54 protein-coding genes and 5 tRNA genes (1 of these 59 running past the window's edge) are annotated in these 57,671 nt (G+C 51.8%); 18 read left to right on the top strand and 41 right to left on the bottom strand.

Going from position 1 to position 57,671, the window contains the following annotated elements:
• From BLT35_RS17560 to glpK, 5 genes are all read right to left on the bottom strand, one after another.
• A protein-coding gene (locus tag BLT35_RS17560; RefSeq protein WP_062409863.1) for an ABC transporter substrate-binding protein crosses the window boundary here: on the bottom strand, positions 1-1,169 show its 5' portion. The gene continues 163 nt to the left of window position 1, outside the view; only the first 1,169 of its 1,332 coding nucleotides appear in the window; it begins with the start codon at positions 1,167-1,169; its stop codon lies off the left edge, out of view.
• Between the two features lie 27 nt (positions 1,170-1,196).
• Positions 1,197-2,018 carry a carbohydrate ABC transporter permease gene (locus tag BLT35_RS17555; RefSeq protein ID WP_082660878.1) on the bottom strand — a complete coding sequence of 274 codons (822 nt, stop codon included), beginning with the start codon at positions 2,016-2,018 and terminating at the stop codon, positions 1,197-1,199.
• Positions 2,015-2,947: a carbohydrate ABC transporter permease gene (locus tag BLT35_RS17550; protein ID WP_062409864.1), complete on the bottom strand. Its 933-nt coding sequence runs from the start codon at positions 2,945-2,947 to the stop codon at positions 2,015-2,017. The genes BLT35_RS17555 and BLT35_RS17550 overlap by 4 nt, the downstream gene beginning before the upstream one ends.
• 193 nt (positions 2,948-3,140) lie before the next feature.
• Positions 3,141-3,701, bottom strand: a complete 561-nt coding sequence (locus tag BLT35_RS17545; RefSeq protein WP_074729180.1) for a glycerol-3-phosphate responsive antiterminator — start codon at positions 3,699-3,701, stop codon at positions 3,141-3,143.
• Positions 3,702-3,719: 18 nt separating this feature from the next.
• Positions 3,720-5,207, bottom strand: coding sequence for a glycerol kinase GlpK (gene glpK, locus BLT35_RS17540; RefSeq protein WP_074729204.1), 1,488 nt, complete (start codon positions 5,205-5,207; stop codon positions 3,720-3,722).
• Between the two features lie 311 nt (positions 5,208-5,518).
• On the opposite strand from glpK, the gene BLT35_RS17535 reads away from it, so the two are divergent.
• The 7 genes from BLT35_RS17535 to gdhA all read left to right on the top strand — a co-directional run bounded on the left by BLT35_RS17535 (position 5,519) and on the right by gdhA (position 13,913).
• Complete coding sequence (locus BLT35_RS17535; RefSeq protein WP_062409866.1) at positions 5,519-7,171, top strand: glycerol-3-phosphate dehydrogenase/oxidase; 1,653 nt, start codon at positions 5,519-5,521, stop codon at positions 7,169-7,171.
• Positions 7,172-7,309: 138 nt separating this feature from the next.
• Positions 7,310-7,870 (top strand): GNAT family N-acetyltransferase, encoded by a 561-nt coding sequence (locus tag BLT35_RS17530; protein ID WP_062409867.1) that lies wholly within the window; start codon positions 7,310-7,312, stop codon positions 7,868-7,870.
• 86 nt (positions 7,871-7,956) lie between these two features.
• A complete protein-coding gene (locus tag BLT35_RS17525; RefSeq protein WP_062409868.1) occupies positions 7,957-8,259 on the top strand; it encodes a hypothetical protein in 303 nt (100 codons plus the stop codon).
• Positions 8,260-8,512: 253 nt separating this feature from the next.
• Positions 8,513-10,855, top strand: a complete 2,343-nt coding sequence (locus tag BLT35_RS17520) for a xanthine dehydrogenase family protein molybdopterin-binding subunit (protein ID WP_074729178.1) — start codon at positions 8,513-8,515, stop codon at positions 10,853-10,855.
• Positions 10,842-11,699: an FAD binding domain-containing protein gene (locus tag BLT35_RS17515; RefSeq protein ID WP_074729176.1), complete on the top strand. Its 858-nt coding sequence runs from the start codon at positions 10,842-10,844 to the stop codon at positions 11,697-11,699. Before BLT35_RS17520 ends, BLT35_RS17515 begins: the two co-directional genes overlap by 14 nt.
• 4 nt (positions 11,700-11,703) lie before the next feature.
• Complete coding sequence (locus tag BLT35_RS17510) at positions 11,704-12,147, top strand: (2Fe-2S)-binding protein (RefSeq protein WP_074729202.1); 444 nt, start codon at positions 11,704-11,706, stop codon at positions 12,145-12,147.
• 389 nt (positions 12,148-12,536) lie between these two features.
• Entirely contained in the window at positions 12,537-13,913 is a 1,377-nt protein-coding gene (gene gdhA, locus BLT35_RS17505; protein WP_054818182.1) for an NADP-specific glutamate dehydrogenase, read from the top strand.
• Between the two features lie 53 nt (positions 13,914-13,966).
• Here the strand turns inward: gdhA and BLT35_RS17500 are convergent, their stop codons facing one another.
• The gene (locus BLT35_RS17500) at positions 13,967-15,373 is read right to left on the bottom strand and encodes an MATE family efflux transporter (protein ID WP_074729174.1); all 1,407 of its coding nucleotides are present in this window, start codon (positions 15,371-15,373) and stop codon (positions 13,967-13,969) included.
• 164 nt (positions 15,374-15,537) lie between these two features.
• On the opposite strand from BLT35_RS17500, the gene BLT35_RS17495 reads away from it, so the two are divergent.
• Both BLT35_RS17495 and BLT35_RS17490 read left to right on the top strand, forming a co-directional pair.
• Complete coding sequence (locus tag BLT35_RS17495) at positions 15,538-15,828, top strand: ferritin-like domain-containing protein (RefSeq protein WP_062409872.1); 291 nt, start codon at positions 15,538-15,540, stop codon at positions 15,826-15,828.
• Between the two features lie 15 nt (positions 15,829-15,843).
• Entirely contained in the window at positions 15,844-16,188 is a 345-nt protein-coding gene (locus BLT35_RS17490) for a spore coat protein (protein ID WP_062409873.1), read from the top strand.
• A 75-nt stretch (positions 16,189-16,263) separates the two neighbouring features.
• Here BLT35_RS17490 and BLT35_RS17485 read toward each other — a convergent pair whose 3' ends face one another.
• The 6 genes from BLT35_RS17485 to BLT35_RS17460 form a co-directional block, all read right to left on the bottom strand.
• Positions 16,264-16,527 carry an HPr family phosphocarrier protein gene (locus BLT35_RS17485; RefSeq protein WP_054818181.1) on the bottom strand — a complete coding sequence of 88 codons (264 nt, stop codon included), beginning with the start codon at positions 16,525-16,527 and terminating at the stop codon, positions 16,264-16,266.
• On the bottom strand, positions 16,524-18,251 hold the full coding sequence (gene ptsP / locus BLT35_RS17480) for a phosphoenolpyruvate--protein phosphotransferase (RefSeq protein WP_074729172.1): 1,728 nt from the start codon (positions 18,249-18,251) through the stop codon (positions 16,524-16,526). The genes BLT35_RS17485 and ptsP overlap by 4 nt, the downstream gene beginning before the upstream one ends.
• A gap of 12 nt (positions 18,252-18,263) precedes the next feature.
• The gene (locus BLT35_RS17475; RefSeq protein ID WP_054818180.1) at positions 18,264-19,421 is read right to left on the bottom strand and encodes a mannitol-1-phosphate 5-dehydrogenase; all 1,158 of its coding nucleotides are present in this window, start codon (positions 19,419-19,421) and stop codon (positions 18,264-18,266) included.
• Positions 19,418-19,855 carry a PTS mannitol transporter subunit IIA gene (locus tag BLT35_RS17470; RefSeq protein ID WP_062409876.1) on the bottom strand — a complete coding sequence of 146 codons (438 nt, stop codon included), beginning with the start codon at positions 19,853-19,855 and terminating at the stop codon, positions 19,418-19,420. Before BLT35_RS17470 ends, BLT35_RS17475 begins: the two co-directional genes overlap by 4 nt.
• Complete coding sequence (locus BLT35_RS17465; RefSeq protein ID WP_074729170.1) at positions 19,855-21,927, bottom strand: BglG family transcription antiterminator; 2,073 nt, start codon at positions 21,925-21,927, stop codon at positions 19,855-19,857. The genes BLT35_RS17470 and BLT35_RS17465 overlap by 1 nt, the downstream gene beginning before the upstream one ends.
• Positions 21,928-22,001: 74 nt before the next feature.
• Entirely contained in the window at positions 22,002-23,420 is a 1,419-nt protein-coding gene (locus BLT35_RS17460) for a PTS mannitol transporter subunit IIBC (protein ID WP_062409878.1), read from the bottom strand.
• Between the two features lie 358 nt (positions 23,421-23,778).
• On the opposite strand from BLT35_RS17460, the gene BLT35_RS17455 reads away from it, so the two are divergent.
• Both BLT35_RS17455 and BLT35_RS17450 read left to right on the top strand, forming a co-directional pair.
• On the top strand, positions 23,779-25,299 hold the full coding sequence (locus tag BLT35_RS17455; RefSeq protein WP_137670406.1) for an acetamidase/formamidase family protein: 1,521 nt from the start codon (positions 23,779-23,781) through the stop codon (positions 25,297-25,299).
• Between the two features lie 187 nt (positions 25,300-25,486).
• Complete coding sequence (locus tag BLT35_RS17450) at positions 25,487-25,795, top strand: hypothetical protein (protein WP_139170825.1); 309 nt, start codon at positions 25,487-25,489, stop codon at positions 25,793-25,795.
• Between the two features lie 67 nt (positions 25,796-25,862).
• Here BLT35_RS17450 and BLT35_RS17445 read toward each other — a convergent pair whose 3' ends face one another.
• The 6 genes from BLT35_RS17445 to BLT35_RS17420 all read right to left on the bottom strand — a co-directional run bounded on the left by BLT35_RS17445 (position 25,863) and on the right by BLT35_RS17420 (position 32,785).
• Positions 25,863-27,449, bottom strand: coding sequence for a SagB family peptide dehydrogenase (locus tag BLT35_RS17445; RefSeq protein ID WP_074729165.1), 1,587 nt, complete (start codon positions 27,447-27,449; stop codon positions 25,863-25,865).
• A gap of 22 nt (positions 27,450-27,471) precedes the next feature.
• Positions 27,472-29,418, bottom strand: a complete 1,947-nt coding sequence (locus BLT35_RS17440) for a TOMM precursor leader peptide-binding protein (RefSeq protein WP_074729163.1) — start codon at positions 29,416-29,418, stop codon at positions 27,472-27,474.
• Positions 29,415-31,331 carry a putative thiazole-containing bacteriocin maturation protein gene (locus BLT35_RS17435; RefSeq protein WP_074729161.1) on the bottom strand — a complete coding sequence of 639 codons (1,917 nt, stop codon included), beginning with the start codon at positions 31,329-31,331 and terminating at the stop codon, positions 29,415-29,417. The genes BLT35_RS17440 and BLT35_RS17435 overlap by 4 nt, the downstream gene beginning before the upstream one ends.
• A gap of 168 nt (positions 31,332-31,499) precedes the next feature.
• A complete protein-coding gene (locus BLT35_RS27935; RefSeq protein ID WP_074729158.1) occupies positions 31,500-31,787 on the bottom strand; it encodes a heterocycloanthracin/sonorensin family bacteriocin in 288 nt (95 codons plus the stop codon).
• A 313-nt stretch (positions 31,788-32,100) separates the two neighbouring features.
• Positions 32,101-32,409, bottom strand: coding sequence for a 50S ribosomal protein L33 (locus BLT35_RS17425; protein ID WP_074729156.1), 309 nt, complete (start codon positions 32,407-32,409; stop codon positions 32,101-32,103).
• A gap of 133 nt (positions 32,410-32,542) precedes the next feature.
• On the bottom strand, positions 32,543-32,785 hold the full coding sequence (locus BLT35_RS17420; protein ID WP_054818197.1) for a DUF1128 domain-containing protein: 243 nt from the start codon (positions 32,783-32,785) through the stop codon (positions 32,543-32,545).
• Between the two features lie 130 nt (positions 32,786-32,915).
• Between BLT35_RS17420 and BLT35_RS17415 the strand changes: the two genes are divergently transcribed.
• On the top strand, positions 32,916-33,317 hold the full coding sequence (locus BLT35_RS17415; protein WP_054818176.1) for a secondary thiamine-phosphate synthase enzyme YjbQ: 402 nt from the start codon (positions 32,916-32,918) through the stop codon (positions 33,315-33,317).
• 62 nt (positions 33,318-33,379) lie between these two features.
• On the opposite strand, the gene BLT35_RS17410 is transcribed toward BLT35_RS17415, so the two are convergent.
• The 5 genes from BLT35_RS17410 to tkt all read right to left on the bottom strand — a co-directional run bounded on the left by BLT35_RS17410 (position 33,380) and on the right by tkt (position 38,783).
• Positions 33,380-33,967 (bottom strand): TetR/AcrR family transcriptional regulator, encoded by a 588-nt coding sequence (locus BLT35_RS17410; RefSeq protein ID WP_054818175.1) that lies wholly within the window; start codon positions 33,965-33,967, stop codon positions 33,380-33,382.
• Positions 33,968-34,038: 71 nt separating this feature from the next.
• Positions 34,039-34,677, bottom strand: coding sequence for a YigZ family protein (locus BLT35_RS17405; RefSeq protein WP_062409884.1), 639 nt, complete (start codon positions 34,675-34,677; stop codon positions 34,039-34,041).
• A 121-nt stretch (positions 34,678-34,798) separates the two neighbouring features.
• Positions 34,799-36,154: a glucose-6-phosphate isomerase gene (locus tag BLT35_RS17400; RefSeq protein ID WP_054818174.1), complete on the bottom strand. Its 1,356-nt coding sequence runs from the start codon at positions 36,152-36,154 to the stop codon at positions 34,799-34,801.
• A 281-nt stretch (positions 36,155-36,435) separates the two neighbouring features.
• A complete protein-coding gene (gene ppnP, locus BLT35_RS17395) occupies positions 36,436-36,753 on the bottom strand; it encodes a pyrimidine/purine nucleoside phosphorylase (RefSeq protein ID WP_054818173.1) in 318 nt (105 codons plus the stop codon).
• Between the two features lie 26 nt (positions 36,754-36,779).
• The gene (gene tkt / locus BLT35_RS17390) at positions 36,780-38,783 is read right to left on the bottom strand and encodes a transketolase (protein WP_082660880.1); all 2,004 of its coding nucleotides are present in this window, start codon (positions 38,781-38,783) and stop codon (positions 36,780-36,782) included.
• 221 nt (positions 38,784-39,004) lie between these two features.
• Here tkt and BLT35_RS27830 point away from each other — a divergent pair, with 221 nt between their 5' ends.
• Complete coding sequence (locus tag BLT35_RS27830; RefSeq protein ID WP_302848196.1) at positions 39,005-39,139, top strand: hypothetical protein; 135 nt, start codon at positions 39,005-39,007, stop codon at positions 39,137-39,139.
• Positions 39,140-39,171: 32 nt separating this feature from the next.
• Here BLT35_RS27830 and nirD read toward each other — a convergent pair whose 3' ends face one another.
• From nirD to BLT35_RS17370, 4 genes are all read right to left on the bottom strand, one after another.
• A complete protein-coding gene (nirD, locus tag BLT35_RS17385; RefSeq protein WP_062409885.1) occupies positions 39,172-39,501 on the bottom strand; it encodes a nitrite reductase small subunit NirD in 330 nt (109 codons plus the stop codon).
• A 61-nt stretch (positions 39,502-39,562) separates the two neighbouring features.
• Positions 39,563-41,998, bottom strand: a complete 2,436-nt coding sequence (gene nirB / locus BLT35_RS17380) for a nitrite reductase large subunit NirB (protein WP_054818172.1) — start codon at positions 41,996-41,998, stop codon at positions 39,563-39,565.
• A gap of 458 nt (positions 41,999-42,456) precedes the next feature.
• Positions 42,457-43,350 carry a formyltetrahydrofolate deformylase gene (purU, locus tag BLT35_RS17375; protein WP_054818171.1) on the bottom strand — a complete coding sequence of 298 codons (894 nt, stop codon included), beginning with the start codon at positions 43,348-43,350 and terminating at the stop codon, positions 42,457-42,459.
• A 31-nt stretch (positions 43,351-43,381) separates the two neighbouring features.
• Positions 43,382-44,509 carry a deoxyribonuclease IV gene (locus BLT35_RS17370; RefSeq protein WP_062409887.1) on the bottom strand — a complete coding sequence of 376 codons (1,128 nt, stop codon included), beginning with the start codon at positions 44,507-44,509 and terminating at the stop codon, positions 43,382-43,384.
• Between the two features lie 166 nt (positions 44,510-44,675).
• Here BLT35_RS17370 and BLT35_RS17365 point away from each other — a divergent pair, with 166 nt between their 5' ends.
• A complete protein-coding gene (locus tag BLT35_RS17365) occupies positions 44,676-45,125 on the top strand; it encodes a DUF2621 domain-containing protein (RefSeq protein WP_054818170.1) in 450 nt (149 codons plus the stop codon).
• 124 nt (positions 45,126-45,249) lie between these two features.
• On the opposite strand, the gene BLT35_RS17360 is transcribed toward BLT35_RS17365, so the two are convergent.
• Positions 45,250-46,650: an S-layer homology domain-containing protein gene (locus tag BLT35_RS17360; RefSeq protein ID WP_074729154.1), complete on the bottom strand. Its 1,401-nt coding sequence runs from the start codon at positions 46,648-46,650 to the stop codon at positions 45,250-45,252.
• Positions 46,651-46,933: 283 nt separating this feature from the next.
• Here BLT35_RS17360 and BLT35_RS17350 point away from each other — a divergent pair, with 283 nt between their 5' ends.
• A complete protein-coding gene (locus BLT35_RS17350; protein ID WP_054818166.1) occupies positions 46,934-47,206 on the top strand; it encodes a hypothetical protein in 273 nt (90 codons plus the stop codon).
• A gap of 44 nt (positions 47,207-47,250) precedes the next feature.
• On the opposite strand, the gene BLT35_RS17345 is transcribed toward BLT35_RS17350, so the two are convergent.
• Together BLT35_RS17345 and BLT35_RS17340 are read right to left on the bottom strand one after the other, a co-directional pair.
• Entirely contained in the window at positions 47,251-47,844 is a 594-nt protein-coding gene (locus BLT35_RS17345) for a YitT family protein (protein ID WP_074729152.1), read from the bottom strand.
• A gap of 145 nt (positions 47,845-47,989) precedes the next feature.
• Positions 47,990-48,072 (bottom strand) — tRNA-Leu (locus BLT35_RS17340).
• Between the two features lie 243 nt (positions 48,073-48,315).
• On the opposite strand from BLT35_RS17340, the gene BLT35_RS17335 reads away from it, so the two are divergent.
• Positions 48,316-48,648 (top strand): DUF2500 domain-containing protein, encoded by a 333-nt coding sequence (locus tag BLT35_RS17335; protein ID WP_254777597.1) that lies wholly within the window; start codon positions 48,316-48,318, stop codon positions 48,646-48,648.
• 124 nt (positions 48,649-48,772) lie between these two features.
• Here the strand turns inward: BLT35_RS17335 and BLT35_RS17330 are convergent.
• The 6 genes from BLT35_RS17330 to BLT35_RS17305 form a co-directional block, all read right to left on the bottom strand.
• A tRNA-Leu gene (locus BLT35_RS17330) sits at positions 48,773-48,855 on the bottom strand.
• Between the two features lie 121 nt (positions 48,856-48,976).
• Positions 48,977-49,048, bottom strand: a tRNA-Glu gene (locus BLT35_RS17325).
• 137 nt (positions 49,049-49,185) lie between these two features.
• Positions 49,186-49,392, bottom strand: a complete 207-nt coding sequence (locus BLT35_RS26535) for a hypothetical protein (RefSeq protein ID WP_175472008.1) — start codon at positions 49,390-49,392, stop codon at positions 49,186-49,188.
• Positions 49,393-50,018: 626 nt separating this feature from the next.
• Positions 50,019-50,106 (bottom strand) — tRNA-Ser (locus tag BLT35_RS17315).
• A 10-nt stretch (positions 50,107-50,116) separates the two neighbouring features.
• Positions 50,117-50,192: transfer RNA gene (locus BLT35_RS17310), tRNA-Asn, on the bottom strand.
• Positions 50,193-50,229: 37 nt separating this feature from the next.
• Entirely contained in the window at positions 50,230-50,703 is a 474-nt protein-coding gene (locus BLT35_RS17305) for a SprT family protein (RefSeq protein WP_074729147.1), read from the bottom strand.
• A gap of 149 nt (positions 50,704-50,852) precedes the next feature.
• On the opposite strand from BLT35_RS17305, the gene BLT35_RS17300 reads away from it, so the two are divergent.
• Together BLT35_RS17300 and cmpA are read left to right on the top strand one after the other, a co-directional pair.
• Positions 50,853-51,215, top strand: a complete 363-nt coding sequence (locus BLT35_RS17300; RefSeq protein ID WP_074729145.1) for a hydrolase/acyltransferase — start codon at positions 50,853-50,855, stop codon at positions 51,213-51,215.
• 80 nt (positions 51,216-51,295) lie between these two features.
• Positions 51,296-51,436: a cortex morphogenetic protein CmpA gene (cmpA, locus tag BLT35_RS26530; protein WP_137670414.1), complete on the top strand. Its 141-nt coding sequence runs from the start codon at positions 51,296-51,298 to the stop codon at positions 51,434-51,436.
• A gap of 107 nt (positions 51,437-51,543) precedes the next feature.
• Here cmpA and BLT35_RS17295 read toward each other — a convergent pair whose 3' ends face one another.
• From BLT35_RS17295 to BLT35_RS17275, 5 genes are all read right to left on the bottom strand, one after another.
• Positions 51,544-53,769, bottom strand: a complete 2,226-nt coding sequence (locus tag BLT35_RS17295) for a Tex family protein (protein ID WP_074729143.1) — start codon at positions 53,767-53,769, stop codon at positions 51,544-51,546.
• Between the two features lie 73 nt (positions 53,770-53,842).
• Positions 53,843-54,193, bottom strand: a complete 351-nt coding sequence (locus BLT35_RS17290; protein ID WP_010494553.1) for a type II toxin-antitoxin system PemK/MazF family toxin — start codon at positions 54,191-54,193, stop codon at positions 53,843-53,845.
• Positions 54,194-54,196: 3 nt separating this feature from the next.
• Positions 54,197-54,478, bottom strand: a complete 282-nt coding sequence (locus BLT35_RS17285) for a CopG family ribbon-helix-helix protein (protein ID WP_062411056.1) — start codon at positions 54,476-54,478, stop codon at positions 54,197-54,199.
• Between the two features lie 202 nt (positions 54,479-54,680).
• Positions 54,681-55,868: an alanine racemase gene (alr, locus tag BLT35_RS17280; RefSeq protein WP_062409894.1), complete on the bottom strand. Its 1,188-nt coding sequence runs from the start codon at positions 55,866-55,868 to the stop codon at positions 54,681-54,683.
• A gap of 445 nt (positions 55,869-56,313) precedes the next feature.
• Positions 56,314-57,450 (bottom strand): outer membrane lipoprotein-sorting protein, encoded by a 1,137-nt coding sequence (locus BLT35_RS17275; protein WP_054820301.1) that lies wholly within the window; start codon positions 57,448-57,450, stop codon positions 56,314-56,316.
• Positions 57,451-57,671 lie beyond the last annotated feature (221 nt).

Below are 57,671 nucleotides of genomic sequence, written 5' to 3'. Positions count from 1 at the left end.
GCAGAAGACAATTTCGTTTGTTGAAGCTGTTTAACGGCCGTAGTAAACTGCGGATACTTGGCATACGTATCTTTCAGCACTTGTTGGTCGTAGGCGGCTTTCGTGATCGGGAAATAACCGGTGCCGGCCGCCCATTCCGCTTGCGTTTCCGGCTGTGTCATAAACTTCATGAAATCCCAGGCGCCTTCTTTTTCCTCCTCCGCCACGCTGTTCATTATCCATAGCGAAGCGCCGCCGACGATTACACCATTGTTTTTGCCGTCCGGACTTGGCATGAATGCCGTTCCTACCTGGAACGGCACGTCTTTCACGTTCCCCGGCGTGCCTGCTGTGGAGTCCAGGAACATCGCCACTTTCCCTGCTCTGAACGCTGCTCGAACATCATCGAACTTACGGCCGTAGTTGCCGATGGAACCATCCTTGTTCATGTCATCCAGCCATTTGAAAATTTCCAGGCTTTGCTTTGAGTCCAACAGCGACTTGGTAGCCAGTGCATCGCGACCGTTGCCGTGATCTACCATATCTGCGCCCTGGTTAGCCAACAGCTGCTCAACAAACCAGCCGTAAATAACAAGGGAGAATCCTTTATCGTTGCTGTTAGTCAATTTTTTGGCTGCCTCGCGAATCTCGGCGTACGTTGTCGGCGGATTCTCCGGATCCAGACCTGCTGCTTTAAACTTATCTTTATTATAGAACAAAATGGAGTTAGAAGTGTTAAACGGCATGGAATACAGCTTGCCATTCACTTGATAATAACCCAAAATATTTTCTTCGAGCTTGGAAAGATCATAATTGTCTTTGACGATAAAATCCTGCACGGGCTGTACGAAACCGCTATCAATCATGTATTTGGTGGCGATTTCCTGAGCCTGCATAATCGTAGGCGCTTCTTTCGTCCCACCTACCGCCTTCAGCTTGGTCAACGCTTCTTCATAAGTCCCTTGGTATGAAGCTTCTACAAAATATTTCGACTGACTCGCATTATACTTGTCTACCATGCTCTTAATGAGGTCGCCCGGCGTTCCATTCATAGCATGCCAGAACGTAACTTTGATTTTACCGTCACCGGTTTTACGGGCTTCGGATGTCGATGCCTCCGGACTGCAGCCTACAAGGGAAAATACAATCACAAGCGACAATAAGCTGAGCCATAATGATTTCAATTTCATTGTTTTTTATCCCCTTTTCATTATAATTTATCCTTTTAACGCCCCTGCCATTAAGCCTCTCTTTAGCTGCTTCATGCTCAGGAACAAGAAAAGCAACGTCGGTATCAATACAATCATGACTCCAGCCATGACAACTGGCCAGTTCGTGCTCGTCTCCTGCGCCTGCATCATCTTGATGCCGATTTGGACCGTACGCACACGGTCATTAGTTGTCGTTAACAGAGGCCACAGATACATGTTCCATGTTGTCAGGAACCCGTAAACGCCTAAGGCGCTTAACATTGAGCGCGACAGCGGAAGGACAAAGGTCAGGAAGAAGCGGAACCGGCCACAGCCCTCGATTTGAGCCGATTCTGACAGTTCCCTCGGGATCGTCATAAAATGCTGGCGCAGCAGAAACACCCCGAAGGCGATGGCAAAATGCGGTACCGTCAAACCGTAATACGTATTGACCCACTTCAAATTGAGGATTGTTAAGTAGTTTGGAATAATCGTCGCTTCCCATGGAATCATCATCGTAGAGATCAGCAGGAAGAACACAACGTTTCTGCCCTTGAAATCGATAAATACGATGGCGTAAGCAGCCAAGCTGCAGACAACGAGCTGTCCCAGCATTACCGCAGTGGAAACGACCAGGCTGTTAAACATAAACTTCAGCAGCGGCACATTGGCCAGCGCTGTCGTGTAGTTGCTGAAATGAAGCACGCTCGGAAAAAGCTTGCCTGTCATCAACTCTTGCGTGCTCATTAAGCTGGCAGAAATCGCATAAACGACCGGTAAAAAAAGCAGCACGGCCATGAGCGTCAAAATGACATAGAAGAGGATCTTGCCAGCCATTGTCCTTGTCATTGGTAATGCACCTTCTTTTCGCCCACTTTAAATTGAATAACGGTAACAATAAGCACAACGATGAACAAAATGATCGCCTGTGCGCTCGCTACGCCGAACTTGTAATGAATAAACGCATTTTGGAAAATCGAGTATACGATCAGGTTCGTCGATTCCGCCGGGCCGCCTTGCGTCAAGATATCGATCTGTCCAAACGACTGAAACGAGTGAATGACCGTGACGATAATGACGAAAAACAAGCTTGGTGATACCATCGGCAAGGTAATACGGAACAATTTGGTCCAATAACCGGCCCCGTCAATCGTAGCACTCTCGTAAATATCCTCTGGAATACTTTGCAATCCGCCGAGCAGAATGATGAAGTTAAAGCCGATACCCATCCAGATCGAAGTGATAGATACCGAAATGAGCGCCCAGTCCGAATCGGTCAGCCAGGCAATCGGAGAAATTCCGGCATAACCCAACACACGATTAAGCAATCCGATGCTTGGGTGGAAAATAAAAAGCCAGATGGTGGATCCTGCCGCGACGGAAATACCGACGGTAGATGAAAAAATGACCCGAAAAAATTCGATTCCCCTCAATTTTTCGCTTGCTATCACCGCCAGGAACAAAGCCAATGCTACTCCAATAGGCACCGTGTACAGCACATAAAGAAACGTCGCTTTCATGCTTGTCAAAAAGCTGTCTGAAGTCACCAGGTTGATGTAATTGTCCAATCCGACGAACAATACCGGAACACCTCGCGGATTCGTCGAATAAAAACTGTAATACAGCGTTTTTAAAATCGGATAAAAAATGAACACAATCATGAGAAAAAGCATCGGTCCCAGATACAACATCCCTAATAAAAAATTGGAAACCGCTTTCCGCTTTGCATTAGGGGTAAGGCCTATCCTTGCGTCACTGCGTTTGGCCAGCTTCTCCATCGGACAACCCCCTCTAAGAGAATAAAAAAAGAAGAACCTTCAAATTCACGTACCGAATGTACCATCGATACGAGCAGTTGAAGGTCTTCTCCAATTCATGTAACCGCTTCTATTAACTTGGTACTCAGTATAAATTAAAAATTCACAAAAATCAACAGCATTTTTATTGCAAATGGTAAATCCCTCTATTTCCTCACGCTTCTTGCTTCTGCCACAGCGCTTTTCTCGATGTGGTCACCGCCGTCGCGCCCGCTTCAAGCGCCAGCCGCACATCTTCGTCGGTGCGGATCAGGCCTCCGGCCAGCACGGGGATTTTCGTTTCCTCCAAAAACTCCCGGATAATATGCGGCATAATGCCGGGGAGCACCTCGACGTAATCGGGCTTCGTTTTTTCAAGCTGTACATAGCTGTTTTCCAGCGCGAGGGTATCGAGCATAAAAAGGCGCTGAATGGCAATAAGCCCTTTTCTTTTGGCGGTGAGCACCACATTGTTGCGTGTGGAAATGATGCCCGCGGGCCCGATTTCCTGCGCCAAAAATTCGGTTGCGTATTCATCCGATTTTAAGCCCTCGATGAGATCGGCATGGAGAAACATCTTCTTCCCCTGCTCGGCAGCCCGGCGTACAAGCGGCTTCACCTGAGCGATGTGCGCGTTTAACAGGACGAGAAATTCGTAGTCTGTCTTCAGCAGCTGATCAAAATCCTTCATATTGCGAATTGCGGGTACGATGGACTGGTTTATGATGGCTTTCATCCCATTGCTCCTCCTGAATTAGCTTTGCTCGCCTTCTTTGTAGCGCATGGTCGCATGTACGGCTCTCTTCCACCCGGCATACAAGCGATCGCGTTCTTCGGGTTTGGCAGCGGCCGTAAATGTCCGCTCGACGACACGGTTATGGATAATGTCCTCTTTACTGCGCCAATAGCCAACGGCTAGACCGGCCAAATAGGCCGCTCCCAACGCCGTAGTTTCATTGACCGTCGGACGCTCCACTTTCGTACCCAGCAAATCCGCTTGAAATTGAATCAAGAAGTTATTCGCCGCAGCGCCGCCGTCAACCGCAAGCTTTTGTACCTTAATGCCTGAATCGGCTTCCATCGCCTCCAGCACATCGCGCGTTTGATACGCCAGCGATTCAACCGCCGCACGGATCAAATGGTTATCCGTCGTACCCCGGGTTAGACCAAATATGGCTCCGCGGGCTTCCATATCCCAATAGGGCGCACCGAGGCCAACAAACGCGGGGACGAAATATACGCCTTCCGTGCTGGAAACCGATGCCGCTCTCTCCTCAGATTCGGACGCGGTACCGATCAGCTTCAGCCCGTCTCTCAGCCACTGAATGGCCGCCCCAGCAACGAAGATGCTTCCTTCCAGCGCATATTCCACTTTACCATCCAATCCCCAAGCGATCGTTGTCAGTAAGCCATGCGTGGATGCAACCGCTTTAGTTCCGGTGTTCATTAACATGAAGCAGCCGGTGCCATACGTATTTTTCACCATTCCTTCATCAAAGCAGGCTTGACCGAACAAGGCCGCATGCTGATCACCGGCAATGCCCGCAATCGGAATACCGGCGCCCAGCAGGCTCTCCTCCGTGTATCCGTAAATTTCGCTCGAGGAGCGGACATCCGGCAGCATGGAACGTGGAACCTGCAGCATGTTCAGCAGCTCGTCGTCCCATTCCAGGGAATGAATATTGAACAAAAGCGTTCTCGACGCGTTCGAATAATCCGTCATATGCAGCTTTCCTCCGCTCAGCTTCCAGGCAAGCCATGTATCGATCGTGCCGAATGCGAGCTCGCCCCGTTCCGCTTGATCGCGCGCGCCCTCCACATGATCCAGAATCCACTTCAGTTTCGTACCCGAGAAATAGGCGTCGATCAAAAGTCCGGTCTTGCTCCGTACAAGGTCTTCATATCCCCGCTGCTGCAGCTCGTGACAAATGTTGCTGGTCTGACGGCTTTGCCATACAATGGCATGATACACCGGCCGGCCCGTACGCCGATTCCAAACCACGGTGGTTTCCCGCTGGTTCGTAATGCCGATGGCGCAAACCTGCTGAGGCCCAATGCCTGCCTGCGCCAGCGCTTGGCGAATCATCTCGAGCTGGACGTCCCATATTTCCTCCGGATCATGCTCCACCCAGCCCGGTTTCGGGTAGATTTGCCGAAATTCCTTTTGTGCATCGGCAACAATTTGCCCCGCTTTATCGAACAAGATCGCTCTAGCGCTTGTCGTACCTTGATCAAGAGCCATCACGTACAAGGATATCGCTTCCTCTCCTGTAAAATAAACCTGCTCCGGATTCCTTAAACCGATGAGTCCATCGATTTCTTTCGCAGCACTACGATACAAGAAATCGCAACTTCTGTAAAGATGTACCAAAATAAAAATGGATATGCCCCCTCTTGCAGCCAGCGAAAAAAGGGGTTATGATGAAGGTAATATAATAACCACTGGGTCGGAGACGAGGAAAAAGACCATAACCCTTCATTGATCGGGTATCAATGATGCTGTTGTGTGTCTTTTTCCTTTTTTTGCATATTTGTCTCCAGAGAGGAGTACACATGACTCAAACATTTTCCAGCCTAAAACGAAACGATATTCAGCTTGAACTGGCACGGGAAACATACGACATGCTGGTGATTGGAGGCGGTATTACGGGTGCGGGCATTGCACTGGACGGCGCGGTGCGCGGACTCAAGGTTGCTCTGATCGAGATGCAGGATTTCGCGGCAGGTACCAGCAGCCGGTCGACAAAACTCGTTCACGGAGGATTGAGATATCTGAAGCAGGGCGAGGTCAAGCTGGTGCGGGAAGTCGGGCGCGAACGCGCTATCGTCTACGAAAATGCCCGGCATGTCGTCATCCCGGAATGGATGCTGATGCCGATTATCAAAGGGGGCACGTACGGTAAGCTAGCCACATCCGTCGGTCTTTACGTGTACGATTGGCTTGCCGGGGTCAAGCGGGAGGAACGCCGCAAAATGCTGTCCAAAAGCGAAACGATCGCCAAAGAACCGCTGCTGTGGCAGGATAAGCTGCTGGCGGGCGGTTATTATGTCGAATACCGTACGGATGATGCGCGGCTGACGATCGAGATTATGAAAGCGGCGGTAAGCCGCGGGGTCAAAGCCGTCAATTATACGAAAGCGGCACAGTTCTTGTATGAGAACGGCAAGGTTGTCGGCGTGAAGGCGGAAGACCGGAATTCAGGACAAACCTTCGAGATTCGGGCAAGCAAGATCGTGAACGCCGCCGGCCCGTGGGTAGACAAGCTGCGCGAGCTGGACCAATCGAAGCAGGGCAAACGGCTGCACTTAACCAAAGGGGTCCATATCGTCGTCGATCAAAGCCGATTCCCGCTGAGGCAGACGATTTATTTCGATACACCGGACGGCCGTATGGTGTTTGCAGTCACACGGGACGGCAAGACCTACATTGGGACGACGGACACCGATTACGAAGGCAATCTGGAGCATCCCCGGATGACCAAGGCTGATTTGACTTATTTACTCGATGCGGCAAATTACATGTTCCCTTCCATCGGACTTACGGAAGCAGATGTCGAGGCCAGTTGGGCGGGGCTGCGGCCGCTTATCCACGAAGACGGCAAATCACCGTCCGAGCTGTCCCGCAAGGACGAAATCTTCCTTTCTCCCTCGGGTCTCATCACCATTGCCGGAGGCAAGCTGACCGGCTACCGCAAAATGGCCGAACGGGTTATCGATCTGGTAGCGGAGCAGCTGAACAAAGAAACCGGCCGTACGTTCCCGGGCTGCAGTACCGATCAAATCAAGCTGTCCGGCGGAGATTTTCCGGAAGGCTTTGATGCGTTTACCGCCAAGTGGACGCAGCATGGCATCCACCAGGGCTTGTCTGAGAAGCGGGCGGCGGCCCTCGTCCGTCGTTACGGCAGCAACGTGCCGTCGGTGTACGCCAAATTTGACTCCCTGCGCGAAGCCTCCGCGGCCTACGGAATGGAGATTGACGCATTGGCTTCGCTCATCTACGGCATAGAGGAAGAAATGGTAACCCGCCCTCTTGATTTTCTCAATCGCCGTACAGGGGCGGTCAATTTCGACCACCAAAGCGCCGCGCGGTGGCTGGAGCCCACCGTCCGCTTCATGAGAGACACCTTCCATTGGGATGAGGAGACCGCTCTCCTTTATTTAAAGGAAGCAAGAGACGGCATAAGATTTGCGAAAGAGGCGGTTTAACCCGGATTTACCGTTTTCAGGATTCGGCATCCTTTACTGTTCTGCGATATAATAGAATCATCTTCTGATCAAAGAGGACTTTGTTCAAGGAGAAAAATCGGCCGCATGTACGGTCTTTCCGCAGGAGGTCCCGGGAGCATGTTTAAATACAGGATCGATGACGAATTGGAATTAAAGCTGTTGGAGCCCGCTGACGCAGAAGCGCTATACCGGCTTATTCATGCGAACCGCAGCTATCTGCGGAAATGGATGGCCTGGGTCGATGCAACCAAAAGTCCCCAGGACACCCGATCCTTCATCGAGTCCGCACGAATCCGTTGGGCCAAGGGAGATGGCATGACGGCAGGCATCCTGTTTCACGGAGAACTGTGCGGAACGATCGATCATCATGCGCTTTGTCTGTTGAACCGCCGCACGTCCATCGGGTATTGGCTGGCCGAATCCCATCAAGGCCTCGGGATCATGACCCGCGCTTGCCGCGCGATGGTCTCTCATGCCTTTAAGGGACTGGGTCTGTACCGGGTGGAAATCCGGGCCGGCGTGAATAACCTGAAGAGCCGTTCCGTGCCGGAGAGGCTCGGATTCTCCTTCGAAGGAGTCGCCCGCGGAGGACAGCGGTTGTATGACCGCTATATCGACCTTGCCGTTTACGGGATGCTGGCGGATGAATGGGATTCGTCCCCGGCAGGAGCAAAATAATTGAACCAATGGGAAGTCGCAATCATTCTTGCCATTATACATCATAATTCATCATGAACGACCGGATAGGTGAAGGAGGAAACACAGTGGCATTCGGGATCACCAGAGAAGAACTGACGCAGTGGAAAGAAGCTGTGTCCAGGGGAGAGATCGCTTTTATCACCCACTTTTGGCTGGAGCCCCGTTTTCCGGGCATTCATACGGTAACCAAAGTCGGCTGCTCGAATCTGGAGCGCTTATCCGAGTGGTGCGCAGCCAACGGATTAGATCCAAGATATATTCATAACCGCGACCCTTTTCCCCACTTTGACCTGATCGGTGCAAAGCAAATAGAGATTCTGCGAAAAGAACGCTTGTGGGATCAACTGGAACGTTTCAGACTGCTTTAAGGTGATGCCCCTCCCGGCTCTGCTCCGCTTGGACCCGCAAGCCGCAACTCCCCGCTTCACTTTATTTTCAACAGGACGCAGCCATTCCTTCCGCATGATGATACACCGATCTGTATAAAACAGAAGCCCCTTTCACCACCGCCCCTCCTTCCCCATGAAATGCAATTCGTACTAAAGAGACCTCGGATTCATATAATTTACTGACGTTCGGGAATCAGCCAATCGGTAAAGTGAATGAATCGGGAGGGAGAGCATGGATCACTTGAAAGTCATCGGCAAGAGCATTCCCAAGAAGGAGTCGCGTGATAAGGTAACGGGAGCGGCCAAATACACCGGCGACCGTATGGAAGCCGGAATGCTTCACGCAAGGATGGTGACCAGCCCCTATGCCCATGCCGCCATCGTGAAGATCGATACGTCCCGGGCCTGGCAGATCAGAGGCGTCCGCGCCATACTGACGGGAGAAGACTGCGATGTGCTGACAGGAGAAGAAATTCGTGACCGGCCCGTTATTGCTAAGGACAAGGTCCGATTTTTCGGTGAAACCGTTGCCGTTGTCGTGGCGGACAGCGAAGCTTGCGCACTTCGGGCCGCCTTGTTCATTGATGTGCAGTATAATCCCCTGCCGGTGGTGAATTCCCCCACGGAAGCCTTGCGGTTCGATGCTCCTTTAGTGCACGAAAAGCTCGGGGAATATGATAAAGCGCCCGGTGTCGTTTCCCGTCCCGGTACCAATATCGCCAGCATCATCCAAATCCGGAAGGGAGAGATGGAGAAGGGCTGGAATGAGAGTAACACGGTCATCGAAACCAGCGTGGCATTCGTCCCGTCCGATCATGCCGCGATGGAAACGCGAAGCGCCGTTGCGGAAATAAGGCCGGACGGTTATATCCATATCGAAACCTCCTCCCAAGCGCCTTTTGCGGTTAAAAAATATATGGGGATCTATTTCCGCATAGATCCGGGCAAAATTATCGTCGAAACGCCCTTTGTCGGCGGAGGCTATGGCGGGAAAGCAGCCATCCAGCTCGAGCTTGTCGCCTATATCGCTTCCAAGGCAGTCGGCGGCCGCAAGGTCAAAATCGTCAACACCCGAGAGGAGGATATGGTGACCTCCCCCGGGCATATCGGCCTTGAAGCCACCGTCAAGCTGGGATGCTCGCAGGAAGGCAAAATTACTGCCGCAGAGATCATCTACCGGTTTGACGGAGGCGCCTACTGTGACAAATCGAGCGACGTTGCCAGAGCGGCGGCGGCAGATTGTACGGGACCTTATGCGATCGACAACCTGTACTGCGATTGTTTGACCGTCTATACCAATCATCCTTACGCTTCCGCCTACCGCGGATACGGCCATTCGGAGCTTACGTTTGCCATAGAACGGGCAATGGACGCTTTGGCCGATAAGCTGCAGCTAGACCCTATGGAGCTTCGCTTGAGGAACATCGTGACCCCGGGCGATATCAGCCCGACGCGCAATGTCCTGAATTCCAGCAATCTCGGCGATTTACAGGAATGCATGCGAAGGCTGCGGACGCTGATCGAATGGGACGACTGGACCGTCCGGCGGGTTGACGCTTATAAAATCAGGGCCAAAGGCATCAGTTGCAGCTGGAAAAATTCCTCCATGGATCCGGATGCCGGCTCGGGAGCCATTGTTTCTTTCAATCCCGACGGCAGCATGAATCTGGAATGCGGTGTCGTGGAAATCGGGACAGGAACGAAGACGGTGCTCGCGCAGATGCTCGCCGAACGCATGCGGATGGATCCTGATCAAATTCATGTCCGTTATCCCATCCATACTCAGATCACCCCCGAGCATTGGAAAACCGTGGCAAGCCGCGGCACGTTTATGGCCGGACGCGCGGTTTTGAAAGCAGCGGACGATGCGATCCGCCAACTGCTGGATATTGCCGCTTGTGTGCTCAGGGTCGACCCGGAAGACCTGGAAGTCGGACAGGGGAACATTTTTGTTAAAGCCGATCCTTCCGTTCAAATCGCGATCAAAGACATCTGTTACGGCTACACGTATCCTAACGGGAACGCGATTGGAGGACAAATTATCGGGAGAGGCCATTATATCCAAAGACAGATGACCTACCTTAATCCGGAAACGGGGGAAGGCAATCCCGGACCGGAATGGAATGTGGCGGCGCAAGCGGTGGAAATTGAGCTGGATACCCGAGATTATACTTATAAAATACTAAAGGCCGTCTCCGTGATCGATGCGGGAAAAGTGCTGAATCCGAAGACGGCCGAAGGACAGGTCATGGGCGCGATGAGCATGGGTCTGGGTTTCGCCAACCGGGAAACCTTCCTTTTTGATAACCAGGGAGTCATCGGCAACGCCACGCTTCGCGATTACCATCTGTTCCGCTACGGAGAACAGCCGGAATATGTCGTGGAATTCGTGGAGAATCCTTGCCTGGAAGCTCCATTCGGGGCACGGGCACTGGGCGAGCACGGGTTAATCGGGATGCCTGCGGCCCTTGCAAGCGCACTCTCCAGAGCCGCCGGGGTCCCGCTCAACCGGCTCCCCCTTTTCCCGGAGCTCGTTTGGCAAACGGTCATGGAGGCGCGGCATGATTCCGTATAATTTCGAATATTATCAGCCGGTCACCACGCTTGAAGGCGTTCTCCTGTTCCATGATCTTGCGCTTCAGGGCAAAGAACCGATGTATTATGCCGGCGGAACGGAAATCATTACGATGGGCAGAACCCTCCCGGTCCAGCCTCGCGCCGTGATCGATATCAAAAAAATTCCCGAATGCACGATCCTTGCCGTCCAGGATCAAAAGCTGGTTCTCGGATCGGCCTTGAGTCTGTCCCGGCTGCATGACTCCCTCGCCTTTCCCCTGCTGGGAGAAGCCGCTGCCGGCGTGGCCGACCGGACCTCCCGGAATAAAATTACCCTGGGCGGAAACATTTGCAGCCGGCTGATGTATAGGGAGACGGTGCTGCCCTTATTATTGACCGACAGTGAAGTGCGGATCGCCGGTCCTGCAGGGTGGAAGCAGGTGTCGATCCATCAGGTGTTCCATGGACAGCTGCAGCTGGAAAAGGGGGAATTCCTGGTTCACTCGCTTACCGACTCAAGCTATATCGGCATGCCTTATGCCGCGGTAAAAAAGCGGAAGGTGTCCGATATCGGTTATCCGCTGCTAACGGTAGCCGCCATCCGGACGAATGCCATGATCCGCGTGGCTTTCAGCGGTGTGTGCGCATTTCCGTTTCGGTCGCCGATGATGGAAGACGCGCTAAACCGGCGGGAGCTTCCGCTTCGGCTGAGAATCGAGCAGGCCCTTGTCCATTTGCCCGCTCCGATACTGGACGATTTCAACGGATCGGCGGCTTACCGGGAATGGGTTCTGAAACACACGCTGCTGGACACGATCCTTTCACTGGAAGGAGAATCGAATGAAAGATATCGACGCCTATAAGGTCATGGTGGAGCTTAACATAAATAAGGAAGTCAAAGATGCTGCCGTCAGACCGGCGGATACGCTGCTGCACGTGCTGAGGGAAGGACTGGGACTGACCGGCGCCAAGCCGGGCTGTCTCAATGGAGACTGCGGGGCCTGCACGGTTCTGGTCGACGGCCTGCCGATGAAATCCTGCATCATGCTTGCCGTGGAGGCAGCGGGAAAACAGGTCACCACGATTGAAGGATTGACGGATGCTCCCATCCAGAGAGCTTTTATCGAGCATGGGGCCTTTCAATGCGGTTATTGTACCCCGGGGTTCATCATGAATTGCCATGCCTTAATTCAAACCCATCCCCACGCCAGCGATGAAATCATCCAAGATTGGCTGCAGTCCAACATTTGCCGGTGTACGGGCTATCGGGAAATCAAGGAGGCCGTACTCTCCATATTGCGCCCGGGATAATACAGCCAAGCCAAACGCCTTTCTATAAGATAGAAGGGCGTTTGTTTGCTTGCCGACTTGATGGCAGAGTTCTCTTGAAGGCGATTCGATGATCAAGAGACCGGCTCATTTTGAAATTGACTGTGAACCAGTCCGTAAGAATAGCCTCATTATTTAGTGAGCCTACATAAAATAATTTTGTCATGCAAATAGATGTGGTTGTAAAATATATCCATAAATAAAAGATGCTTATAACGTATTATGTTAATTATATGTTATATAACTTGCATGCAAATCAACCTCTTATTTTTTGTACAAAAGCTATTGTTTTCTTAATATAAATATGTAAAAATAATTTGAATGGGAAAGGATCATTTGACCTGAAGACAATAAATAACGGAGGTTAAAGCATGGCGTTAGAAACAGCACAGCATAATGAATTAGCAGCAAGAACATATGTCAATGAAGTTTATGATACCGTAATCAAGCGCAATCCTCATGAAAGCGAATTTCATCAGGCGATTAAGGAAATTTTATTTTCGCTTGTCCCTGTTTTTGCAAAACATCCCAAATACATGCAGGCCGGTATTCTGGAAAGAATTGTCGAGCCCGAAAGAATGATCACGTTCAGAGTGCCTTGGGTGGACGATCAAGGAAAAGTGCAGGTTAACCGCGGATTCCGGGTTCAATTCAACAGCGTTCTCGGCCCTTATAAAGGCGGATTAAGATTTCATCCTTCCGTCAATGCCAGCATCATTAAATTTTTAGGATTCGAGCAAATTTTCAAGAACTCCTTGACAGGGCAGCCGATCGGCGGAGGCAAGGGCGGATCCGACTTCGATCCCAAAGGGAAATCCGACGGAGAGATCATGAGATTTACCCAGAGCTTCATGACGGAGCTGTTTAAATACATCGGTCCGGATACGGACGTGCCGGCCGGCGACATTGGCGTAGGCGCTAGAGAAATCGGTTATATGTTCGGTCAATACAGAAGAATCCGCGGAGGCAATGAAGCCGGTGTGCTGACGGGCAAAGGAATCGGTTACGGCGGCAGCTTGACGCGTACAGAAGCTACCGGTTACGGTACGGTCTACTTCGTAGAAGAAATGTTGAAGTCCATTGGGTTAAGCTTTGAAGACAGCACGGTCGTCATTTCCGGATCCGGCAACGTCTCCCTGTATGCGATTCAAAAAGCGACCCAATTGGGCGCCAAAGTGCTCGCTTGCAGCGATTCCAACGGATATGTTTATGATCCGGACGGCATTAAATTCGAAACGGTAAAACAGATAAAAGAAGTCGAGAGAAAACGCATCAGCGAATACGTCAAGGAACATCCTAACGCCGAATACCATGAAGGCTGCGAAGGCATTTGGACGATCCCGTGTGACATTGCTCTGCCATGCGCTACGCAGAATGAAATTAGCGAAGCCTCCGCTAAGCTTCTGGTTGCCAATGGGGTGAAGGCTGTAGGCGAAGGCGCGAATATGCCGTCCACATTGGAAGCTATCGATGTATTCTTGGCCAACAAAGTCCTGTTTGGACCGGCGAAAGCTGCTAATGCCGGCGGCGTAGCCGTATCCGCATTGGAAATGGCTCAAAACAGCATGAGATATTCCTGGAGCTTCCACGAAGTCGATGACAAGCTTCATGCTATTATGAAAAACATCTACAGAAGCAGCGTCCAAGCCGCTGAAGAATACGGCCAGCCCGGAAACCTCCTGGTTGGGGCGAATATCGCCGGATTTACCAAAGTTGCCGATGCCATGCTGGCACAAGGAATCATTTAATACAGATACGTTTAAAGGGCTGACCGGCTGGTCAGCCCTTCTTAATCGTTTATTTATGATGTGCCGGCAGCCGCCGACACCGGATTTCCCGAAGAATCGACCAGCGCCAGCTTTTCCCATGTCCTGCTTCGCCAACGGAAGAACATAATGATTCCCCGCGTCCATTCATCCGCAGCAATCGCCAGCCAAACCCCGGCTAATCCGAGATTCAAATGGAATACAAGGAGATAACCTAAGGGCAAGCTCATTCCTGCCATCGAGATCAGACCCATATACACGGGAAATTTCGCATCCCCGGCTGCTCGCAGTGAATTGATCAGCACAAGGTTAAACGTACGCCCGGTTTCGAGCAATAGGCTTAGAACAATGACCTGTGAAGTCAAGCCAAGGATAACGGGATCCTGCGTAAATATGCCGATCAGAGGGTCACGGAACAGGATCACGACGATATCGACCAGAACGGTAAGGAACAGGCCCCATTTCAAGCTTTGCCATACCCTGTAATAAGCTTCATCCTTCCGTCCCGCACCCACCAGACGGCCGGTGATGATCGCCGTCCCCATCCCGATGGCTGCACTAAACAAAAAGATAAACATCGAAATGTTCATTGCATATTGTCTGGAAGCCAGCGCCGCAGCCCCCAAGAAGGTAACATAGTATAGAAAGACCGTCTGGCAGGCATGATATGTCAGTTGTTCAAAGGCCGATGGAATTCCGATTTTCAGTATTTTACCTACATAAACTTTGGAAAGGACAACATAATCTCTTACTTTCACCCTGATCTCCATGATGCGGTACAGCAGCCAAAAAAAGACGATAACGGCTATCCCGCGGCTGAGGATCGTGGATAAAGCCGCTCCTGCGACGCCCATTTCCGGGAAACCCCAATGACCGAAAATCAACAGATAGTTACCCGCTACATGAATGACGTTCATCCCCAACGAAACAAACATCGACTGCTTGGTATACCCGTACGTTCGAATTATGCTGGATAACGTGTTGATCATTGCCTGAAGAAATAAGCCGCCGCCTACAATGACGATATAGATCTGAGCGTAGCGCAAAATATCCCCTTGCAAATTCACTGCTTGCAGCAGCCGGTTTCCAAAGAGAACAAAGCTTGCGCTCAGCGTCAAGCCGATCATTAAGTTCAGGGTGACGGCTGTCGCTGAAATTCGGGCCGCGTCGGCTGGTTTTCTGGAGCCTATGTATTGAGCGACGACAATCGCCGCACCGTTCCCAATCACCTCAAGGACTAAAATAGCGATAAAAATCACCTGATGCGCCACGCCTACACCAGAGACCGCATCGTCCGAAACCGCGCTTAACATAAAGGTATCGACAGCCCCCATCAGCATAAAAAGAAACAATTCCAAAAAAATCGGCCAGGTTAATAAAAAAAGATTGAAATCTTTGGTACTGGCAGCCTTTGCCGTCCTCCCGGATGTTATAGAGCTCATGAGGTCACCTTTCTGGTTATGGAACCTGTAGTCATTCAATGAATTATTATCTTAGCACAGTTTTCATTCATTTTCATTCATCAAAAATTAATCCAGAGCATAATCCGCCTTTGAATGTTCATTATATATAGTGAAAACTTCGTAATCAGGAAAGGAGTACTTTGATGACGACGACGACCATGAATCCTCCGGCTCAAGTGCCGATACCCGTTCCTCCCCGTGTGATTACGACCAAAGATTTGCTTTACCTCAAGGATGCGCTGTCCTGGGAACTGAACGCATTTAAGAAGTTTCATTTTTTCGCCCAACAAACGATCAATCCGCAATTGAAACAAGCGTTCGACAAAGCCGGACAAATGCATCAACGTCATTACCAAAAGCTGCTGACTCACCTGCAGGTGAATAATAACGCCGTAATGGCGAATCTGCCTCGTCCGCAGCAAACGTCACAGTAAAAGGAGGTTGGATCCATGCCAACGCAGCAAGCCCCAAATCCTAATGAGATCGCCAATCCGCAGTCAGGCCAACTGCCGAATATCAAAGGACCGCAGATGAATGACCGCGACTTTTTGAACGACGGCCTCAGTACGTGTAAATACTTGACGGACGGCTTCAATGTCGCTGTCCGTGAAGCCAGCCATCAGCAGCTCCATGACGACATGCTCCAGATCTTGACCGAAACGCACCAGAGCGCGAGAGAGCTGTATAACTTGATGTTCCAGAACGGCTGGTATAAGCTGGAGGCTGAAGAGCAGCAAAAGCTGCAACAAGCGCATCAGCAATTCAGCGGCTATTCCTCGCAATTCCCTTATTAAGCGCCGTCCTCTTAATATCATGGACATAAAACAAGGACACCCGCTCACAAAAGCAGGTGTCCTGTTTTATGCCATCTATTCTTCGTAAATCTTGACCAGCAGCTCTCCTAATTCTTTAAGCGCCTGCTCTTCTTGTTCTCCGTCTGTTTCCAGCGTTACCTCGTCATTTTGGGCAATCCCCAGCGTAAGCATGCTCAACGAGCTTTTTCCGTTTACTTTTTTTCCGTTTTTGATCACATTCACTTTGCATGGGAACGCACCGGCGGTCTGAACGAATATTTTCGTAGGCCGTGCATGAAATCCGGAAGGATTAAGCACAGTAAAGGTTTGGGATTTCACTTGGAATCACTCCTTGTCAGCATTTGAACAACCTCTTTGATTTCATTCTGGCTTCTCATCGCAAGCGCACGCCCGGCGTGAACGGCCCATTCCTCTTGAGAAAGCTCGCGGATCAGCGCCCTGGCGGGCAGGATCGAACCGGCGCTCATGCTGAACTCATGCAGCCCCAGTCCCAGCAGCAGAGGAATCGCCGTGGCATCGCCGGCCATCTCCCCGCACATGCCGACCCATTTGCCTTCCCGCTCGGCCGCCCGAATGACCATTTGAATGAGTCGGAGAATGGAAGGATGCAGCGGCTGATACAGGTACGATACCGTTTCGTTCATCCGGTCTGCAGCCATGGTATATTGAATCAGATCGTTGGTCCCGATGCTGAAAAAATCGACCTCTGCGGCAAAGCTGTCCGCCGCAAGCGCCGCTGCAGGCACCTCAATCATCATGCCTACTTCAATGCGATCGGCTACCGTCTCGCCTTCTTGAATAAGCTTGTCCTTTTCCTCCTGGAGCAGACGCTTGGCCTCCAGCAGCTCCTCGAGAACGGCGATCATCGGGAACATAATCTTCAGCTGGCCGTAACGGCTTGCCCGCAGAAGCGCGCGAAGCTGCGTACGGAATAGGTCCTGCCGGTCGAGGCAAAGGCGGACGGCACGCAGGCCCAGGAAAGGATTGCTCTCCTTCGGAAGCTCCAGGTACGGGAGCTCCTTGTCGCCCCCGATATCCAGCGTCCGGATCACGACAGGCTTTCCCTCCATTTTTTCGAGCACATACTTGTAAACCTTGAATTGCTCCTCTTCGGTCGGAAAAGAGCTCCGTCCCATATATAAAAATTCCGTTCGGAACAGTCCGATGGCTTCCGCGCCGTTGTCAATCGCCTTCTGCACGTCTTCAACGCTGCCGATATTGGCGGCGAGCTCGACCTGACGGCCGTCTTTGGAGACCGTGGGTTGATCCTTCAGCTTGCTCAGTTCGGCCTGACGGCGGTCAAACTGTTTTTTCTTCGCACGGTAAGCATTCAGTTCCTCTTCAGTCGGATCGACCACAATACGTCCTTCCGAGGCATCCATAATGACGGTAACCCCCGCCGGAATGTCTCCTGCGGCGGCGCCGACGCCGACAATCGCCGGGATGCCCAGAGAACGGGCCATGATCGCGGAATGGGATGTCCGGCTGCCGATTTCCGTAATAAAGCCCCGCACGACATCCAGGTTAAGCTGCGCCGTATCCGACGGCGAAAGATCCTCGGCTATTATGATGGACTCCTCCGCAATATCTGAAACGGTAGTATATTTCTCTCCGCGCAATCCGCTCATCAAGCGGCCGGATACGTCGCGCACATCTGCCGCCCGCTCCCTTAAGAGCTCGTTATCCATGGCCATCAATGTATTGATAAATGCTTGTGAAACTTCATAAAGCGCGTATTCCGCGTTGATTCCTTCCTGCTCGATGTTATCCATAATGACATCTATGAAATCCGGATCCTCAAGCGAAAGCAAATGCGATTCGAATATTTCGGCTTTCTGGGCGCCGAGCTTCGCTTCGGTCAGCTCCCGAATGGATTCCAGCTCCTGCTTCGCCTGCTCGACGGCTTGCCGGAAGCGCTGAACCTCCTGCTTCGGATCCGTCACGGTACTGCGAACGGGGATATGAGCCGAGTTGTTCAGCCGGTAGACTTTGGCAATGGCCAAGCCGGGAGAAGCGGCGATACCCGTTAACTGATTCGACATGATGTACCTCCCTTACGAATGAACCTGCTGCTTTAATTGATGAACATGCTCCAAAATCAGCCCATGCACCGGATGATTCTCCGGGATGCCTGTATAATGAGTCACCGCCCGGCCCAGTCCCATAGCTTGAATGGTTGACTGCAGTTCCACGGCTTCCGGATCTTCCGTATGATCGAACAGCAGGGCGGCAGCCATAGCCCGTGCCAGATGATTCGGCGTCATTCCCAGCTCAAACGCCTGAAGGGCCGGACGAACCAGCCGGTCGTTCGGAGACAGCTTGCGGATAGGCGAACGCCCTACCCGTATGACCTCATCCGTCAAATAAGGATTACGGAAACGGTCCAGAATTTTATGAATATAGTTCTTATGTTCCTGCGGATCAAAAGCGTACTTCTTCACCAGCAGTTCGCCGGTTTCCTCCAATACCTGCCGAACCTGCGCTGTAATACCCTGGTCCGCCATCGCTTCCTGAATCGTCTGGAAGCCTTGCAGGTATCCGAGATAGGCAGCGCAGCAGTGCCCCGTATTGACGGTAAAAAGTTTGCGTTCAATATAAGGCGTCAATTCGTCCACATAATGAACGCCCTGGATTTCGGTAAACCCCTCGATCATCCCAGAACGGTCAACCACCCACTCATAAAACGGCTCCACCGTTACGTGAAGCGGATCCTCATGATGCTGGATCGGTACGATCCGGTCTACCGCGGCATCCGGAAAAGCTGTATATTGATCCGCTTTGCTGCGCATCTCTCCGCTCAAATGGGAATACACATGCTCCTTTAACTGCGTGCTTCCGCCGATCGCATTTTCACAGGCAATAATATGCAGAGGGGCGTTGGAGCGCGAAAGGCGCTGTTCAATGCCTTTGGCAATTCCTTCGGCAATGTGCTTGAGAATCGTAACTCCGACAGCCGTTGTGACCAGGTCCGCATTCGCAACCGCCTCGGCTACCCTTTCCAGATCTTTTCCGTTGATTGCCGTAACGCCCCTCACGACCGCCGCCTCTTGGGCTTCGTTCGCCAAGGTTACCGTATATTCGCCTCTTTGCTGAAGCAAGGAAACGAGCGTGTCGTTCACGTCGACAAAGCAAACCTCATATCCCGATCTCGACAGCAGCAGTCCGATAAACCCTCTGCCAATGTTTCCCGCTCCGAAATGGACCGCCCTCATGCTTCCATCCCGCTTTCGAAGATCGCGATCATTTCTTCCGCCGTAGATGCTTTAAGGATACGCTCCAGGTTATCGTCATCGGAACATATCATCGCCACATTCGTCAAAATGTCCAGATGATCATCCCCTGCCGCGGCAATGCCCACGACCAGATGCGCTTTTTCTCCATCTCCGAAATCGACGCCCTCGGGAATTTGGACAATCGACAGCCCCGTGGAGCGGATCAGCTCCTTGGAATCCTTGGTGCCGTGAGGAATAGCCAAGCCCCCGCCCATATAAGTGGACAAGGTTTGTTCTCGCTCAATCATTTTATCGATATATTCGACGGAAGCGTGGCCCGCATCGACGAGCAGCTGTCCGGCCATGCGAATCGCTTCATATTTGTCCTGTACTTTGGCATTCAGCTTGACTTTGTCCTTCGATAAAATACTCACTAGATAACCCTCTCCATTTCCATTTTATTTTCAAAAAAGCCTGCGAGCTCATTCGATATAAACTGCCTGATTTGCTCTGTCGTCCCGTTCTCCAGCATCCGAATCATATCCGGCAGAAGCAGCATGGCGCTAATCTCGCTCAGGACTTCCAGACCTTCTTTGGAAAGCTCCCGCGGCCCTAGCATCAGTAAAAGCTCGCGAACCTGCGCGGGATGCTCGGGATCCAGGGTCAGAGCATTGCTTAACCTGAACAAAGACAGCAGCGGCCTTGTGATATGCTCGCTTCTGGTATGAAATAAAGCAAGTCCGGTATCCGGGATGATTTGACTCCCGTATCGTTCCCTCTCAAGCAGCTGCTCGACGACCGGTTCGGGCCTCGCCAACGCCCCGTCCTTGCGGACCTCTTCGCAAGCCTGCCGTAACGTTTGCCGCAAATCCGGGCTATTGGACAAGCGATATACTTCAAAATGATCCATCAGGCAGACCGTTTCGTTTAAATAAGCTTTTAACGATCTTAAACGGTCCAAAGCCGGGGTTCCCTGTAAGGGTTCGGGAAGGTCGGCCGGAGCCCGTTTTAAGGTGATATTTTGAACATATTGCCGCAGTTTCTCCGTCTCTTCTTTGGTCAGCAGAGGGCTCAGCTTGAAGTATTGATCCGGTTCCAGCGGAAGATCCACGGTGGATATGATCAAATCGTAAGCCTCTGCGGGAAATCTGGCCGCTTCGTACCAGGATACATTGTCGACGATGTCAATTTGGGGAAGCTCCTTCTCCAGACGGATAGCCAGCAGCTTTGAGGATCCGATGCCGCTGGTACACACCACGATGGCCCTTACATTCCGGGAAAACTGCTTCAGACGTTCCAAAGACGCCCCGAAATGCATGACCAGAAATCCGATTTCCTCATCCGGCACTGCAAATCCGGTAATAATTTCGTCTACCGCTTGCCTGACATATCCAAACAGATGCTCATAATCTTTTTTGATTTGGGCAAGCAGCGGATTGCGGATCTGCACGCCTTCCCTGATCCTCTGCAATGCAGGCTCAATGTGCTTGATTAGACCGTCCCTCAAGGAACGGTCTTCACTCAACGGAACACCGGTCTGATCCTCTACGCGGCGTATAAGCTTTTGAACGGTCTCCAGCAAGCTCAGATCATCTTGAGGCAGCAGGCTGTTGGTGCGGGCCTCCCCATTTTCATCGAATAGCCCGGCTATATAATCGGCTTCCTCCGGAGGCAAGGAAAGATGCAGTGTTTCGGATAAATGACGCACCATTTGATCCCTGACCGCACCCTCACGGACGGTTTCGCCGGTATCCGGGACTCCTCTTCGGTCCGGCTCGATCGTCTTGCCCTGCCTGATTCGCGTAAGCGCCACGGACAACCGGATCAAGAGATCGGTATAGGCCGCCTCCGACAGCTCCAAGGGCCACCGGTCCTCCATCTGCCATAGCGCTTGCTCCACATCCATCCAATGCTCTTTACCTATCATCGCAAGCAGCCGTCCGGTAAGCGGATGAAGCGGTCCGCTTGCGATTTTTCCGAACAAATCGGAATCATCCAGATGCTTGCGGGCCAGCCGGCATATGGCTTCGCGTTTATTCGCTTCAGATCCGCCGAGAAGCACGCCATACCCTCTTCGCCGCACCAAGGTAAGACCGCTTTTCTGAATCCAATCCTCCAGGTCGTCCAGATCACTGCTGACCGTCGGTACGGTAACATGCAAATCATGCGCCAGAGCAAACAGCTTCACCGGTTCTTCGGCTTCCAAAAGCAGGCAAAGCATCAATGCTTTTCGTTCCTCCGCCGAGAATTCCACTGTACCCATGTGGGAGAGACTCCGTTTGAACTTCTCCAGCTGTTCCGGTTCAGCTTGAATTTGGATGCCGATGCCGGATTTTTTGTGCAGTGAGACGTCATAGGCCGCCAGAATTTCCTCCAACTCCGACAGCTCTCTGTGAACCGTTCTCGTGCTGACTTTGATTTCAGCGGCAATTTCTCCTGCCGTGATCTCATCCTTGCGGTTCAGCAGCAGCTCCAGGATTTGTCGTTGTCGGTTGGAAATGTTCATAACGGACAATCTCCTCTTTTACAAAATGGAGATAACGCCGGCAGAATGCCAGCGTTAAATATACTGCAATTGAATTAGCTTAACCGCTTGACGAGCTCTTCGTATTCCGGGCTCTTCAGGAAGTTGTCGATCGAAATGTGCTCGGCGTTCGGCGCTTGCACCTTCGCGCGATCGGTCAGCGTTTTATGTGTAATCACGATATCCGCGTCCTGCGGAATCTCGCTGATTGCGGTATTAATGACCGTCACTTCAACGCCCGCTTCTTTCATTTTCTTCCTTAAAATGGATGCCCCCATCGCGCTGGAGCCCATCCCGGCATCACAAGAAAATACGATTTTGTTCACTTCGGATTTCTTGTTCTCTGCCACCGCCACTGCTTCGGCCTTACCCGCGTTTTTCATTTGCTTCATCTTCTCGGCAGCCTGCTCCAAATCGCCTTCCTGCTCTGCCTTACGGCTCATTTTGAGCAGAAGCGACGCAACCAGGAATGAAGCGACGGTTGCCGTCAGGACACCCGCCAATACCGGGAACAGCCCGCCTCTGGGCGCCATCGCGATGTAAGCGAAAATACTCCCCGGCGATGGCGTAGCCACCAGTCCGGCTTGAAATAAGGAGAATGTGAACGTTCCGACTACACCGCCTGTAATCGCAGCCAAAATCAGGCGCGGATTCATCAGAATATAAGGGAAATAAATCTCATGGATTCCGCCAAAGAAATGGATAACCGCTGCACCGGGTGCGGATTGCTTCGCCGTACCGCGCCCTACCAGCCAGTAAGCGAGCAGAATACCGAGCCCCGGTCCCGGATTCGATTCCAGCATGAAAATGATCGATTGCCCTGTTTTGGCCGATTGATCCAAAGCAATCGGACCCAAGACGCCATGATTGATCGCGTTATTCAGGAAAAGAACTTTACCCGGCTCAATCAGGATATTAGCCAGCGGAAGCAACCCGGCATTGATCAGGAATTGGACCCCTGCCGCCAAGGTATTGCTGATCACTTGAACGACCGGGCCTACGCCCGTATACGCTACCAGAGCTAACGCGCCCCCGATAATCCCGGCTGAAAAGTTATTGACGAGCATTTCAAAACCGGAACGGATTTTGCCGTCGACCGCTTTGTCAAACTGCTTCAAAACCCACGCCGAAGCCGGTCCGACGATCATAGCCCCCAAAAACATGGGAATGGTCGCACCTACTACGACTCCCATCGTTACCACAGCGCCGATGACCCCGCCGCGGGAACCGTGAATGATCTGTCCCCCGGTATACCCGATAAGAATGGGAAGCAGGTAAGTGATCATAGGATTTACCAGCTTGGCCAGGTACTCGTTAGGAAACCATCCTGTCGGAATAAATAAAGCCGTAATCAAACCCCATGCTATGAAAGCGCCCATATTCGGCATGACCATGCCGCTCAGGAATCGGCCGAAACGTTGTACAGCTACCCGAACCCCGCCGGACGATGACTGCTGCGCCGCAGCTGTATTCACTAGAAAAGCCCCCTTTGATTGTAACTTGCCTTTGCCGCTATTCAGACAAAGGTTTATGGTTTCATCGTAAATCAGGATGACTGATGGTTTCAACCAAAGGAAAAGTTCATTTCGTCATGATTACTGTTGACAACATTTAAGAAGATTTATACATCGCCGCTTGGAAAACGATTCTGTTCCAGTTATACCGCCCCATTTTTATGTAATGTTTTATAACATTTTAATTAAATATATTGTCAAAAAATCAGTTATCTTATATAATCCTCTCATATGTGTTAGATAAAATAACATAATTGGGAGTGAAATTGGGATGAAAGATCAAAAAAGTAAGATTTCGCGGACAGGATTCCTATTATTTATGACAGCAATACTAACCTTACCATCTTTCGGTATTTCCAGTGCAAGCGCCATGCCTCTTCAACCTACTACTTTAGAGAAGGTGGAAGGGGAATATTATGTTCCGTCAACCGTAGAAAATATTCGTTGGGGGCATTTGCCTAATCGCGACAGCAAACCGGTACTCACCGTTCCTTCCGGAAGTACGGTGACATTCGATACCGTCTCTCATGAGGGCATTATCGAGGACCAGGGACGAAATCCAGTTCAATACTTTGGAGCTCACGGTATTCCTGCGGATCAGGTGTTGGATGATGCCAAGGCGATTGCCGCCTCCTCCATCGAGCATGATTTCGATAAAGACGGTCCTCACATCGTTACAGGACCTGTTGCAGTCGAAGGGGCGGAGCCTGGAGATGTATTAAAAGTAGAAGTTCTTTCATTGCAGACAAGAGTCCCCTATGGCGTTATTTCCAATCGTCACTACAAAGGAGCATTACCTGGCGAATTCCCCGAAAATAAAGGGCGACAAGAAGGGGCCGGCGCTGAACATCCGGAACGGTATAATAACGTATCGATCTTCACCCCTATTGAAGAGATCCATGGCAGATGGTACGGTGTTCTGCCTACGGAAAACAATCAAAAAGTCCGGTTTCCGATCAACCCGTTTCTGGGTATCATGGGTGTGGCCCCTGACTCGAGTGAAAAAATAAATTCGGTGCCTCCATCCGAAACGGGGGGCAACATCGATATTAATGAATTAGGTGTAGGCTCGACGCTTTATCTGCCTGTTAAAGTCAACGGCGCCCTTTTCTATACCGGCGATCCTCACTTTGCACAAGGGGACGGCGAAGTCGCTTTAACCGCTTTAGAAGCTTCCCTGCGTGGAACCTTGCGTTTAACCGTACTTAAAAAGGGAGATCCGTCCATTCCCCGCAACGGCGAATTCACCCAGCCTTTTGCCGAAACGGATGATTACTGGATTCCGATCGGACTCGATCCCGATCTGGATGAAGCCATGAAAGAAGCGGTTCGCGAATCGATTGCCTTCCTGTCGGAAAAGCTGGGCATGAGCCGCGAAGTGGCTTACGCTTATCTCAGCGCCGCCACAGATTATGAAGTATCTCAGGTTGTGGACCGGACCAAGGGAATACACGGTCTCATTCGTAAGACTGATTTTCTGGAGTCTCTAAGCATCCATGTGAATGTCAACGGGAAACACATCTCCCCTACTGTAATTAACAACGATAAGTTCTATGTCCCTCTTCGCGACATTGTCGAAGAATTAGGCGGAACGGTAGCGTGGGACAGCGCGACAAGATCGGCCGTCGTCACTTTGCAGGGTAAAAGCATAACTGTGAAGAACGATTCCAACCTATATCATGTTGACGGCAAAGAGATATATAATGAAGGAATACCGCACATCATCAATGAGAAAACGATGATTCCCGTGAAAACGGTCCGGGACATTCTCGGGGCTTACGTCAATTGGACAACATCGGGCAAAGAACTACATGCAGCCGTTGCGCTGAGCAGTAAATAAACCATCCCTGCGTGCCGACACGTTGAAAGGCCGGCACGGCGGCTACATAACAAACAGACCCTCCGTTTCGGAAGGTCTGTTTTGTTGTGCTGTTCAAAATAAAATTTTTCAAGCCAATGGATATAGACAAGTGCCCTTTTTTTCGTTTCTGCATATTGTAGAGTAAGTTAACAAAGGAGGAACAAAGATGACTCAGGAAAACCCATCCGTAATACAACCGGCAGATGCAGCCGAATTCGATTATCCTGCGCAGCAGGCTCAAATTGATGCGCAAGCTTATGCCCCTTATTATGACTACTATCAGTACGGTTACCCTTATCGCGACCACCACTATCATCATGCTCATGTTCATCATGGCTATTTTGACGGCTTCCATCCTGGCTGGTACAGTCCGTGGCAACACCACGGTCACTACGATCCCTGGTTCTATCACCATCCTTGGACGCATCACCACCAACATCAACATCATCCTTGCTCTTATCCGGTTCATTATTAATCACGTACAGAAGGACAGCCCGAATGCCGTGTGCATTCGGGCTGTAATTTATGTTTTTCCGCCTCTCTCAACCATGCAATCCGCCCGATAATCGGGGGCGATCACGATAAGGGCCGACCGGAACTTGAATCAGGCTCGTTCGTCCTTGCCGAGCCATATGGTAGACCTCGTCACACAAGCTTACATCATATCCGAGAAGCGGATGCCCGCCCATCCCCAAGGCGAACGCCGCGAGCAGCAGGCGCTGAACGAGCATCCCCGCTTCCATCTGTTGGACACGATACCCCCGGTACCCCAGTGCCGAATGAAGATGGTCCTTGTCTCCCGCCACATGCAGGCATAACGGGACTTGGTACAGGTTCACATTGTCCAGGGACATCCCCTGCTGCAGCCAAAGCCGATGGTCCCCGGGACGAACCTGACTGAGCACATGACGAACACTGTCATAGCGGTAAGCGCCGTCCGGGATGCCCTCAACGCCGTATAAACAACAATACAGGATGACGCGAGGCGCGGGGTCCTCACAGTTTCCATCCAAATCATTGCGATATCCGTAAGATTCCGCCGCCTCCCGCAGCAGCGCGGCCAAATTCGGCTCGCTTACCCGTCCCGTCACAAAATCCATTTCCGGCGAATAGCGCTTTTTGCAGACCGCTGCCAGATCATACGAAAGCCGCCGGACAGGGGATAATTTTACCGTCGGGCCCTCACCTGCATCGTCAGCTGTCCACTCTTTTCCGATCCGCCGAAACGACCGGGGCGACTCCATCAAGGACGCTTCGTTCATCCGGACCAGCATCGGATAACCCCTGATCCTCTGTGACCGGACATAGTGCCGATGCCAAACTGCCGGCAGCTCCCGGCACAGTTCGGCCGCCGAAACCATCGCGTCTCCGTCCCCGCGGTTTGCAAACCATGCGATGTCAGGATCGGACGACAGAGGAATCACCGCATACACACTTTCCTCCCATTCGGATAGCCCGAGCAGATGGTTCACCGCCCGATCAAGAAACTGGAAATACACCCCCGAGGAAACACCGAACCGTTTAGCCACCTCCAGCAGTTGTCCGATCAGCACGCCGGCATCCAGACCCTGCAGCCTGTAGCCAAAGTTATGGTATTTAAAGAAGTTTTTCCAAAACAGGGTTGAAACAAATACCATACCGAAACAAGCCGACACGTCACAACGGCTGCCCAGAGCCCTGGCCAGATAAGAATCGAAATGGCCTTCGCGCAGGAGCACCAAACGGTGATGTGCCGCATCGTAGTGATATACCCCGGCAGGCAAGTCTTCCAGCTTCAGATATATGTATAATTCGTTGGGATATAACCCGCCGCCGGAGGGAATAAACCGGCGCTTAAACAGCATGGAGCTTACCGCCTGATGCTCGGAATCGAAAGGCAGAATGGACTGGCACACTTGTGTGAGCCCGAATGCATACCAAAGAAAATGGCCGATTTCGCGAAGACCTGTCTTTCCTGGCTTTTGCCGTCCTTCGAGCGTCAGCGGCACTTCCGGAGATAAGGGCACCTCCGGCAAACCGCGGTAAAGCTTATAGGAAAGCGGCGCATCCTCCCAATCCGTCTCCCAGTCCGGAGGCCTCGCCCTATCCGTGTCATAATGCAGATGGTGTATAAAAGCATCCAGGTTCATCCTCCTCACTCCTCTTCACGGATTATGGAAACGGATGCGGATGCGGATTGAGCTGTTCCGGCTTTAGCGGCTGCTTGGCATATCCCAGCTCCACCGGTACGGTGAATACCCGTTCCAGTCCCGTCAAACGGGTAAGATGATGACCGAACGTCATAGGGAGCATCCCTGGAATCAATACTTTCACACAGTACAATCCGTTTCGCCTTAACTCCGGTGCAGTCTGATCCACCACGATCACATCAAGATTCAAGCCGTGAAACACCTGAAGAATGTCCTTCAAATCATCGGTCAAATCCGCAGATCCCGCCTTCGGCTTAAACTCCTCGTCAAAGGTCCGCAGCGGACGATTCTCATCCAGTAAAAACCGCAAACGTTCTTCCGCTTGGGGTAAGCTGTACAGCATGGAATGGTCCTCCATGTGGCGTACCCGAAACGGATCGTGGAGCATTTGCTCAATTTCCTGCCGGTTCGCTTCAAATTTCTCGTCCAGCGTCATCATCATGCCCGAGAGCTCGTGAATCGCGCCTTTCACCGCGCGGATCGGGTCCGGATGAGCCCCGGCCGCGCAGATCAGATTGACTCCGTTGGGTTTCCTGTTTTTCGCGAGCGCCCACACGCTTGGAATTCCATTCTCCATCGTAGCGTTAAATACAGCCACATCATAACCCGCCACCGCCCGCAGACGTCCGATCATCAATTGCAATTCCCGGTCGCCGGCGGAAGAAAGATCAAGCTGTGGAATAGGCAGCTGTGCATACCAGGTCAACAGGAACGAATCGCGCTCCACCACTTCCATGATGCCGTAGAAAACAGCTTCCTCCAGACTGCCTCCCAATGCGCATCCATTGGACGTTTCATGGACAAATTTATCCCCGCACCCCAGGCTGTAATAAGCCAGCATCTCGGGAACCAGGATCGGCCGCTCCTGCCTGAACGAATAGCCCCATACCCAATCGATCGGGCGATCCGGATCAAACGGTTTGAACGGGAATCCGGGCCGCGCATACTGCTGCACATCATATACGCCTACCTTGACGGGATCCAGGGCTTGAGCCTCGAGACGGCGGAAGCTGTCGCGGATCACCGTCCGTTTGCCGCGAGGCGCCACACCGCAGTACCGTTCCAAACCCTCCATAATGCCGGTCAGCTCACTGTCCGCATAGGAATGAGTTCGTCCTCCGCATGCTTCGTCCTGCGAAAACAGCGGCAGATTCACGCTCACATCGGCAAAGGGCGATACGAAATCAACCATTTTCCCATTCAACAAACCGATCCGGTAATCAATGTAGTCCGCGGCCAGAAATGGCTTCAAGTCATCGATCGGACGGCAGCGGTAGCTGTCGGCGTTGATTTTGGGACTGGGCTTTAACGGTATTCGGGCCGCTTCCGGCGTATCGTCGGCCAATCGACCGCAAACCGCACACTGCGGATCGGGTAAAAAGAAATGACGCGAGCTCTTCAGCGTTTGCAGATTAAGCAGCACCACGTTCTCTTCCAGGCCTCCCCGGCCTCCCCGCAGCACCCTGTCCGCCTCCGCCGCAAGCAGGTGCGCCGCCTGCAATAGCCCTGTACGGGATGCCCACGCATCACGCGGCACTCCCCCATGCTCGGCCAGCATTTGCCGCAGTCCCCACATCTCCTTGCGGTCGCGTCCTGCCATCAGATACCGCGAATCCGCACATTGGGAGCATCCCGGCTTTCCCGGACGAACCAACGGTCCCACCATGGCCTCACCAAAGGAAACGAAGCCGCGCAGCCAAGGGATGCCCGCCGATTGCATCACCTCTTCCGCTTCGTAATGAGCATAAGGCTGCCATCCGTCGTGCAGCACCAGGACCAAATCCGCCGCTTGGGGTGCTCCTGTTTTGAAATCGGACTGACGGACAATCTCGTATTGAGCAGACAGTTGGGAATACACGAAATCCGCCAACAGCCCTTCTCCGACAACCAACACGACAGCGCCGCTCACCGGGACTCCCCCTCTCGTAACGACACGCCGAACACGCCTGCCAATTTCTCTTTCAGAAACGGTTCAACCGCTAGATCAAAGGTCACCAGCTGCTTGCCGTTCCGTGTCAAAAGCTGCAGGGCGGACTCAAGCGTCTCCCGCTGCGCCCTCTGTTCGCACGCCGGGATCGTAAGGCTTAGCGGCTCGGCTTCTTCCCGAAGCACCGGCGAAGCTTCCAACTCCCTCGTGATAGAGCCGGCCTCGGGATGTTGGGCATCCAGCAGCGCCCGCTGGAGCGCCTTCCTGAGCGCCAGGGTCACATTCAAGCCTGTGCTGCCATACCAGCGGCCGCCTGTACCGACCCAAACCGCGGGGAAACCGGACACTGCCTCTCCCAAGCCGATCGTGGGCGCACCTTGCATTGTGGTTAACGCCTGCAAGTAAAACCGGCAGCGTTCATCTTCTACCTCACTCAGCCTTACCAGGGCCACAATAGGCGGCTGATTCCCTTGGCGCTTGCCCAGCTCCTCGGCCAAGTATTGGTGCAACCCGCGGCAAACGCCCTCCACGATCGTTTCCCCCGCTCCGACGCCGATAAATTCATCGGGTACGAGCAGGCCTGCCATTCGTGATACATAGGCCTCAATTCCCGCCAATCCGGCTTCCCGCCTTGCCTCTTCATGCGTCAGACCCGTAAAGATCTTTTCCGGCAGCAGCCCGGCCGGCCCTTCCGACAGCGGATCAACGGTTTGAATCCGGCACTGAGCGAGCGGAAGCTGCTTCAAGTCCCCTTCCTCCCAAAGATGAAAAATTCCCGACTCTTCCGAGGTTAACAAGCTGAAATAAGTAAGCAAATCGGTCGAATTTCCTTCATCCGTGCTCTCGTCCAACCGCAGCTCAAGATCGTAAATCCTCCGGGCCTCAGCATGTCCGGTCACCAGCGGATGGGGGATGAACGAATGCCAGCTGCCTTCCAATGTCTCCAAATCAAGCAGAAAAAACTTATTATTACGTTCCGGTTCATCCACGCCCGCCACCTTTTTGAACCACTCAAACACGATCACATTCACAAGCATTGCTCCGGCTGTAGGAGAGGGGAAGTGAATCGATTGGTCTTTGTTCAAGGCAGACCGGTGGATGCGGCGCCAAGCCGATTCCCAGCAGGCTTCAGAGTCCGGATGCACCTGCGGACCGGCCAGACCTGTCTGCTGCAGACCAATGGCAGAGAGAAATCCTTTTTTCTCCTCTCTGCAAACCGCATGAAGCGCCCGCAGCTCCTCCAGATCGCCCTCCTGCGATACATACAAAACCGAATCAAACGGCCGCACAGCCTCCCGCCAAGAGCTCACCCCCTCCTTCGGCAGGGTAATTTCTTCTACCGCCGCTTCAGGGTCTGTTTTGCGGGCGTGAGCCGCAAGCTCCGTCAACCGCTGCCGGTTGGTCGAAACCGAGTCGGTTATCAGGACATGGAATCGGGGCAACCCGGATTCGAGCAATGACGCGGCCAACGAGACCAACCATGAGCCCGAGCCTACCGCCAACACTTTGGCCTGGCGGTAGCACTGAAAACGGTACGCACCCGAGCCGCCGAAGCTGTTCAAAAATTCAATTTGAGAGGCATACTTTTGCAGAATCGGATCCGGTAATTGATGAGGACGGTCTTCTACAACGCGTACGAAGCCGTTGTGGTACAGCTTTTCTGCGATTTCCACCACCCGGTTACGGTATTCGTCCGGCAATCCGTCCGTCAGCTCCTCCAAGGTGTACTGCCCGTCTAATGCCGGCAGAAGCTTGGAAATCCACTGATCAATCGCGCTGCCTTCCATTCGAAACGAGCCTGAATTATTACGAAAATACACGCTTCCGTTCGAGGCGGGGAGAAAAAAGGTATCCCCTTTTACCTTCAGACGCATAGAAGGATTCAGCTTTGTCATTTCACTCCTCCTTACCGCAAGCTGCTCTTAAAAGCCGTCACTTTCACTCTCATCTTATGTATGGCTATTTGTCCCTCATGCCTGATTTTGTCGAGAAAAACCCCTGCCAGCCGGGCAGCGGCTGCAGGGGCCATTTCTCCTTAAACGGCGACAGTTTCCTTGAGGTAACTAGAAGCAGCGGGCACAGCCTCCGCAGCGAGCGCAGCCTCCACAAAATCCGCCGCAGCGAAACCCGCCGCAAAACCCACCGCATCGGCCAAATCCGCCACAAAATCCGCCGCATCGGCCAAACCCGCCACAAAATCCGCCGCATTGGCCAAACCCGCCGCAAAACCCGCCGAAGCCAACACACAAGCGGGCACTATCGTACTGTGCCTGATTGTCCCAGGGTGTTACCTCGCCCGCCTTGAATTCGGCAACCTGCAGATTTTGAATATCTTTTTTAAAATCATTCATGTTAACACCCTCCGCTAAATTCTATTCATGAGGGAAACCACCGGCCTTGATGGAGACATCCATCAAAGCTTAGTTAGGCCGATCTCCCTTGACAAAATAATTTATGTTAGATCATCCTCTCTTGTTACTGTTTCCAATGCCTACTTGCAACCAAAAAAAACGGCCCTTGTCCCGTTCATGCTTGAGACAAGGCCGTTCTTCTGTTGACTTGAGATCCTTGTTATAAAAGAAAACACAATCATGCGAGGGCATGAATAAAAACCCGCGTTCTGCGGGAGAAGCGCAAAACGCAGGTTTTTCATGTTTCAACCGATCACCAGAAGCCACCGTCAAATCCGCCGCCAAATCCACCGCCAAATCCACCGCCAAATCCGCCGCCGAATCCGCCGCCGAATCCGCCGCCGAAGGCGAAGGGGGATGTTCCAATAGCGAGCAGATCAAAAAGAACGAGAGGGATAATAGCCGACGTTCGAACTTGTTTGCCTTTTTGCGGAGCAACAAACAGCTTGCCGCCACTGATGCGCACCAGCTTGCCCTGAACAACCGTACCGTCTTTTTTCACCGCATAAATCAGCTTGCCGATCAGCTTGGCTGCATCCTGCTTACGGACTGCTTTTTGCATAGTCGTGCACCTCCATATCGTTAGCGTCGGGCTTAAAAGCCCTCCAACATTGGTGTTAACGCTATATCATACGAGGCACATCCCTTACCTGCTTGTATCCCTGTCCGTATTTCAGACAAAATGTGCCGCTATCCTAAGCCTTGGGGGCGCTTTGAGGCTTACGCAATCGGCCGAGCTCCATCGTGATCGCTTCAATCTCACTGATGCTGAACTGGCTTTTACCGGCCACCATTTCATAGATATCGCGCAGATCATCGTACTGTTCATCGTTCAGCCTGGATGCTTTGAGCGCGGCGCCGCTCGCCATACGCAGCTTCTTCTTGATTTCTTCTATCATGAATTCCGTATTTTCCAATGTATTGGCTGTCAAGTTCACCGTGATCACCCTTTCCATTTTCGCTTTTAGCATATGCCCTTATTGTACCATGTTTTGTGAACAGACGCTTCTTATAATATAATGATGACGGAATAAAAGTATTTATCCCCCGGCCGGAAGGAGAGCTTCGATGATACATATGCTGCACTTGCAAACAAAAGAACGGGACGAAATGATTGAAATTACCCACCTGGTGTACAATCTCTTAAAGCAGGAAGGACTTGAGGAAGGAATTGCGGTCATCTATTGCCCGCATACCACGGCAGGTATCACCATTCAGGAAAACGCAGATCCTGATGTTAAGCACGACGTTCTGATGAGGCTTTCCGAAGTCTATCCATGGCAGCACCCGAAATACAAGCATGCCGAAGGAAATACGGCTTCCCATTTGAAGGCCATGACCGTCGGTTCGTCGCAAACCGTACTCATAGCCGGTTCTCGTCTGGTATTAGGCCGTTGGCAGGGCATTTATTTTTGCGAATTCGATGGTCCTCGCGAGAGGACTTGTATGGTGAAGTTTATGCGGGGGTAACTTTGGAGTTTCAACGTCATGTGGCAGGGGGCTGCAAAGCATCTCCGGATGCCGAGATGACACTATCCTTGCAGCCCTTCGCACAAATATTTGACATGTTGTTCCGCCAACTTTTTGACATCTTCGAACGATTGATTATAACGAATATTATAAGAAATAAATCCGTGCAGTGACATGAACAAGCTCCATGGCAGGCTGTACATCTTTTTATCGCCGTCCGTCCGCTTAGAGACGACTGACCGCACAACAGTTGCAAACAGCTCCAAACACTCCGCCTGCTCCGTCCGTGAATAACGCTGCAGTTCGGGGTCCTTGATCATAAACATGATTTCGTAATGGTTCGGATTCTCCAACCCGAAGCGGATAAATTCAAACATCAGCTTCTCCAGCTGCCCAAGATCTCCTAAGCGGGTGCGCCTCAGCATATCCTTCATCCGATCCAGCAGCATTCGGAAATCATCGCTAACCAATGCATAGAACAGTTCCGCCTTCTCGCTAAAATGATAGTACAATGCCCCATGGCTGTAACCCATTGACTTTGCGATGCTCCGCATCGTTAATGCATGATAACCGTGCTGGATAAAAAGCTGTCTCGCCTCCTCCAATATGCGCTCGCGACTCAGCTCCTGTGCAACCGCCTTCCTGGCCAAAATTCCCCAACCCCCACTGTGTCATTGTTGTCATGGACTATTCTATATCAGCCGCGCCCCCACTTCACTCTTCACGGAAGCTCGTCATGATCTATATAACGCGATTCCCCTTCAATAATCGTTGCCTGTCCTTGCGTAATATCCGTCATCCAATGGATGAACCGCTCCGTCTCTTCAGCCAGAGGCAAGCAGGTCAGCGTCACTTTGTCGGTGAATGAGGTATCGCCCATCAGCATCCCCCGGTTCCTCAGCTCGTTATCCACTTTGCCGTGCCATGTGTAGTCGATTTCCACCAATACCTCGGTGTGCAATACCTTATACACGGGCTCCGCCGCCGCGAGTCCAATGACCGCTCCATCGGTATACGCGCGAACCAAGCCTCCTGCGCCAAGCAGGATCCCGCCAAAATACCGGGTGACGACTACGGCAACATTTTTCATCCCCTGGTTCTTGATGACTTCGAGAATCGGTTTCCCCGCCGTACCGCTCGGTTCTCCATCATCCGACGCTCTCTGAATCTCATCCCGCTCCCCGATCATGTAAGCCGAGCAATTATGCGTAGCGTTCCAATGCTCCTTCTTGATGCTTTCGATAAAAGCGATCGCCTCGTCTTCCGTCTCCACCGGCTTGGCATAACCGATAAACCGCGATTTCTTGATGACGACCTCCGCCGAACCGAAACGCTTTACCGTTCTGTACTGTGTGAGCATGGTCTTTCAGTGCCTCCTTTATATCTAACCGCCCTGCCCGTGTAGATTCGTGTTAGATCTAAAAAAAGCGGCTCTCCCAAGGGATGAGCCGCTTTGTCGCGTGTGCCAGAGTCCGTCGGCCTTACTGTTTCAGTCTGGCTTCTAGCTCAGCTTTTTGTTTCTCGTATCCCGGTTTTCCAAGCAACGCGAACATGTTTTTCTTATATGCTTCCACGCCCGGCTGATCGAACGGATTGACTCCAAGCAAGTATCCGCTGATTCCGCACGCTTTTTCAAAGAAGTAAACCATGTAACCGAACGTGTACGGGCTCATATCCGGCAGGGTAACGATAAGATTCGGTACGCCTCCGTCCGTATGGGCGAGCATCGTCCCTTCGAACGCTTTCTTGTTGACAAAATCCATCGTTTGGCCGCTGAGAAAGTTGAGTCCGTCCAAATCCTGCGGATCGCTGCCGATCACAATTTTCTCAGCAACCTCCTCGACTTGAATCACGGTCTCGAACAAATTGCGCGAGCCTTCTTGGATAAACTGTCCCATAGAATGAAGGTCCGTTGAAAAATCGACCGAGGAAGGGTAAATTCCTTTGTTATCCTTACCTTCGCTCTCACCGTACAGCTGCTTCCACCATTCCGACACATAGTGCAGGGATGGCTCATAGTTGACGAGAATTTCGGTTGTTTTGCCTTTGCGATAGAGCGCATTGCGTACCGCGGCATACTGGTAAGCTTCGTTTTCCTTCAAATTCGGATTGGAGTAAGCTTCACGCGCATCCGCCGCGCCGCGCATCATGGCTTCGATATCGATGCCGGCCGTTGCGATCGGCAGCAATCCTACTGCTGTCAGCACCGAATACCGGCCGCCCACATCATCCGGAATCACGAAGCTTTCGTACCCTTCCTCCGTGGCCAGTTTCTTCAAAGCCCCTCTGGCTTGATCGGTTGTCGCATAAATACGCTTGCGCGCCGCTTCCTTGCCGTATTTCTTTTCCAGCAGCTCGCGGAAAATGCGGAAGGCGACCGCCGGCTCCGTTGTCGTTCCGGATTTGGAGATCACGTTTACCGAGATGTCCTTGCCTTCGAGCAACTGGAGCAGATGAGCAACATAGGTGGAGCTGATGTTTTGGCCGACAAAATAAATTTCAGGCGTCTTGCGCTTGTCCTTGGGCAGCAGGTTATAGAAGCTGTGCGACAGCATCTCGATCGCCGCTCTGGCTCCCAGATAAGAGCCTCCGATACCGATCACCACGAGCGCATCGGAATCCGATTGAATCTGCCGGGCCGCTTTCTGAATGCGGGCAAATTCATCCTTGTCGTAATTGACTGGAAGATCGATCCAGCCGAGATAATCATTGCCTGCACCGGTTTTATTATGCAATTGGTCATGTGCCGCGGCTACCGCCCCGGCCAAATAATCCACTTCATGTTGTCCAATGAAATTCAGTGCTTTACTGTAATCAAAACGAAGTTTTGCTCCCATCGTAAACATGTCCTCCTATCCATTCATCTGGTTCTCTCTTTATGAAGACTATGTCGTAAATCCCTATCACATAGAATACTTTACTTTCTGTCCATAACGCAAGAGAACATTCACAGTCTCCCATAAAATACAAAAATCCATGCAGCCATGACGAGATCAACACGATCGGACGGATTTGCAGGGCAGCAGCGGAAAGGCCGGCCGCCGAAAAAATAAAAACCCCGCCCATCCGCCATCGTTATGTCATCATGGATCGGACAAGCGGGGTTTGACTTGCCGTACTATTCGCTAATGTAGGAGCAGCAGTAATCCGTCACCGTACGGACGTCAAGCTTGAACTTCTGTCCGGCCGGAACGGTGAATTCTCCCGTGCCGTTAATCTCCAGCCATTCCGTTGAACCGGGGAGCAGCACCTTCAGCTCACCGGCCAATATTTCCATCACTTCCTTCACGTCCGTACCGAACTCGTACTCGCCGGGCAGCATGATGCCGAGCGTCTTCCTCGTGCCGTCCGCGAACAGAACCGCGCGGCTTGTGACCTTCCCGTCGAAATAGACGTTTGCTTTTTTTACTACCGTTACATTCTCAAACTGCGACATCGCGCCAACGTTCCCCTCTGAATGGTTTATTTCAACAGCTGCTTTACGCGGGCAACCACGTTCTCTACGGTAAATCCGTACTCACGGATAACGACCGGACCCGGAGCCGATGCGCCGAACTTGTTGATGCCGAGCACGTCGCCCTGCTCGCCGACATAACGCTCCCAGCCAAACTCATGGCCCATTTCCACTGCCAAACGCGCTTTCACATCCGGCAGAATAACCGAATCCTTGTACTCTTGCGTCTGTTTATCGAACAACTCCCAGCTCGGCATGCTGATGACCCGGACAGCCACGCCTTCTTCGGCAAGCTGCTTCTGAGCCTCAACAGCCAGCTGCACTTCCGTACCTGTCGCGATAATTTGCGCTTGCGGCTTGCCATCCGGAGCATCGGCAAGCACATATGCGCCGCGATCGACCGCGCCCTTCTCCGAGCCCTCCAGCTTCGGAGCCGCTTGACGGGAGAGAATCAGCGCGACCGGACCGCCCTTGTTCTCTACCGCATAACGCCATGCCGCCGCAGTTTCGCTGCCGTCCGCCGGACGGATCACCGTTACGCCCGGAATGACGCGAAGCGCCGCCAACTGCTCGATCGGCTCATGCGTCGGGCCGTCTTCGCCGACACCGATGCTGTCATGCGTAAAGACGTAGATCGCCGGTACATTCATGATGGCTGCGAGACGAATGGCCGGACGCAGGTAATCCGAGAAAACGAAGAACGTTCCGCCGAATACTTTCAGGCCGCCGTGCAGCAGCATCCCGTTCACTGCCGCGCCCATTCCGAACTCGCGTACGCCGAAGTAAACGTTCCGGCCGCTGTAATCCTTGGCCGACAATACGCCGAGGTCTTTCATATGCGTCATCGTCGACGATTCGAGATCCGCAGATCCGCCGATCAGATGCGGCACATTCTTGGCAATTTCGTTGAGCACGATGCCCGATGCCGTCCGGGTTCCTTTCTCTGCAGGCGGAGCGATCGAGATGTCTTTATCCCAGCCTTCCGGCAGATCGCCCTTCACGGCAATTTCAAACTGCTTTGCAAGCTCAGGATACGCCTTGGCGTATTCGGCAAACATGGCGTTCCATCCTTCGTATATATCCCTGTTGCGCTTTTTCACGTCTTCAAAATGCTTGCGCACTTCATCCGGCACGTGGAAATGCTGCGTATCGTCCCAACCGTAAGCCTTCTTCGTCAGCGCGACTTCTTCCGCACCCAGCGGCGATCCGTGCGGGCCCGCATGTCCGCCTTTGCCCGCTTTGTTCGGGCTGCCGTAACCGATAACCGTCTTCACCTCGATCAAGGTCGGACGATAATCGGCCTGCGCTTCCAGCACCGCATTGTGAATCGCCTGCAGATCGTTGCCGTCCTCTACGCGAAGCACCTGCCAACCGTAGCCTTCAAAGCGCTTGGCCACATTCTCGGAGAAGGACAGATTGAGCTCGCCGTCCAGCGAGATATCGTTAGAATCGTAAAGTACGATCAATTTGCCAAGCTTCAGATGACCGGCAAGCGATGCGGACTCCGAAGAGATCCCTTCCATCAGGTCGCCGTCACCGCAAATGACATAAGTATAATGGTCGATCACACGGTATTGATCACGATTATATACGGCAGACAAATGAGCTTCCGCCATGGCCATACCTACCGCCATACCGAAACCTTGTCCAAGCGGGCCTGTAGTCGCATCGACGCCAACCGTGTGGCCCACTTCCGGGTGACCCGGCGTTTTGCTGCCCCATTGCCGGAAATTCTTTAGCTCTTCCATCGGCAAATCATATCCGCAGAGATGCAGCAAGCTGTACAGCAGCATGGAACCATGTCCGGCCGACAGCACAAACCGGTCGCGGTTGATCCAATTCGGCTGATCCGGATAATGCTTCATCAGCTTGGCGAACAGCTCATATCCCATCGGCGCGGCTCCCATAGGCATGCCGGGATGTCCGGACTTCGCCTTCTCTACCGCATCGATGGAAAGGGTGCGGATGGTATCCACGGAAAGTTGCTCAATCGATTTGTTTGTTACCGTCATTATTATCCTCCCACTTCTACTCTTTGTCTTGTATCGCATCAGTGTGTCAAGCCGTGAATCGCCTTCATTACAAACAGCAAGCTACCCTTATGCAGCGTAAGCTGTTCACGTGTGCATCATTCTCCGGCCACTTCAAGTACTTGCCCTATTGTACCATTCTCCGCATGAGTTTTCCATAACCCGTACACTTCTATTCTACCAAATAATCTACTGCAAAATTGTTGTTCACTGACACAGCGGCGCTGGCCTGGTGGCTTGCCAGCCACTTCTTGTATTCTGTGCTGCTCGCCCGCTGCGGCGCATGGTCTCTGCGCAAGCTGCAGCAGGAAAATAAACAAGACGGTACTGAGCCATAGCCAGCACCGTCTTTCTTTTGCCGCATATGTTGCTACGCAGACAGACTGTCTTTGTTCAACAGCAGAAACACTTTCCCTTCCGCATCCACTTCAACCGGAAACGTCATCACACAGCCTTCATCGGGAGCCTGCACCAAACCGTCCTTCATATTGATCTTCCAGTCGTGCAGGGGACAAAAAACGTGATGATCGCAAACGATTCCTTCCGACAGCTTCCCGTTCTTATGGGGGCAGCGGTTTTCGATGGCGTGCAATTCCCCGCTCGAAAGCTTGAAGACGGCAATCTCCGTACCGGCTACCTTTACCGTTCTGGACCGCAGCGCCGGGATATCCGATACCCGGGCTACCATAATACGCTCCATCAGCGCTCACCTCGTTCAAAATAATGTCGACCCAATCCGGGCGCCACCGTCCGGTTCCCTCTTATTCCGCCGCGGCGGCGGCATCCTTCGCCGGAAGCGATTCAAACATGGCGCGCAGCTCGGGCGTCTCAATGATTTCCTTCCAAGGGTCCTTCATCAGCTTCAGCGTCTCGTCGATACGCGCCACAAGCGCCTTTCGCTTCTCCTCGGTATCCAAAGCCTGCCGAATCACGTCCAGGCCGACACGCTGTACCCATTCGCTCGTCCGTTCGTTCCATTTGGCGTTCTCCCGGTAATACTGCAAGAATGCAGCCGAGTATTCGAGCACCTCCTCTTTTGTCCTGACCTTCCACATCAAGTCGGACGCCCTGACCTTGACGCCGCCGTTGCCGCCAATATACAGCTCCCAGCCGCCGTCGATGGCCACAACGCCGAAGTCCTTGATTGTCGCTTCCGCACAGTTGCGCGGACATCCGGATACGGCCATTTTCACCTTGGCCGGTGTGTTCAACCGCTCAAAACGCCGCTCCAGCTCAATACCCATGGAGATCGAATCCTGTGTTCCGAACCGGCAGAAGGTCGAACCGACACAAGTTTTCACTGTACGGAGAGCTTTGCCGTAACCATAGCCGGACGGCATATCGAGCTCTTCCCACATCCCCGGCAGATCTTCTTTCTTCACGCCGAGCAGATCAATACGCTGACCGCCTGTAATTTTGACCATCGGCACGTCATATTTTTCCGCCACTTCGGCGATTTTTTTCAATTCCTTGGGAGAAGTCACCCCGCCATAAATTCTCGGTATGACGGAGTAAGTGCCGTCCTTCTGAATGTTGGCGTGATTCCGTTCATTAACAAAGCGCGACTCCCGCTCTTCTGCGTGCTCTACAGGCCAAACCATGCCGAGATAATAGTTCAGCGCAGGACGGCATTTGGAGCAGCCCTCCGGATTCGACCATTCGAGCACATGCATAACCTCTTTGCTCGTCGTCAAATGCATCGAGCGAATAGCCGCTACCACCTCGTCCCGGTCCAATGTCGTACAGCCGCAGATTCCCTCTTTGGCCGCGGTGACGGCATCCTCCCCCAGCGTACAGTTCAGTACCTGGGCGACGAGCGGTTTACATCCCCCGCAGGATCGCGAGGCATTCGTACAAGCCTTGATCTCCTCAACCGAAGTGAGTCGCTTTTCTTGAATGGCTTTCACTATGGTTCCTTTGGTCACGCCGTTGCATCCGCATACGATCTCGTTATCGCTCATCGCCCCGACCGCCGTCCCGCCGTTACCGTTCCTGCTGCCAAAGTCTTCGCCCAGCACGATTTCCTTCTCCCGGCCGCTGATATCTTCCCCCGTTCGTATCAGTTGGAAGATGCGGGAGCTGTCGCTTGTATCGCCAAACATCACGGCGCCGACCACTTTCCCATCCCGGATCAAAATCTTTTTGTAGATGCCGTCAATTTCATCTTGAATCCTAATGGCGCGCGTTCCCGGCTCTTCGTTATATTGACCGCCGGAGAAGACGTCAACGCCCGACACCTTGAGCTTGGTGGACGTGACCGATCCCCGGTACCCTTCGCACTCAAGGCCGCACAGCTTCTTGGCAAGCACATCCCCCTGTTCATACAACGGGGCTACAAGTCCGTAAGCAACGCCTCGGTGCTCAGCGCACTCCCCGACCGCATAGATATTCGGGACGCTGGTTTGCAAGTAATCGTTTACCACGATGCCGCGATTCAGCTCAATCCCGCTTTCCTTGGCAAGCGCAACGTTCGGCCGTATCCCAACCGCCATCACGACGAGGTCGGCTTCCTCAAAGCCGCCGTCCTTGAACTTGACCCCGGTTACCCTCTTCTTGCCCACGATTTGTTCCGTCTGCTTCTCCAAAAGAAACTTCATGCCCTGACGTTCCAGCTCGGCCTGCAGCATTCTCGAAGCCGTTTCATCCAACTGGCGCTCCATCAAATAATGGTTAATATGGACAACCGATACCTCCATATTCAGATTGAGCAGTCCGCGTGCCGCTTCCAGTCCGAGCAGACCTCCGCCGATGACGACCGCTTTCTTATATTGCTTGGCCGTCTCCATCATCGTTTCGCAGTCCTTGATATCCCGGAAAGCGATAACCCCTTCCTTGTCCGCCCCGGGAATCGGAAGCATGAACGGCAGCGAGCCTGTTGCCAGGATCAGCTCATCATAAGCTGCGGTCACGCCTTTATCGGAAACAACCTTCTGGTTGGCCGTATCGATCTTCGTCACGGTATGCCCTGCATGGAACGTAATGTTGTTGTCCCGATACCAGTCCCAGTCGTTCAGGACGATGTCCTTCAATCCGGAATCCCCGGCAAGCACCGACGAAAGTAAAATCCGATTGTAATTCGGATATGGCTCCGCCCCGAAAATCGTAATATCGAACATCTGAGGGGCCAGCTTTAAAATATGCTCTACACACCGTACGCCCGCCATCCCATTGCCAACCAGCACCAGCTTCCGTTTCATGCCTCTCCACTCCTCATCCTAAAATTCATTACACAAAACGTTATATTTAAGAAATTATTGAATATTTTCATCCGGAAATCCTATTTTGTGTAATGTTTATTTACATTTACTTATGTAAAACCAATATACACGATAAATCCGTATCATACAATATATTCTTCTGAAATTTATTGATTTTTTATGCATTTATTTTTAAAAAACCGAATATTAAATGATTTAATTTATTTTATTGTTCGTTTTTTATAAAAGTTTCCCTTCAAATGAATATATAAACTTCAATTTTATGTTATATTATATTACATATAAATCAAAGCTGATAGGTTACTTCAATATCCCTAGTCTCCATAAACATCTTTCATAGTACAAAAATAAGGCCGACCCGCTTCTTTACTTCAAAGAAGACGTGTCGACCTTCATGATTCAACCGCATCCGGGCCTCCTGACCCTTTCACGTTTTTTTAACTGAACACTACCGTTTTATTTTGATGCACAATGACGCGATCCTCCACGTGCCAACCGACGGCCCGCGCCAACACCGTTCTTTCGATATGGCGCCCGATGCGCTTCAGGTCATCCACATTGTCGCGGTGGCTTACCCGCTGCACGTCCTGCTCGATGATCGGCCCGCCATCCAGCTCCTCCGTGACGTAATGCGCCGTAGCTCCAATGATTTTTACGCCGCGGTTATATGCCTGAGCGTACGGCTTGCCGCCGATGAAAGCCGGAAGGAACGAATGGTGGATGTTGATAATCCGGTTCGGAAAATGCTCTATAAACTTCGGCGAGATAATCTGCATGTAGCGGGCCAGGATGACCACATCCACCTTCCCGGCCACCAGCTCAAGCTGACGCTTCTCCGCTTCAGCCTTCGTATCCGGTGTTACGGGAATATAATGATAAGGTATGCCGAGCGGCTCAACAAGCTCCCGCATGTGGTCATGATTACTGATGACCATCGCAATGTCCGCATCGAGATCCCCCGACTGCCAGTGCCAGAGCAGCTCCAGCAGGCAGTGGTCTTCCTTGGATACGAAGATGGCGAGGCGCTTCCTGCGGCTTGCGCGTGTCATCCTCCAGTCCATCTCAAATTCCTTCGCCACGTTGTCGAAATCGGCTTTGAGCCGTTCGATCCGTGCATCCAGATTGTCGAGATCGAATTCGATCCGGATAAAGAATAAGCCTCCCTCCGGATCCATCGTATATTGATCGGATTGAACGATATTGGCGCCATGCTCGTATAAAAACCGCGAAACCGCGGCCACGATACCCGGCCTGTCCGGACAGGATACCAGCATGCGGGCACGATTTTGTAAATCTGTACTTGTTCTCTTAGGGGTGATTTTTGGAACCATTACATTTTCTACTCCTTCATTAAACTGACCATTATACGGCGGCAAACAAATGCTCACCGGCAAACCACGCAGTCAAACGGTGATTAATCTGTTCTTCGGTTAATTCGGGGAACAAGCCTTCTGCAACAACCATGTCATAAAGTCGCTCCATCGGCTCGCGGCCATCCGCTTTTTTGGCTTTGGCATCCGTCTTGAGAACTTCCCACGTCTGAAGCACATACGTTCTCGGATTCAGCTCCTGCTTCGAGAAAAAGTGCGCCAATCGCTCTACATCCGAGAGGAACTCTTCGCCGAACCGCTCTTTCACGGTGCCCCCCAACAGAGCAATCTCCGCCTCATACATCGGACGCTGGTAGCTATCCTGCTTACCGATCCACGGAGTCTCCAGTATAAACGGCAGATGCTTCAGCTTCTCGTGGTGAACCACGCCGTTCATCGCATCGAAACCGATCCAGCCCGAGCCAACAGTGGCATGGCGGTCTTTCCCCGCTCCAATCGGATTTTTGCTGTCGTTCAGATGAACCACCGCAATACGGTCCAGACCGATCACACGATCAAACTCCTCCAGCACGCCATCCAGATCGTTCACGATATCGTAACCCGCATCATTCACGTGGCACGTATCAAAGCACACTGACAGACGGCCGTTGTCATCCACCTTCTCGATAATCTGCGCCAGTTCTTCGAAACTGCGGCCGATTTCCGTCCCCTTGCCAGCCATCGTCTCCAGCGCAATTTTTACATCCGTATCCTTCACGCCTGCCAGCACCTCATTCAAGCCTTGAGCGATGCGCGCAATACCGAACTCGGCATCCTTGTCCGTGTAAGCGCCCGGATGCAGTACAATCTGCTTTACGCCTATATAATCCGTACGGCGAATTTCTTCCTGAAGAAAACGTACCGCCAGCTCGAATGTGTCCTCTTTATACGATCCCAGGTTAATGATATAGGGAGCATGTACGATAATTTCATCGATGCCATGCTTGTCCATCAGCTCTTTGCCTTCTTCGATATACTGCGATTCAATCGGCTTGCGGCGCGTATTTTGCGGCGCCCCCGTATAAATCATAAACGTGCCGGAGCCGTACGAAACAGCTTCTTTCGCAGCATTCAGCAGCCCTTTATCTGAAAACGATACGTGTGATCCAATTTTAACCATGACCGGAATTCACTCCTTTTCACATCACATCTCTCTATTTTACTAGGATTGCGTCCGGAAATCTAGAATAGGAAATGTTTCTCTAACCAAAAGGCGCTCCTGCTCCAATCTGCCGTTTTCCTGAAGCCCGGATTTACGGTATAATGGAAGCGAGGTGAAATGTACGATGCTTTTATCCAGTTCCGTCCCGCCCTCGGGATTTATGTGGTTTATCCTGTTTTGGGTGTTCGTGCTGCTGTTCTTTATGTCGATCGGCGGCTATTTTATGTTCCGCAAATTTTTGAAGGTGCTTCCGATGGGAAATGACGGCAAATCCAAGCTCGACTGGCAAAATCATTATGTCGAATCATCCCGGCATCTATGGACGGAGGAATCCAAAGCCTTCCTTGAAATGCTCGTTGAACCGGTCCCCAAGCCTTTCCGTGACATCGCCAGGCATTCCATCGCCGCCCGGATCGGACAAGTGGCCCTGGAGGACAACGCCACTGAAATCACAAAGGATCATTGCATCAAGGGTTACATTCTCGCAACGCCAAAACGCGATTACAAGAGTCTGACCTCCTTTCTCGACAAAAAGCAAATCGACTATACCGCTTATAAGCATCTGCTTCAGTAGCAGCTTGGATATCCCTCTCCGATACGCCGGGAGGGATTTTTGCTGCGTGAACCCCTGTTATAGACAGAGTTCAACAAAAAGACCCCCGTCCCTCAAAGGGAACGGAGGTCTCCCATACGGCGGTCTATTTCCGCTTTTTGCCGTTTCCCGGATCCTCGTCGTACAGGGCCACGCTCAATGTGGTTTGATACTCCGTTGTCCGCGGCGATTTCATATCCCGCTTCTGCGAACGGAGACCCACCATCCCAATGCCGTCCAAAGGCAGAGTAAGCGGCAGTTCCTCCTGCTTGACGAAGCCCACACGACCGTCCAGAATAACGTACAGATCCACCTTCTCCTGCGATTTCATATCGATGGTCAAAAATCTCTTCCCATTCGGCTGCACCGCCGTCTCGATCTCACCGAACAGCTTCACATTTTTCACAATGACACCCTGATCGTTAAAATAATCCGTTACACGAATCACCGATTTATCCGACCATTCCGGATTCTGATGATTCCCGCCGGCAGAGCCGCCCGAATTTGGCGGAACGATGATACTGCTGCCTGGATTGTTATTGAAGGAACCCCCGCCTGATGATGGCGCTCCTCCGCCTGTTCCCGCAGAACCACCGCCGGAGCCAGATGCATCAAGCTCGACAGACGTATAGTCCGAGAGCAGGCTGTTGTTTTTAAGGTAGCTGTAAATCCGGTTAAGAATAGTCACAGCTTCCGCGCGTGTCACTCTATCCTTCGGCCGGAAGTATCCATCGTCGTTCGGCGTCATGATGCCGTTGGCCTTCAGACTGACGAGCGCTGTAGATTGCACGTTCGAGAGCGGATCGTCTCCAAACTTGCAGTTGCTGGAATGGTTGCCCATAAAGAGCGATGGATATACATTGCTGCTTTCAATATCCATCAACCCTCCCGCCTCGTATCTTCCGTCCGCCTTGGCGGCAGCATATTCCTCAGGATCCGTAAACAGCCTGACAGGGACATCCTTAAACTCCATCATAACGGCACACACATCGTTTTCACTCAGCCTGCGGTCCATCAGCCGCTGATCGAAGAATGCGTAAAGCATCTGCGCCAGCTGAAGCCGGTTCAACGCTTGATCAGGCCGGAAGGCCAAATCCCCGGTTCGGCTCACGCCGTATCCGCCGATGCGAAAGGACGCGTTATACATATCCATAATCGGCCGATGTGCCCAGTGAAGCGGAGGCACGTCCGTAAAATAGCTGATTTTCTCCATCCCCACCGCATACTGGTTGGGACGGTACTTATTAAACAAACGATGGACCATCACTGTCCATTCCGCTTTGCTGACCGTTTGGTCCGGACGAAACAGGCCGTCGGGATAACCAGTTAATACTTGCTTGTCGGTCATCAGCCGTATGGCGTTGATCGCCCAGGCGTAGCGCTGCGGATCGACGTCCGGGAAGCCGGTGTCCGCACTGAATGCCCGGACCGGCAATAACGACAGCAAAAGAGTGAATGACACCAGAAGCACGAGTTTGCGCCACATCGGGCTGCTAGCATTTCTCATGAGTCGCAATACCTCCCATCTCTTTCCTTTTTTTATCGGTAGGAGGGGCATATTTTGTTACAGCAAACCTTGAATTCGTCCCGGAATGCACGACCTGTAGATTCTTCCCTTTTCGAGGAGAGCAATACCGATTGCTTGTTTCAAGGCATCCCCGGCGGCCGCTGCATTCAATGCTCCGTTAATAGACAGTCCACCCGAAAAAAAGGAATCAACGCCCGTTTGACGAAATATTGGTGTAGTAAGGCCATATTCATCATCGGTTCAAAAACGAGGGAGGGACATCATGTTCGGTGATCAAGAAAAGATACTCCTGTATGGGCTTATTCTTATGATTGCTGCCGCCGCCGTCCGGCTCGTCTTAAGGAAGAAACGAAATCGCCCGCAGCACATCCATTCCGGCCGAAGCAAACGACCTCTGTCCAAGCAAAGCTGCTCTTACTGTAAAAAGAAAGTCCCTCCAAAGGAACTGACCTTTTATTCCGGCCGCGGCAGAGTGGTCGGTGTCTGCAAATTATGCCGTCCTCAAGCCGAACGGCAGGCCCTGCTGCGCCTATAGCTTACTCATAAGGAGCCCTCCCGAGAAGGAGGTTTTTGTCATTTTCAATGCGTCCGTCCAGCGGATTTAAGCGTACAGAGCGTTGTCGTCACGCCTCCAACCGTAATCGTAATCACAGACAGCACCAATGTCTCCGCCGAGATCAGCAGGCCTCCCAAACTGATAATGACCGCATCCAGAATAAAAATGATGATCCCTACATTAAACGTAACATACTTCGAAAGAAATTGAGCCAGCAAATCCGTTCCCCCGGTACTGGTATCATATCGCAGCATGATTCCGATTCCCGCGCCGATAATCAAGCCTCCGATTACGCTGCTGCTGACCGGCGTCAAATTTACATAATAGAGAAAATAATAATGGAACGGTTCCAAGATATCAATCAGATAGGAGGAAAGCAGCATGCCATGCAAACTGTTGTAGACCAACTCCCGGTAATAAATCCATGCCAATGTAAAGATGGGTATGCTGCACAGGATGACTACAAGTCCCACTTTGAATTCGAACAAATAATTAATAATGAGAGCTATGCCGATAATCCCGCCGTCCAAAACTTTAAACGGCATCAAAAAACAATTCACACCCATCGCGATTAGCAAGCTTCCCGTTATGATTGCAACGATTTTATGGTACAGCAACCCAACCAGCTCCCATTAAGGCATGTCTGATTTATATGCTGAACACATCAAAAATGTGCATTAATCCCTATTTACTCTTAACGAAGAGATAAAGCGCAAAAGAAAAAACCCTTGAATACCAAGGGTTTCCGGATTTAAGCCAAAATGCGGTTGAGAGGACTCGAACCTCCACGGGCGTACGCCCACTACCCCCTCAAGATAGCGTGTCTGCCATTCCACCACAACCGCGCATAATATAATTATATCTTGTTCTCCAGCAAGAGTAAAGCCCGCTCGTTTGACAGCACTTCATACCCGAATGTTTTTTACTATATTTCTTTTTAACGGTTTAAAAATTTAAACCATGAAACATCCCGGCACGGAAATACGTTTAAACCGTATGAACAAATTTCCATATGGGGAGTGGACGGAATGATCTCTTTTGGCGATCCGTTTAGCGGTTCTTTTGGTGGTCCGCCGCCTGTTTTTTCAATGATGTTTACTCTTATTACGACGCTCATTGTGGGGGCTGCTTTGTTTATATTGGGCCGGGGGGTTTACACCTGGATGAGCAATAACGCCAGCGAACGAATCACCAAGCCGGCTTTTGTCGTTTCCAAACGGACAAGAGTCAGCGGGGGCGAACATACTTCAGCCCATACTTCATATTATGTCACGTTTGAATTTGATCAGGGAGAACGACGCGAATTCCATGTTCGCCCCGGCGATTACGGTCTGTTGGCGGAAGGCGATCAGGGGCAGCTTTCCTATCAAGGCACCCGCTTCCTGGAATTTGAGAGATCCCGGCAGCAATCCATTTATTGAGGCTGCTCCAACGTCGGAAAAGATGAGACGCCATCCAAGCGTTTGCCTCCAGAGCGTCTCTCTCTTACCACATTCGACAGAAAATAAGCCTGATGATCCTATTGGGATCACCAGGCTTATTGAATGCGGTTGAGAGGACTCGAACCTCCACGAGCGTACGCTCACTACCCCCTCAAGATAGCGTGTCTGCCATTCCACCACAACCGCAGGTTAAAATGATTATAACGACCCGTAGGGGATACTCCTCGCTGCGCTCCGAGACTGCGAAGCCGATGCTAGCGAAGCTTATCCTCCGACGAACCCTCAGGGGTTCAAATCCCCTTTAATATGACCCGTAGGGGATTCGAACCCCTGTTACCTCCGTGAAAGGGAGGTGTCTTAACCCCTTGACCAACGGGCCATGCCATAATGAAAATCGACTGCCTTTTAAGCGACAAGAGTTATTATAGCGGAATGTTCCGAGGTTGACAAGATGTTTTTTCGACAGTTTTTCGGGAACAAAAGCAAGCTTTGGGAACGGAAATTCCGTTATGCCAGTCAGGGAAAAATAAAGCCTTTTAATGAGGTGCCAGTTATCTGCTGAATTACCGATGAACCGCCGACCGAATGACCGAACAAGACATTCGCGTTCCGGATCAAGACGATAGCGCCTGGATACATATCTCCGACCCGGTTCCGGCGCAGGTCGAGTATTCCTGGAAAAGCCGTTTCACTGCTGCCCTTGGTGGTGGAGGTCCGCATCATGCTGAAATAGCGTCTCAAAATGAACCGCCATAAGGAACATTGTATTGACGTTTTTTTGCCATTATCGAGAAATATTACCAAAGGTGTACGAAGCAGAACACTTGCCACAATCCTTATGTTCTCGTATCGCATGAAATTTTCCATTTCAAACGTTCAACTCCGGCGAGTCATCTTGTGGAGAAAAATCGCTTCTCGACGCCATAAGACATCAAAAACTTACCTTCTATGCAAGAAAGCAGAAGCTTATGTCATCGACATCGATGATCATATTTCCCGGGTAATCGACCCGCTCGACATATATAGAGAATCGCTGACAGGCCTTTTAATCGGATCGGATGAACGAAATTACGAAAATGCTCACGATCATTAGCTTTATTTTTCCGCCGCTGACCTTTATTGTCGAATTGTTAAGGCATGAACTTCAAAAGGATTCCCAAACTGAATTGGCCTTTCGGTTATTGAATGTATGGATTTTAATGATCGGTTTCACCGTTGGAATTACGAGACCGCGAGACTCCGCAGCGTTCCCTACGCTGCTCCGCCGCCCCCTCTTCTCGTGTTCGAACCCTCTCATATTCCCATATATAGCAAAAACCGCCTTCCGGCGGTTTATTTTGCTATATATACGGAGAGAGAGGGATTCGAACCCTCGCACCACTTACGCAGTCTAACCCCTTAGCAGAGGGTCCCCTTGAGCCACTTGGGTATCTCTCCAAGATAAGAATGGCTCCCCGAACAGGACTCGAACCTGTGACAACTCGATTAACAGTCGAGTGCTCTACCGACTGAGCTATCGGGGAAGAACAATTTTAAATTTATCATGATTGCTGCTCCAAGTCAAGCATGTGCCATTTCAATTGTGAGCAATCTCAATTTCCCTTTGCAATGTCCACAAACGTATTTGCGCGGGTCAGCCTTCCTTTTACGCAAATACTCCGCCTTGCAGCTCACACATACGAGCTTGTACCGGTATGGCTCCTTGCGCCGCAGCGATTGAGGCAGTGATCTGCAATATCGAGTTCCGCCCACTTTGGCGAGCAGTTGCTTGAAGTCACTGTCCCGATGCTGATAACCTTTGCCCCGAATATGCAGATGGTAATGGCACAGCTCATGCTTAATGATTTTTTCCACATCGGAGGCACCAAATTGCTCGTACTGAAGCCAGCTGATTTCAATGTCATGCGTACAGGTAAAATACCGTCCCCCTGTAGAACGCAGCCGCCGGTTAAATCGAGCCTGATGCTCAAAAGGCAGCCCAAACGACGTCAATGATATTTGCTCCACCCACAGCTGAAGCTGCCGGTCATCCATTGATTTTTCCCATCCTTTATTCGTTTTCTACCTCAAGTTTCATCACTTGAATTGTAACCGCAGGTTAGGCTAAACTGTCAAGTAGGAATCATGAAAATCATTCTTGCGCACGAATTAACGTTTGATCTTATGAGAGGAGCCGCCTTCCAATGCCCAAAATGAAATACGCTTTACTTCAACATAACGATCAATTGGAATTTGTCGAAATGCCGGCAACGCATATGTACCAATTGGCCGCACTCAATCAAAGACTTCACAAGGAGCTGGATAAGCTGACCATCCCGTCCAAACCGGCCTTGCCGGTATTTATTGCGGAATTCGAACAGCTTGAGATCGTCCATCCGGCATACAAGCTGCAGCAAGGCCTGGATTACATCAATGCACTCGAGAAAGCCTTCTCCGCCCTTAGGGAACAGGAAAAAGAGTACCCTCTCATTTCCCTTCTTACGGAAATTCGCGCCCTTCAAGCACAGCTTGAGCAGTGGTACGAAGAGGAAGAAGAACTTGCGTAATTCATAAGGACCTGCACCCCACGGTCCCTTTCACCATATGCTAAAGATGTACGAAGCATGACGGGAAGGGGCTGATCGGCTTGCCACAGTGGCTATGCAACCAACTGATGCGCGCCTTTTACAACAAAAACCACCGGCAAATCCGTTTACTTAACGATTGCTGGTTCTTTTACCGGACACGCAGACAAGACGCGCATTATACGGAATCCCAGCTTCATTGAACATCTCCATACCAATGCGAATAGAGCATATGCCAGTCGAAAGGGGCTCGCCTCGCCATGTCAACCAAGCGAAGCCCCTTGCCTCCGGCCTATGCTCTATTATTTGCTTAAGAAGGCTTTTTCATCGTCAAACCGACGCGGCCTTTTTTCACATCCACGTTAAGCACCCACACCGTCACTACATCGCCTACGGAAACGACATCCATCGGATGCTTTACGAAGGAATCGCTCATCTGGGAAATGTGAACAAGCCCGTCGTTCTTAATTCCGATATCGACGAACGCGCCGAAATCGATCACGTTACGGACGGTCCCCTTCAGTTCCATGCCCGGAGCCAAATCCTCGATCTGCAGCACATCGGTGCGGAAAATCGGAGCAGGAAGCTCCTCCCGCGGGTCGCGTCCCGGCCGCTGCAGCGAATCGAGAATGTCGCGAAGCGTCGGTACCCCGACATCCAGCTTTAAGGCCAACTCCTCGGGTTCCAGCCTGCCGAGAATTTCTTTCAGTTCGGCGGTGCCAAGCTGCGACAGCTCCAGCTTCAGCTCGCGGAACAGCTTATCCACCACCTCGTACGACTCGGGATGGATCGGCGTATTATCCAGCGGATTAGCGCCATCCGGGATACGCAGAAAGCCCGCGCACTGCTCGAATGCCTTCGCCCCAAGCCGCGGCACCTTCTGCAGCTGCTTCCGGCTCTCGAATTTCCCGTTCTCATCGCGGTATTTCACGATGTTTTTGGCCAGTGTACTGTTCACACCCGACACATAGGACAGCAGCGCCGGGGATGCCGTATTCACATCTACTCCCACATGGTTCACCACGGACTCGACAACGAAGGTCAGGCTTTCATCAAGCCTTTTTTGCGTAACGTCGTGCTGGTACTGCCCAACGCCGATCGCTTTCGGCTCGATTTTGACAAGCTCCGCCAACGGATCCTGGACCCTCCGGGCAATCGAAATCGCACTGCGTTCCGCCACGTCCAGATCAGGGAACTCCGTCTGCGCCAGCTTCGACGCCGAGTACACGCTCGCCCCAGCCTCGCTGACAATCAAATACTGCAGCTTCCGTCCCTTCAGTTCGCCAATCAGTTCGGCTACGAACTGCTCCGTTTCACGGGAAGCCGTTCCGTTGCCGATAACGATCAATTCTACACCGTACTTGTCGATCAGCCGCCCGAAGATGACCTTCGCTTCCGCCACCTTATTGTTTGGAGGTGTCGGATAAGTAACGGCGATTTCGAGCAATTTGCCCGTATCGTCCACTACCGCAAGCTTACAGCCTGTCCGGTAAGCGGGGTCCACGCCGAGCACCACCTTGCCTTTAACCGGCGGCTGCAGAAGCAGGTTGCGCAGGTTCTCCGCGAACACCTCGATCGCTTTTTCCTCCGCTTTCTCCGTCATCTCGTTACGCACTTCCCGCTCAATCGATGAGGATATCAGCCTTTTATACGCATCCTCAATGACGGCCTGCAGCGTATCCTGAACCACAGAAGGTCCTTGGATGATTTGCTTCGCTATATATTCATGGATACGCTCCACAGGCACATCCAGCATCACCTTCAGCACTTCCTCCCGCTCCCCGCGGTTTACCGCCAGAATACGGTGAGGCGGCAGTTTGCGAACCGGCTCCTGATAGCTGTAGTACATCTCATAGACGGACTCCTGCTGAGCGTCTTTCGCTTCCGTACGAAGCACACCCTGCTCAAACGTGTAGCGGCGTACCCAAGCCCGGATTTTCGCGTCATCCGCGATTTGCTCGGCAATGATATCCATAGCGCCCTGAACGGCTTCCTCAGCCGTCTGCACGCCCTTCTCCTCACTAATATAGCCCGCCGCTTCCGACAGCAGCTCGCCCTGCTTGGGCTGAGCCAAAATCCACTCCGCCAGCGGTTCCAGGCCCTTCTCCTTGGCCACGCTTGCCCGCGTCTTGCGTTTTTGACGGTAAGGCCGATACAGATCTTCAACCTCCTGCAGCTTCACCGACTGTTCAATGGCAGTCCGCAGCTCGTCGGTCAGCTTTCCCTGCTCGTCGATCAAACGGACAACCTCCAGCTTCCGGTCCTCCAGATTGCGAAGATACGTCAGCCGCTCCTCAATGTCACGCAGTTGATTTTCATCGAGCTCTCCCGTCATTTCCTTACGGTACCGTGCGATAAAAGGAATGGTATTCCCCTCATCCAAAAGCCCAACGGTCGTTTTCACCCGGCTTACCGCAATTTGAAGCTCCGAAGCGATCTGCTTCACAATCCGCTCCTGAATCGCCGACTTCATCTCTGCGGTCAGCTCTGCCTTAGATTGTTCATTCTCCGCTTGTACCGTTTGCTCTTGTGCCATCCAAAGTTTCTCCTCTCCATATGCCAACAACGAAAAAACGAGGGCACACGCACCCCCGCCTCGCCAGCACCTTTTAAAACTCAATTAGTCCTACGCTGATTTGCAAAGCCTCGTCGACCTTGCGCATGGTTTCTTCATCCAAGTGCGTGATTTTATCCGTTAACCGCTGCTTGTCAATGGTCCGGATTTGTTCTAGCAGAATGACCGAATCCCTGTCAAAACCGTGCGCTTCCGCGTCAATCTCCACGTGCGTCGGCAGCTTGGCCTTCTGAATCTGTGCTGTAATCGCTGCCACGATCACCGTGGGGCTGAAGCGATTGCCAATATCATTCTGAATGATCAGAACAGGACGAATGCCGCCCTGCTCGGAACCCACGACCGGTGAGAGATCCGCGAAAAAGACATCGCCACGTTTGACAATCAATCGTCACACCCCGCTTACAAGACGGTCAAGCGTGCCATCCGCTTCTTCCTCCGCCTGAAATGCTTCCGAGGCTATGTGTAGGTTGATCTTAGCCATTTCCATATAGCCGCGCTGCATGGAATCGCGCAAATGCCTCTTTTTTCGCTCAATCAAATACAGCTTCATTGCCTGACGGATAAACTCGCTGCGGTTGGAATTTTCCTTTTCCACCAGATGGTCGACTTCCTTCAGCAAGTAATCCGGCAAGCTGATCATGATTCGCTTCGTATTATGCGCACCCGCCACCAACATACACCCCCAAAAACATACAAACACCTATTTCCATTATGGCAACATCCCAGTAAAAATATACAAAATCAATATATGCACAAGGTATAGCAAATATGCTATACCGTTAGGCGTCCACAGACTATTAGTATACATATTCGCGGAAAAACATGAAAATCCTCTCAACCCGGAGAAAAAAAACTTTGGAAAAATGAACCCCTTACTCTGTCCGCTCCCACCTATGCCGGAGCAGCGGATTGACCGTATGCGAGACGCGCCCCTCTTTGATATAAACTCGCGGAACGCGGTGCGAGATCATGCAGATGACTTCGTAATTGATGGTTCCAAGCCACTGAGCATGCTCCTCCGCCGTAATTCGCTCTTCTCCCTGGCTTCCCAGAATGACGACTTCTTCTTCGACAGATATATCGGCAAGACCCGTCACATTCATCATACATTGATCCATACAAATTCTGCCCACGATCGGCACACGCTGTCCTTTGATCAGCACCTGCGCCTTGCCCGTCAGTATTCGCGAGAATCCGTCCGCATACCCGATCGGCAGCGTAGCGATTGTTTCTTCGCCCTCTGTCCGGTAAATCGCGCCATAGCTAACACCTGCGCCGGGAGGCACCTTTTTGACCATGACTACGGCCGATTTGATGCTTAGTACCGGCTGAAGATCAATGATTTGCTGATTGACCTCCTCCGAAGGGTACAAGCCGTACATGCTGATCCCGAGCCGTACCATATTATACGTCAAATTCGGCGTATCGATCGCCGCGGCACTGTTGCCCGCATGCACCCAGGGGAACCGGATTCCTTGACGGTGAAAATGCTCCACCACCCGTTCAAAGCGACCGTACTGCTCCAGTGTATAGCTTTTATCCGTCTCGTCTGCGCAAGCATAATGGGTGAACAGCCCTTCCACCCGCAGCCCGGGTATCCGCATCGCCCGTTCAATCAGTTCAATCGCTTCATGCTCTTCAGTCAACCCGAGCCGGTTCATGCCGGAGTCAATCTTAATATGAATGTTCAGCGGACGCTCCCTGGGCCCCAAACGCTCCCAAGCATCCAACAGCTCATGCGTGTAAACATTTAGCGTAATATCGTTCTCCCAGGCCGTCTCCAGCCCTTCAGGCGGCGTATAACCCAACACCAGGATCGGCGCTGTTATTCCCGCTTGCCTCAGCTCAAGGCCCTCGTCCAAAAATGCTACAGCAATATACTTCACACCGCTGCTAAGCGCCTCCCTGCAAACCTCTACGGCGCCGTGGCCATAGGCGTCCGCTTTGACGACAGCCATCATGCTTACATGCTCAGGAAGTACTCTTCGAAACTCCTCCAGGTTGTGACGCAGTGCATCAAGCGAAATTTCTACCCGCGTCGGCCGGTAAAACGAATCCACTAGGTCCACCTTCTTCTCAAGTCTCACAAAAGCAAGGGAAGCCACCCCATTTGGGGAAGAGCTTCCCTAATGACTAGAACTATGTTAATCCGTATACCCTTGTCCTGTCAACGATATCACGGATTTTTAACAGTTTGGGAAAGATTCCAAAAACAAAATTTCCGTTTACTCGCCCCAGACCTTCGGAAAGAAACACGGGTAGAGCTTCAAATTTTGACAGGCTGCCAAAAGGGAGTTCTGCCGGAATCAACGATCGCTTCCGCCGAAATCTAGCAAGAGCTCAACTCCACGATTTTACATTGGATATCCTAAAAAACCACCACTCCGCTTGGAGACTGAAACTCAAATGCTTAAGCCTCATTCTATCCTTTTAGCGGGCGATAGCCAATCATAGCCCCGCAGAAATTTTGCCTGCAGGGCCATACTCCAATAGGCCATAGAGGTGTTATTTCCCCATTTCTCCTTGAACGGCTTGCGCAATCTTAATCATTTCCGTTTCCGGCAGATCTGCGGTCGACAACCGGAACTCTACCCCATCATATGTCCAGGTCAGCGTTTTTTTGGCATCCCCCGTTACAACACCGAGCGTAAAGCCCAGGTCCAGGATGTCCCCCGGCATATTGGTCACCGTTTTCGTCACAGGCCGCGATTCCAACAGCGTGTAATTATAAGTCCCCGAGTACCGAAGCATTACAGCTTTATCATCACCCAGCGTCAGCTCCGTCACATCCTGCTTCTTCACCCCGCTCGGCATATAGTTCGGCTCAATAATACCGAACGACTGCTGCTTGGCCGCATCCGTTTTCTCACCCGCAGCCGTACCTTTTGCCCCGGTTCCGTTCGCCGCGGCGCCTTTGCTCTCACCTGTCGTTCCCTCTTCCGCCGCACCGGCGTTCGCATCGTCATGATGTACTATCGTCGGCTGCGTCATCAGGTTCCAACCGGTCATATTACGCTGCATATCAAAATGATCCTTTTCAAACTTCGTACCGAATTCAAATACATCAAACTTCACGATCACCAAAACATTTGCATTCGCATCCGACACTTCCACATGCTGCGGCGCATAATTTCTCTTATCAAGCCACACCTTCTGCCGCGCAAGCGACCCGTTCTGGTAGTTCGCCACCACATCAAATACATACGACTTCTCATCGGACGTAAATTGGCGCTCATTATCCATCAGAATGCTGTCCACAAGCGACTGGTACAAATAAACTTGTCCCTGATTTTCCGGCCAATCGCTCTGGAAGCGGAAGCTCTTGTTCAAATGCGGCGTCAGCACGAACACCCCATCATCATTGCGAAGCACAATCTGCGTAATGTCCTTCTTGGCATTCGTCAACACAATCCGGTAATAAGAAGGCTCCAGGTAGCAAACCTCAACGTCGTACTCCTGCGGCTCCTGCCCCGTATTGAGCGTCATCTTCCCCTTGCCGTGGTAACTTTGCAGCTTGCTTCTTACCCCATCCAAATCCTTAACAACCGATCCCGCATCCTTCTTCCCTATCAGGCCGCATCCGCTGACCACCAAGCTCAAGCAAACCATCACAAGGGCCACCACCCACGTGAACCGCCGCATAGCTTCATCCCCTCCACGACATAATCAAACTGATCTTGATAACATGTCTATGTGGAGGGTTGGACAATTATGCAGACAAGGTGATGTTCTTTATATAGGTTTTCCAGTGATTTTATTGTATGATAACATGACCTATGCAGTTCGTGGTAAGACCTGGTAAAGTTCTGGTCTGGGTGTAACCCAAAGAAGCATTAAATAATGCTCTGGCCAAAACAATTCAA

It is taken from the genome of Paenibacillus naphthalenovorans (assembly GCF_900099895.1).
Lineage (GTDB): Bacteria > Bacillota > Bacilli > Paenibacillales > NBRC-103111 > Paenibacillus_G > Paenibacillus_G naphthalenovorans.
Note: the sequence above shows the minus strand (reverse complement) of the source record. Positions and strands in the feature narration are given on the sequence as shown.

What these genes read in the sequence shown, in the direction of transcription:
- BLT35_RS17530 (WP_062409867.1), top strand. Translation starts at nt 7,310, where the DNA reads ATGTTTAAATACAGGATCGATGACGAATTGGAATTAAAGCTGTTGGAG.
- BLT35_RS17510 (WP_074729202.1), top strand. Translation starts at nt 11,704, where the DNA reads ATGGTGGAGCTTAACATAAATAAGGAAGTCAAAGATGCTGCCGTCAGA.
- BLT35_RS17435 (WP_074729161.1), bottom strand. Translation starts at nt 31,331, where the DNA reads ATGACAAAGCTGAATCCTTCTATGCGTCTGAAGGTAAAAGGGGATACC.
- BLT35_RS26535 (WP_175472008.1), bottom strand. Translation starts at nt 49,392, where the DNA reads ATGATGCGGACCTCCACCACCAAGGGCAGCAGTGAAACGGCTTTTCCA.
- BLT35_RS17365 (WP_054818170.1), top strand. Translation starts at nt 44,676, where the DNA reads ATGCTTTTATCCAGTTCCGTCCCGCCCTCGGGATTTATGTGGTTTATC.
- BLT35_RS17520 (WP_074729178.1), top strand. Translation starts at nt 8,513, where the DNA reads ATGGATCACTTGAAAGTCATCGGCAAGAGCATTCCCAAGAAGGAGTCG.
- BLT35_RS17400 (WP_054818174.1), bottom strand. Translation starts at nt 36,154, where the DNA reads ATGGGAGCAAAACTTCGTTTTGATTACAGTAAAGCACTGAATTTCATT.
- purU (WP_054818171.1), bottom strand. Translation starts at nt 43,350, where the DNA reads ATGGTTCCAAAAATCACCCCTAAGAGAACAAGTACAGATTTACAAAAT.
- BLT35_RS17335 (WP_254777597.1), top strand. Translation starts at nt 48,316, where the DNA reads ATGATGTTTACTCTTATTACGACGCTCATTGTGGGGGCTGCTTTGTTT.
- BLT35_RS17465 (WP_074729170.1), bottom strand. Translation starts at nt 21,927, where the DNA reads ATGAACATTTCCAACCGACAACGACAAATCCTGGAGCTGCTGCTGAAC.
- nirD (WP_062409885.1), bottom strand. Translation starts at nt 39,501, where the DNA reads ATGGAGCGTATTATGGTAGCCCGGGTATCGGATATCCCGGCGCTGCGG.
- BLT35_RS17495 (WP_062409872.1), top strand. Translation starts at nt 15,538, where the DNA reads ATGACGACGACGACCATGAATCCTCCGGCTCAAGTGCCGATACCCGTT.
- BLT35_RS17360 (WP_074729154.1), bottom strand. Translation starts at nt 46,650, where the DNA reads ATGAGAAATGCTAGCAGCCCGATGTGGCGCAAACTCGTGCTTCTGGTG.
- BLT35_RS17450 (WP_139170825.1), top strand. Translation starts at nt 25,487, where the DNA reads ATGACTCAGGAAAACCCATCCGTAATACAACCGGCAGATGCAGCCGAA.
- BLT35_RS17275 (WP_054820301.1), bottom strand. Translation starts at nt 57,450, where the DNA reads ATGCGGCGGTTCACGTGGGTGGTGGCCCTTGTGATGGTTTGCTTGAGC.
- glpK (WP_074729204.1), bottom strand. Translation starts at nt 5,207, where the DNA reads ATGGCTCTTGATCAAGGTACGACAAGCGCTAGAGCGATCTTGTTCGAT.
- BLT35_RS17550 (WP_062409864.1), bottom strand. Translation starts at nt 2,947, where the DNA reads ATGGAGAAGCTGGCCAAACGCAGTGACGCAAGGATAGGCCTTACCCCT.
- BLT35_RS17500 (WP_074729174.1), bottom strand. Translation starts at nt 15,373, where the DNA reads ATGAGCTCTATAACATCCGGGAGGACGGCAAAGGCTGCCAGTACCAAA.
- BLT35_RS17515 (WP_074729176.1), top strand. Translation starts at nt 10,842, where the DNA reads ATGATTCCGTATAATTTCGAATATTATCAGCCGGTCACCACGCTTGAA.
- BLT35_RS17305 (WP_074729147.1), bottom strand. Translation starts at nt 50,703, where the DNA reads ATGGATGACCGGCAGCTTCAGCTGTGGGTGGAGCAAATATCATTGACG.
- gdhA (WP_054818182.1), top strand. Translation starts at nt 12,537, where the DNA reads ATGGCGTTAGAAACAGCACAGCATAATGAATTAGCAGCAAGAACATAT.
- BLT35_RS17445 (WP_074729165.1), bottom strand. Translation starts at nt 27,449, where the DNA reads ATGAACCTGGATGCTTTTATACACCATCTGCATTATGACACGGATAGG.
- BLT35_RS17415 (WP_054818176.1), top strand. Translation starts at nt 32,916, where the DNA reads ATGATACATATGCTGCACTTGCAAACAAAAGAACGGGACGAAATGATT.
- nirB (WP_054818172.1), bottom strand. Translation starts at nt 41,998, where the DNA reads ATGAAACGGAAGCTGGTGCTGGTTGGCAATGGGATGGCGGGCGTACGG.
- BLT35_RS17535 (WP_062409866.1), top strand. Translation starts at nt 5,519, where the DNA reads ATGACTCAAACATTTTCCAGCCTAAAACGAAACGATATTCAGCTTGAA.
- BLT35_RS17405 (WP_062409884.1), bottom strand. Translation starts at nt 34,677, where the DNA reads ATGCTCACACAGTACAGAACGGTAAAGCGTTTCGGTTCGGCGGAGGTC.
- ppnP (WP_054818173.1), bottom strand. Translation starts at nt 36,753, where the DNA reads ATGTCGCAGTTTGAGAATGTAACGGTAGTAAAAAAAGCAAACGTCTAT.
- BLT35_RS17425 (WP_074729156.1), bottom strand. Translation starts at nt 32,409, where the DNA reads ATGCAAAAAGCAGTCCGTAAGCAGGATGCAGCCAAGCTGATCGGCAAG.
- BLT35_RS17545 (WP_074729180.1), bottom strand. Translation starts at nt 3,701, where the DNA reads ATGAAAGCCATCATAAACCAGTCCATCGTACCCGCAATTCGCAATATG.
- BLT35_RS17455 (WP_137670406.1), top strand. Translation starts at nt 23,779, where the DNA reads ATGACAGCAATACTAACCTTACCATCTTTCGGTATTTCCAGTGCAAGC.
- ptsP (WP_074729172.1), bottom strand. Translation starts at nt 18,251, where the DNA reads ATGTCGAATCAGTTAACGGGTATCGCCGCTTCTCCCGGCTTGGCCATT.
- BLT35_RS17300 (WP_074729145.1), top strand. Translation starts at nt 50,853, where the DNA reads ATGCCCAAAATGAAATACGCTTTACTTCAACATAACGATCAATTGGAA.
- BLT35_RS17475 (WP_054818180.1), bottom strand. Translation starts at nt 19,421, where the DNA reads ATGAGGGCGGTCCATTTCGGAGCGGGAAACATTGGCAGAGGGTTTATC.
- BLT35_RS17350 (WP_054818166.1), top strand. Translation starts at nt 46,934, where the DNA reads ATGTTCGGTGATCAAGAAAAGATACTCCTGTATGGGCTTATTCTTATG.
- BLT35_RS27935 (WP_074729158.1), bottom strand. Translation starts at nt 31,787, where the DNA reads ATGAATGATTTTAAAAAAGATATTCAAAATCTGCAGGTTGCCGAATTC.
- BLT35_RS17295 (WP_074729143.1), bottom strand. Translation starts at nt 53,769, where the DNA reads ATGGCACAAGAGCAAACGGTACAAGCGGAGAATGAACAATCTAAGGCA.
- BLT35_RS17555 (WP_082660878.1), bottom strand. Translation starts at nt 2,018, where the DNA reads ATGACAAGGACAATGGCTGGCAAGATCCTCTTCTATGTCATTTTGACG.
- tkt (WP_082660880.1), bottom strand. Translation starts at nt 38,783, where the DNA reads ATGACGGTAACAAACAAATCGATTGAGCAACTTTCCGTGGATACCATC.
- BLT35_RS17490 (WP_062409873.1), top strand. Translation starts at nt 15,844, where the DNA reads ATGCCAACGCAGCAAGCCCCAAATCCTAATGAGATCGCCAATCCGCAG.
- BLT35_RS17370 (WP_062409887.1), bottom strand. Translation starts at nt 44,509, where the DNA reads ATGGTTAAAATTGGATCACACGTATCGTTTTCAGATAAAGGGCTGCTG.